Below are 45,556 nucleotides of genomic sequence, written 5' to 3'. Positions count from 1 at the left end.
GGTATCTTCAAAAAAGTTGCTCAAAATCGAAAATACGAGGCCAAATCAACTTGAACTGGAATTTAGTTTTTCATTTGACCTTCAATATCTTTGTAAAAACAATATATCAATTAGTTTATCCACTATTTTGCTATAGCATTTTCTATTCTTACCAATGCCTCATTTAATACACTTCGTGGGCAGGCTACATTTATCCTCTGGAAGCCTCTTCCACAATCACCAAATATCTTACCGCTGTCTAACCATAATTTAGCTTTATTAATTATTATATTGTCTAATTCATCTGCATCTATGCCTGTTCCTCTGAAATCAAGCCATACAAGGTAAGTTCCCTCTATATCAATCATTTTTACACCATGCATTTTCTCTTCTACGAATCTTCTTGTAAATTCTACATTTTCCTTGATATATTTAAGCATTGCCTGATACCATTCTTCGCCATCCTTATATGCTGCCTCACAGGCTACAAGTCCCATTACTCCAAGCTGACTAATTCCTGCTGCATCTAACTCTTTTCTATATCTGCTTCTTAGTGTACTATTTGGAATAAATATATTAGATATCATCATACTTGCTAAATTAAATGTCTTACTAGGTGATGTACAGATAATACTTATATCTTCAAATTCTTTTTTGATATTTGCAAATACTGTATGTTCTCCTTTTAAGATAAAATCATTATGTATCTCGTCACTTACCACGATTACATTATGTTTTACACATATATCACCTAATCTTGTTAATTCTTTCTCGCTCCAGACACGTCCAACAGGATTATGTGGATTGCAAAGCAGGAATAGCTTAATATTTTCATTTACAATTTTATTTTCAAAATCTTCAAAATCAATATGATATCTGTTGTCTTCTCCAAGATATAATGTGTTGCTTACAATATTTCTTCCATTATCAGAAATTACCTCTGAAAAAGGATAGTATACAGGCTGCTGAATCAGAACATTATCTCCCGGATCAGTAAATGCCTTGACAGCCATAGCTAACGCAAATACAACACCCGGTGTCTTAATCAACCATTTCTCTTCTATATTCCATTTATGATGTCTTACCTGCCAATCCTTAACTATTTCAAAATATGGTATCTGAACCTCACTATATCCAAAGATTCCCTCTTTAGCACGTTCCACTAACGCATCTTCTATATATGAAGATGTCTCAAAATCCATATCCGCAACCCAAAGCGGCAATACATCTTCAGGCATACCTCGTCTTTTTGCAAAATCATATTTTAAACATCTTGTATTCTTTCTATTAATTATTCTATCAAAATTAAGGTTTCTTTCTGCCATATTATCCTCATTTCTGAGCGATTTATCGCGAAGAGGCGAAGAGAAATTCGCACAGGCGATTTCTCTTCTGCCATAATGGCTATTTGCTTTCGCTCCGAAACAAATAGCTATGTGAAAAATAATCGCATCAGCATTATTTTTCACACTATCCTCCATTCCGCAGATACTTATGTATTTATTTTTATATAATGATATCAGCAATTTATTTCCTATTACTTTACTATGATTATATATTACCAAATAACTTATTATTTGTACAGTATTATTAAGATTGAATTTCTTAATAATAGCCAAAAGATTCCTATAAAATAAAAGAATACAGAATATCGATTGAGACATTATCCGCCTGCGGCGGAGCGTTTTTTGCTTACCAGGACAATTTCAACGAAATTTCCTGGTAAAGAATAAAGAATGTCGATTGCGACATTCTTCGCCTGCGGCGGGTTGCTATAGCAACATTTTCTGCTCCGCCGCAGTGCGATCCTCGCGGAGCGTTTTTTGCTTACCAGAACAATTTCAACGAATCAACGAAATTTCCTGGTAAGCAAAAAAGACAGGCAGATTATTCTGTCTATCTTTTTGCAAAAAAATAAGCGCGAGACGGGACTCGAACCCGCGACCCCGACCTTGGCAAGGTCGTGCTCCACCAACTGAGCCACTCGCGCAATGTGTATGTGCTGTTAAGCACATTTGGTATTTTACTATACCTAAATATATTTGTCAACATTTTTTTTATTTTTCTATAATTTTTCATGAAATTATCTATAATAAAATGTAAATACAATTAATAAAGTGAAAAGTATATTTTCACTTTATTAAAGATATATTTTCTCTATACAATTCGCCCATCTGTATTCTTATTAATTAGTGAAATTATATATTCATTATTCCCATATTCACGTCTGTTTAATTCATTTAACTCCTTAAATTTTATATCTATCCACAGTTCTTCCGAACCCAGAACGATATTTCCAAGCATTATTCCTATATTTATATACTTGTATCTCTCAATATTTCCAATCATATGTTTCTTAACAAAAATATGAATGCGATTATTGTATACAACAAACCTCCATGGCTGCGCATTATAACTTGATGGAGCAATCCTAGCAATTTCTATTAATCTTTTTACTTCATCATTAGGCTCTTCTTTTTTTATACAGATTTTATCCAGCTTAAATCTGTTGATTTCTTCAACCTCACGATACATAGAAGTATTTGGATATCCCATTGCTAATGAAATTACTAAAACTTTCCCTTCTGAATTAACAGGTTTAAAAAATACAGATTTTGCCTGATAACAACTCGCTATTCCTATCGCACTTAAATATACCGATAGTTGCTGTAATACAAAGCCGGCATTAATCATTCCCTGCTTTGTATCTGATGCATAAACTCCGATATAATATGGTGCATAGAATGATTTCTTACAATAATCAGAAATTACGAAACTTATTTTCTCATTTTTATCGAATAATTCCGTATCTCTTAATCTGCCTTCTATTCTTTCTAATAAATCCTTCTCAATCTCTTTATCCATAAAATTTCTGACAGATTTTCTTCTGTATAGTGCATCAATAATTTTCAAATCAGTACCTCCCGATAACCATTACCGCTGGTCACTTCTATTTCATCAACTTTTCAAATTCATCTAATAGCTGTTCAAACATCTTCATTGCTAACACAACAGGCTCCTTCTTACTCATATCAATTCCTGAATATTTAAGAACTTCTATAGGATAGTCACTACAACCTGCTTTTAAAAATTTCTTATAATCCTCGACCGCTTTCTCACCCTCATCTAATATCTTCTTAGATAAGGCAACTGCTGCCGAAAAACCTGTGGCATACTGATATACATAAAATGATGAATAGAAATGCGGTATTCTTGCCCATTCCATTTCTATCTCCTTGTCTAATATTATATCATCTCCAAAGTACTTTTTATTAAGTTCATAATATTTTTCACACATTATATCACAATTAATAGCTTCACCTCTGTCGACCATTCCATGGACAATATTTTCAAATTCAGCAAACATAGTCTGTCTGAACAATGTAGTTCTAAACTGCTCTAAGAAATGATTAATCAGATAGGCTTTCTCTTTCTTATCTTCCGCCTTATTAATTAAGTGGTTAATAAGTAGTGATTCGTTACATGTAGATGCCACTTCTGCTACAAATATTTTGTAAGCCGCATTTGAATAGCTCTGGTTAGTATTTGAATAATATGAATGCAATGCATGCCCCATCTCATGTGCTATTGTAAATACATTGTTTAAATTCGGCTGAAAATTGAGAAGTACATATGGGTGAGTTCCATAGACGCTCCATGAATATGCTCCACTTCTCTTGCCCTCATTTTCATATACATCAATCCAGCCATTATTAAAACCTTCTTTAAGCAGACTAATATATTCCTCTCCCATAGGCTTAAGTCCTTCTAATACCATTTCTTTTGCATTCTGATAGGAAATATTTTTATTATATGCATCAACAAGCGGCGTATATACATCATATAAATGCAATTCATCTACATTCATAATCTTCTTTCTAAGACTTATATATCTGTGAAGAAGTCCAAGATTATCACTAACTGTTTCTACCAGATTATCATAAACGCTTTCCGGAATATTGCCATCTCCAAGAAACATTGCCCTGCTTGATGGATATTTTCTTACTGTTGCATAGAATTTATCCTTCTTAAGACTGTTTATATAGATTGCTGCAAGGGTATTTCTGTAATCATCATAAGATTTATATAAACCCTTAAATGCTGCTTCTCTTACATTTCTGTCACTGCTCTCCATAAAAAGATTAAGTTTGGCGTGAGTTAATTGTACATCTGTGCCATTTTCATCCTTGATAACTGGAAATTTGATATCTACATTATTAAATACGCTGAATATGTCATTTGCTCCTGACGAAAAGCTCTGAGTCAGTGCTAATATTTCTTCTGCATCTCTACTTAAAATATGACTTTTCTGTCTGAATAAATCATCAAAATAGTGTTTATAACTATCCATTTTATTCTCTGTCAGATATGCATTTATCAAATCCTCTGACTGTGCTAATAACTCAGGTTCTACAAATGATGATGCTGCATAGAATTTAGTCAGCAAAGCAACCGATTCATCCGAAAATGATTGATATCTGCCATTACCAAGATTCTCATGATATTTCTGGTTAGCATAGAAATATATCTTTTCCACTAAAAATTCTATCTCATTTATTAACTCAATTGTATGCTTGAAATTATCCTTATTCTCACAAATTTTCCCCTGCATCTTAGTAAGCCCCGGTAATAACTTTTCTACCTTTTCTATGTCCTCTCTCCATAAGTTTTCGTCACTATATACATCTTCCATTCTCCATTTAAACTCATTACTGATTTCTTCTCTTTTCATCACTTTATTATCCATTTTCTTCTCCGTTTCCAAAATTTATTTCATATTTTTATAATATTGATATATTTATATTCATATTTATATCAATATTATATCCAAATTATATCTAAAACGTTTGTTCATTTAATTTTTCAATCTCTATATATAATAATATTAGATTTACCAATATTTTACAATGTAGTTTTGCATTTTTTTTACATATAAAATGTTTAATTTTATATTATTTTATAGTATTATATATAGCGTAATATTAATACAATTATTGTAGAATGGAGTTTAGTATGAAAAATTCATTTAAAGAAAAGCATTTTTCCGTTTTTCTTATCCTAACATTGGTCTTTTCGCTTTTTTCAATTAATCCTTATAGAATCGAAAAAATTTATGGAGATACAGATTCTAATGTCCACGTTGTGTATCAGGCACATAGCCAGAATATCGGATGGCAGGATTCAGTCTCTGACGGAACACTTGCAGGAACAACAGGTAAAAACCTGCAATTAGAGGCTCTTAATATTAGCCTGCAAGGTATTTCCGGTGATATCCAGTACAGAAGTTATGTTGATGGTTCAGGCTGGCAATCATATGTTTCTAACGGTGCAACTACTGGTACAACCGGAAAACATAAGCGTATTATGGCCATACAGATTTCTCTAAAAGGGGAAGTAAACGAAAAGTATGACTTATATTATCAGATACATAAATCAAATGTCGGATGGATGGGCTGGGTTCCTGCCGGTAATGAAGCAGGTACAAGCTGTATCAATAATAAGATTGAAGCAATACAGATTATGCTCGTTCCAAAAGGAAGTCCCGCACCGTCTAATTTACCCTCAACTGTAGCGCAGGCTCCAACTGTATACTATAGTGCTCATGTATCTGATATAGGCTGGCAGGACTATGCATATGATGAAGGTGTCTCAGGTACTACATCAAAGAATCTAAAACTAGAAGCTGCCAGAATGAAATTATCTACCAAATCATTTGGTATTCAATATTCTCTTCATGTTGAAAAAGAAGGCTGGCAGGATTATGTATCAGACGATGCAATCGCAGGTACTACCGGAAAAGCGCGTAAAACTTTTGGATTACGGATAAGGCTGACCGGTTATCAGTCAGCTAATTATAGCGTATATTACAGAACTTATAACGCTTCTGGCGGCTGGGGACCATGGGTATGTGATGGTGCCATATCAGGAAGTGATAAAGAATGCTATATGCTTGAAGCATATCAGGTAATTATTATCAAAAAGGGAGCAGCTGCTCCTGCATCTTATACACCGGTTCCATCTCTTGATCCAATAATTCTTAATTATAGTACTCATATTCAGACTTATGGCTGGCAGAATGCTGTATCTAATGGTGTTATTTCAGGTACTACCGGTCAGGCTAAACGTGTTGAAGCTCTCCAGATGTCTATATCCGGTGTGCCAACTTCAAAACTCGGAATAAGATACAGTACTCATGTACAAAGCATAGGATGGCAGGGTTGGAAATCGAATGGTAAATATGCCGGCACTACCGGTCAGGCTAAACGTATTGAAGCCATCAAAATCAAATTAACAGGCAGCGAAGCATCTAAATACGATATATATTATCGTGTACATTCGCAGACACTAGGTTGGCTAGGCTGGGCAAGCAATGGTAGCATAGCCGGTACTACCGGATTAAAATATCGTGTTGAAGCCATCCAGGTTATGATTGTTGCTAAAGGTGATCCTGCACCAGGTTCTACAAGAAAACCATATGTTACGGCTACATATAAAGGTATTGATGTTTCTCATCATCAGGGTAACTCTATTGATTGGAAGCAAGTAGCTGCTGCCGGTTATTATTTTGCAATGATTCGTGTACAAAATGGAACATCGGCTGATAGGCATTTCAGTACAAACATTGAAAAAGCTAATCTGGCAGGACTTAAAATAGGTGCTTACAGCTATTCACTTGCTACAAATGTAAAAGAAGCTGAAAAAGAGGCAAAAAGCATAATTTCTAAGCTAAGAGGCATGAATATCTCTTATCCAGTAGTATACGATATTGAAGACGAGTGCCAAAAAAATCTTTCTACAACAGAACGTACTAACATGGTTCTTGCATTCAAGAGAATTATAGAAGCTAACGGATATGACTTTTTATTATATGCTAATAAGGATTGGATGGAAAATTATCTTGATTATAATCGTTTAAATAAAGCTGGCGTAGAGCTATGGTTTGCCAGATATAGCAATTTTGATGAAGGATTTGAACATCCCGGCAATGGTAGTAAAATTAAATTTCCAGCAAGCATGGTAAAAATATGGCAATATTCTGAAACTGGTTCCGTTCCTGGTATTTCAGGCAATGTTGATTTAGATGTTTCTTATAAAGCATATTAAATACGGATAGATATTTATCAGAAGAGAAATTACTTATGCGAATTTCTCTTCTCTTATTTTCACAATTATACTGGAATCGAGGATAGTATGAAAAAATATAAAGTTATTAAATCTGATTTTTTATCACCTGAAGATATTGATATTATTAACAACATTAAACATATAGCTGAAATATCCGATAATACGACTTATGATGTATATTTAGGAGATGATTCAGTTACTTCTGTTTCTAAGCTTCCACCTGCTTATTTATGTTCTTGTGACAATCATTTCGCAGGATACCTGACAGTGTTCTTTTCATCCGAGAATGACATTAATCTCTATGCCTGTGTTCTGCCAGACTACCGAAATCAAGGGATATTCTCATCTATCTTAAACGAAGTAACTAATGATATTAAAAATGCAGGTATTAACCCTGAGTGCATATATTTTCCAATCAATAAATTTATCAATTTATCAGATACTTTGACTAATATTACTTCTGATACTATGCCAGATAGTATGTCAAATTCTCCATCAGATGCTGCCATACATTATCTTGCTAAACGTAATTATTCAATAGCACATATTGAATATAAAATGTGTTATTATTTTAATTCGTCTAATTCTGAGAGTAATAACAATTCTAATGCCTTTAATAATCTGTCTGATTGTCCACTTGAGTTACTTACCAGAGATTATGATGAACATACCTCGGAATTTACTTTCTGGATTAGCGATGATTATATCGGTGGCTGTATGATTTATAAATATAACGATAAGTCATTGTGTATATTTGATTATGAAATAGAATCCTCAAAACGTGGTAATGGTTATGGTAAATATGGTTTAAAATTAATTCTTAATTATCTTGCCAAAGATAATTATAACGTTGTCTCACTCCACGTTTCAAATGCAAACAAAAAAGCCTGCAGCTTATATAAAGGCTGTGGCTTTATAATTGAGGAAGAAGTTGATTACTATAGTCTATAGTAATCAACTTCTTATCTTGTATGATTTATTAATCAAATCCAATATTAATTCAACATATATACCGATGGATAATAGCTAAATACTGCTTTGCCAAGTATCTTATCTTCCTTAACAAAATTTGTTGTATGCCAGAAACGTGAGTCCTTAGAATTATTCCTGTTGTCTCCCATTACAAAATAACTGCCCTCCGGCACAAGAGTTTTTGCAAAATCACCTGATGAATCTGCACTTCCACCTTCGAAATAAACATAGTTCTCTTCTATAGGCTCATCATTGATGTAGACAATTCCATCTCTCACCTCAACATATTCTCCTGGAAGTCCGATTACTCTTTTAACATAATTCTCTTTTTCATTTTCTGGATATTTGAATATTATAATATCTCCACGTTTTGGCTCTGAGAATACATATGCCAATCTGAACCCTATCATTCTGCTCTTCTTATGAATAGTCTGTTCCATAGAACCTGTAGGTACGGTTGCATTAATTATAATAAAATTATTAATTACTAATGCTATGACAACCGCTAACAACACAAGTCTTATGAAACTGAAAATTTCTTTTTTAACATCTATCTTCTCAGGCTTCTTACGTTTCTTATCGTTAAACCTGTTCGAATTAACAATATCATCTGTCTCATCATCGCCCCAATAGATTATCTCAATATCATCATTATGGTCGTAAGTCACTAAGTCTCACCTCGCAGCTATCAACATAACCATCGTTGTCAGCATTTTATTCTTATAATGCCTTCTTAATTGCGGCCATAAGTTCATCATATGTCTCATATGCAGGTAACTGTGGATATTCAGCCTTAATTGCATCTGTACTCTTGAATAAGAAACCAGCCTTACTTGCTAAAATCATACCTAAGTCATTATGACTGTCACCACTTGCTATAGTATCATATCCGATAGACTGCAGTGCCTTAACTGTTGTAAGTTTAGACTGTTCACAACGCATCTTAAAGCCTGTGATTTCTCCGTTATCTGCAACTACTAATTCGTTACAGAAGATTGTAGGATAACCGAGTTTCTTCATTAATGGTCCTGCAAACTGTGAAAATGTATCACTAATAATTATTACCTGTGTTAAGCTTCTTAATTCATCTAAGAATTCTTTTGCTCCAGGAATTGGATCAATTTTCTCAATTGTCTCCTGAATCTCTTTTAAGCCTAAGCCATGCTGTCTTAAAATATCAAGTCTGAAATTCATTAATTTATCATAATCAGGCTCATCTCTTGTAGTTCTCTTTAATTCTGGTATTCCTGTTGCCTCACTGAATGCAATCCATATCTCAGGTACTAATACGCCCTCTAAATCTAAACATACAATATTCATATCTTAATCTCCATTTCTTTATCTTAGTTATATTAAACAGTTACCTGACTGCTATCTTTATATTATAGAATATGATGTTAATGTCTGCAAGCATTTATTTTGTAGATAATGTCACATTTTTCTTGTAGTATAACCTCATAACAAAAGTGAGACCTTTCCTAAAAGCCTCACTTTTATTTTTCTTCGATATATTATTCTATACTACTTTGTTAAATTCTAAGTATCAAACCTGCCCTACAGATTAGTGTAACCCATCAGACTATAGTCGACTGCCTTAGCTGCTTCACGTCCCTCGTGAATTGCCCATACGACTAATGACTGGCCTCTATGCATATCACCTGCTGTAAATACATTCTTAACTGAAGTAGCATATGAATCAGGATTACCTGTCTTAACATTAGTTCTTTCATTAACGTCAACACCAAATGCTTTTGTAACGTAGCTTTCACTTCCTAAGAATCCTGCTGCAATAAGAACGATATCCACATCGACTTCGTATTCACTTCCAGGTATTTCCATCATCTGGAATCTTCCTGTCTTAGCATCTTTCTTGCTCTCTAATTTCACAAGTTTGGCCTTACACAGATTACCTTTCTTATCTGCGATAAATTCCTTAACAGTTGTGCAATATACTCTTGGATCGTGACCAAATACTGCGATTGCTTCTTCCTGACCATAATCTGTCTTGCAGACTCTTGGCCATTCAGGCCATGGATTATTAGCTGCTCTTTCATCAGGTGCTTTTGGCATCATTTCTAACTGTAATACACTTTTTGCACCTAACCTTATTGATGTTCCGACACAGTCATTACCTGTATCACCACCACCTATAACCATTACATTTTTACCCTTTGTGGAAATAAATGCATTATCCTTGAATTCACTGTCAAGCAGACTCTTTGTTGTAGCTTTAAGGAAATCAACTGCAAAATATATTCCATTAGCTTCACGTCCCGGTGCTTTAATATCTCTTGGATTAGAGGCACCACAAGCAAGAATTACTCTGTCGTATTCTTTGAGTAATTTATCAGCTTTGATATCTTTACCGACATTTACTCCTGTGATAAATTCTACTCCTTCTTCTTTCATAATATTTATCTTACGCTCAATGTATTTCTTCTCTAATTTCATGTTAGGAATACCATACATTAAAAGTCCGCCCGGTCTGTCTGAACGTTCATATACTGTTACGCTATGACCTCTCTGGTTAAGCTGGTCTGCTGCTGCAAGTCCTGATGGTCCTGAACCGATAATTGCAACTTTCTTGCCTGTTCTTACTTTAGGAACATTAGCTTTAGCAAAGCCTTCTTCGTATGCATTTTCTATTATTGCAAGTTCATTCTGTCTTGTACATACCGGTTCGCCACCTAAGTTACAGGTGCAGGCTTTCTCACAGAGTGCAGGACATACACGTCCTGTAAACTCTGGAAAATTATTAGTCTTATGAAGTCTGTGATATGCCTGTTTCCAATTACCGTTGAATAACAAATCATTCCATTCAGGTACTAAATTATTAAGAGGACAGCCTGATGCCATACCTCCAATCATCATTCCTGCCTGACAGAAAGGCACGCCACAGTCCATACATCTTGCACCCTGTAATCTCTGTTTTTCCTTAGAAAGTGGTGTATGAAATTCGTTAAAGTTCTTTATTCTTTCTTTTGGTGAGACAGCTACACTGTCTTCACGTTCATAATCCATAAATCCTGTTGGTTTTCCCATGTCGTGACTCCTTTCTAGTTCTTTGTCATAGCATAAAATGCTTCAATCTGTGCCTGCTCGCTGCTAAGACCTTTTTCTTCCATCTGGACAATAGCCATAAGCATCTTATTGTAATCATGAGGAATTATCTTCTTAAACTTAGGTAAATATTCTCCAAAGTTATCAAGAATCATCTTACCTTTTTCTGAATTAGTATATTTAACATGGTCGGAAATCATTTGCTTTAAGTCCATAACATCATATTTAGATGTTACTTCGCTTGCTGATACTAATTCTTTATTAAGTTTTGTATAAAGATCTCTGTCCTCATCAAGAACATATGCGATACCGCCACTCATACCTGCTGCAAAGTTTTTACCTGTTTTGCCAAGGATAACAACTCTGCCACCTGTCATATATTCACAACCATGTTCTCCGACTCCCTCTACAACTGCTATTGCACCAGAGTTACGAACACAGAATCTTTCGCCTGCTACACCATTTATATATGCTTTACCACTTGTAGCACCATATAATGCAACGTTACCAATTATGATATTTTCATCCTGTTTGTACTTAATTCCCTTTGGTGGATATACGATAAGTTTACCACCTGATAATCCTTTACCAAAATAGTCATTACTGTCGCCTGTAAGTTCAAGTGTAAGTCCCTTCGGAATAAATGCACCAAAGCTCTGGCCGCCTGCACCCTTACATTTTACGATAAATGTATCATCATCTAATACATTGTCACCATATTTCTTAGTTATCTCAGAACCAAAGATTGTACCAAATGAACGGTCTGTATTAGTAACATCTACCTCTATGCTGCGTTTCTGTTTCTTATCAAGAGCAGGTAATAATTTCTTACATAAGACTTTCTCATCAAGTGTCTTTTCAAGCTCGAAATTAAATACATTTTTTTCATTATATTTAACAGGTTCATGCGTAAATTCATTAGCAAGTATTCTTGTTAAATCAACTTTGCCTGCATTAATTGATTTGGCTTCAGTTTTAGCTTTTAATAAATCTGAACGTCCAACTAACTCGTCAACTGTTCTGACACCGAGTTTAGCCATATATTCTCTTAATTCCTGAGCAATGAATTTCATAAAGTTAACTACATATTCAGGTTTACCTTTGAAACGTTTTCTAAGTTCAGGATTCTGTGTAGCCACACCTACAGGACATGTATCTAAGTTACAGACCCTCATCATTACACAGCCCATTGTTACAAGAGGTGCTGTTGCAAATCCGAATTCTTCTGCGCCAAGCATTGCAGCTATAGCTACATCACGGCCACTCATAAGTTTACCATCCGTTTCAACTATAACTTTATTACGAAGTCCGTTTGCAATTAATGTCTGGTGCGCTTCTGCAAGTCCAAGTTCCCAAGGAAGCCCTGCATTATAGATTGAGTTACGTGGTGCTGCACCTGTACCTCCGTCATAACCTGAGATAAGTATTACCTGTGCGCCTGCTTTTGCAACACCTGCTGCTACAGTACCAACACCTGCTTCTGATACAAGTTTTACGGAAATTCTCGCATCTTTATTAGCATTTTTGCAATCGTAGATAAGCTGTGCCAAATCTTCGATTGAATAAATGTCGTGATGAGGTGGTGGTGAAATAAGGCTCACACCTGGTGTTGAATGTCTGGTTTTGGCAATCCAAGGATATACTTTCTTACCTGGTAAATGTCCACCTTCGCCTGGCTTAGCTCCCTGTGCCATCTTAATCTGAATCTCTTTAGCACTTACAAGATATTTAGATGTAACACCAAATCTTCCTGATGCAACCTGCTTAATTGCTGAACATTTATTTATCTTATCATTTACCGTATCAAGTCTCTCAAGACTTTCTCCGCCTTCACCACTGTTAGATTTACCATGAATCATATTCATCGCAATTGCCATTGTCTCATGTGCTTCTTCTGATATAGAACCATAAGACATGGCACCTGTCTTAAATCTCTTCACAATGCTGTCTACACTTTCGACCTCGTCAATCGGAATACCTTTTTCAGGATAATTGAAATCGATAAGTCCTCTTATGTGAACAGGATTAAGTTCTTCATCTATCATATGTGTGTACTGTTTAAACAAATCATAATTGCCTGTCCATGTGGACTGCTGTAACAGATGAATTGTCTGAGGATTATATAAATGCTCCTCTTTATTACTTCTGAACTTATGACTTCCGCTGCTCTCTAATGTAAGGTCATTAGCAAGTCCTAATGGATCAAATGCTTTAGAATGACGGCTGTCTACCTGTTCTTCTATATCTTTAAGTGTTATACCGCCTATACGGCTTACTGTGTTAGTGAAGTATTTATTAATCACATCTTCGCTTATACCTACTACCTCGAATATCTGTGAACCCTGATATGACTGAATTGTAGATATACCCATTTTAGAAGCAATCTTAACGATACCATGGAGAACTGCTGAATTGTAATCATTTACTGCGGCATAGTAATCTTTATCAAGCATATCATTATCAATAAGATATTTTATTGAATCCTGTGCTAAATATGGGTTAATTGCTGAAGCACCATAACCTAATAATGTAGCAAAATGATGTACTTCTCTTGGTTCACCACTCTCTAATATAATTGCAAGGCTTGTTCTCTTCTTAGTTACGACAAGATGCTGATGAAGTGCTGATACTGCAAGCAATGAAGGTATTGCAACATGGTTCTCATCAACTCCTCTGTCTGAAAGAATGAGGATATTAGCTCCGTCTTTATGCGCTCTGTCTGCTTCTACGAATAAATGGTCGATTGCTTTTTCAAGTGAAGTATTCTTATAGTAAATGATTGGAATTACTTCTACTTTGAAGCCTGACACATTCATATTCTTAATCTTTAATAAGTCTGTACTTGTAAGAATTGGATTCTTAACTTTAAGTACCTGACAGTTCTCAGGCTGCTCTTCAAGGATATTACCATGCTCACCGATATATACTGTAGTTGATGTAACTACCTCTTCACGAATCGCATCTATTGGTGGATTGGTTACCTGTGCGAATAGCTGTTTAAAATAGTTAAATAATGGCTGTACCCTGTCAGATAATACTGCAAGTGGTTTATCACAACCCATTGCTGAAATTGGCTCTGAACCAGTCTTTGCCATTGGGAGAATTGATGTCATAAGCTCTTCATATGTGTAACCGAAAGCTTTCTGTAATCTCTTTCTTTCATCTGTAGAATACTCTTCTACTTTCTTATTAGGTATCTTTAAATCTTTAAGTTTGATAAGGTTATTATCAAGCCATTCACCATATGGCTGCCTTGATGCATATTTTTCTTTGATTTCATCATCATCTATAATTCTTCCCTTAACCGTATCTACGAGAAGCATTTTACCTGGATGTAAACGTTCCTTAGCTATAATCGTAGTTGGGTCTACATCTAATACGCCGACTTCTGATGAAAGCACTAATGTATCATCATCTGTGATGTAATAACGTGATGGTCTGAGACCGTTTCTGTCAAGTACAGCTCCCATAATATCACCGTCAGAGAAAAGTATTGATGCCGGTCCATCCCATGGTTCCATCATAGTTGCATAATACTGATAGAAATCTCTTCTTGCCTGACTTAATGTATGGTTATTATCCCAAGGTTCAGGAATGGTAATCATTACTGCAAGGGGAAGCTCCATACCACTCATCACTAAGAATTCAAGTGTATTATCAAGCTGTGCTGAATCTGAACCCTCCGGATTAACAACAGGGATAACCTTGTGCATCTCGCCTTTAAGATATTCAGAATTCATTGTTTCTTCACGTGCCAACATATTATCAGCATTTCCACGAATTGTATTAATCTCACCGTTATGAACCATTAATCTGTTGGGATGTGCTCTCTGCCAGCTTGGGTTTGTATTCGTACTAAATCTTGAATGTACCATTGCAATTGCTGATTCATAATCTTTATCCTGTAAGTCTTCAAAGAATAATCTTAACTGGCCTACTAAGAACATACCTTTATATACAATAGTTCTGCTTGATAATGAAACTACATAAGTATTATCATTACTCTGTTCAAATACACGTCTTGCAACGTATAACTTTCTATCGAAATCAAGTCCTTTTCTAACATCCTCAGGTTTCTTTACAAAGCCCTGCATAATGTATGGCATACATTCTATTGCTTTTGTACCTAGTACATCCGGCTTTGTAGGAACTTCTCTCCAGCCTAAGAACTCAAGTCCCTCTTTTTCCACGATAATTTCAAACATCTTCTTAGCCTGATTTCTCTTAAGTTCGTCCTGTGGGAAGAAGAACATACCAATGCCATATTCTCGTTCTGAGCCTAAAAAAATACCGAGGGACTTAACCGCTTTGCTAAAGAACTTGTGTGAAATCTGTAATAAGATTCCTACACCGTCTCCGGTTTTTCCCTCGGCATCTTTGCCTGCTCTATGTTCTAAATTTTCAACTATCTTTAATGCGTTCTCAACTGTTGCATGTGTCTTCTTACCTTTAATGTTGACCACTGCACCAATACCGCAATTATCGTGCTCAAACTGTGGATTGTATAATCCATTGTCTTCTGCACTCTTGAATAATTCATTTTGATTCATGTGCAATTCCTTCCTTATTCAGTTTTTATTCCTAGATGAGTGACTCTAGATGTTAATTTATGTTTGCTACTATACTACAATGTTTTTCATTTGTAAATAAGAATTTTAAGATAAATTGTCAGACAGTTTTTGTTATTTATACAATTTTCAAAATTGTGTATACATTTTCCCTCTTCATAATACAAACCTTTACATCTGTTTTCTATCGAATACCACTTTAATCTCTGTACCAATTCCTGCTTCACTCTCTACATATATCTTAGCACCTTTATGTTGTGCAACTATATGTTTAACAATGGCCAGTCCAAGTCCTGTACCGCCTGTTGATTTCGAACGGCTCTTGTCTACACGATAGAATCTTTCAAATATTCTCTCCTGATATTCTTTAGGTATTCCAATTCCCGTATCTTTAACAGATACAACTGACTTGTTATCATCCATATATGTTGAAACTGTAACTGTACCATTTTCATTATTATATCTTATCGCATTATCACACAGGTTATAGATTAATTCTTCCATCATCTGCTTGTTAGCACATACGAGTGCATCTTCGCCCTCCCATTTTATGCTTACCTTTCTCTTCTGTGCATTGAGTTTAAGCATCTCTACGCAATCCTGTGCCGTTATTCTTAAATTCATATTTTCATACTGGACATCTCTGTCTGACGTATCTAACTCTGATAATCTTATTATGTCATTAATAAGTGATAACAGTCTGTTAGAACTTTTATGAATCTCCCCTGCGAATCTTACGACATCATCACTGTCAGCCATTCCATTTTCAATTAATTCGGAATATCCTGAAATTGATGTCAGTGGTGTCTTCAATTCATGTGATACATTTGCAGTAAAGTCCTGTCTCATATGTGCATTCTTAACAATGTCCTCATGCTGCTTCTGGATTGTGTTAAGAAATGGTTTTAATTCCTTATAAGTCGAAATATCTGAACATCTGTCCATATTATCTGCCATCATCTCTATAGGCCGCATTAAACTCTTTGTCAGAAAATGTGATAAAATAATGCAGAATACTAATAGAACTGCTGCTATAACCGCAATTATCGGAAATGATGACCTGTATATATTGTAAATGCTGCTTGCCTCTTTAGCAACTCTTAAAACCGAACCATTATCTATTTGCACAGCATAATAAAAGGTGCTTTTATCCATCGTCTTAGACTCTCTTACAGCCTTTCCTTCACCTTTCTTAAATGCCTGTTCAACCTCAGGCCTTGTGCTATGATTATCCATTCCTCCGATGTCAGCATTCGTGTCGAATTCGACTGTTCCATCAGATCTTATGAGTGTTATTCTAAGCTCATCTCTTAATGTTAACTCCTTATCATTTTCCATATTCTTATATGAAGCAGAATCAATTATAACGTGTGCATATGTCTTTAAACTATCCATTACTTCTTTCTTGAATAACTCGTAGAATACCATTGAAGTAGTGGCAACCGTAAAACCTATCGCAAGAATTGCAATCAACAAAAACTGTATATTAATCTTCTTTTTCATTCTAACATATAACCTACATTTCTAATGGTCTTGATTCTGCTTCCTGAATCTTTTAATTTCTGTCTGAGTGTCTTGATATGAACATCTAAAGTTCTTGATTCACCTTCATAATCAAGGCTCCATATTCTGTCCATAATAATATCTCTCTTTAACACGATTCCCTGATTCTGGATTAATAATTTCAAAAGCTCGTATTCTTTGTAAGTCAGTTCACATGGCTCATCACCTACATACACCATATGTTTTTCACCGTCCACAAATATATCTCCGACCGACAGGAACTTATCATCTTCCATTCCCTTACTACGTCTTAATATTGCTTTTACTCTTGAAATAAGCTCCATTACACCAAATGGCTTAGTAAGGTAATCATCAGCTCCCATATCAAGCCCTTTAACTTTATCAATCTCAGTAGTCTTAGCTGTAACCATAATCACAGGTATCTTCTTAGTCTCCGGAACACTTCTTACCTTCTTTAGGATTTCTAGACCATCCTCATCAGGCAACATTATATCTAACAGAATTAAATCAGGATTTTTCTCTGCTAGTTTCTTATAGAATGATTTTGCACAATCGAATTCCATAACCGTATGTCCGCTGTTTTTCAATGCAAATGCTTCTATTTCACTAATATTTTTATCGTCTTCAACAATATATATTAATGCCATTTCACCATTTCCTTTCTTTGTACATTCAGGCAATTGCCTATTTTTTATCTGATTATAAACTATATATTTTAATTCTATATTCAGCTAATGTAAAATCTGTGTAAAATTTGCAGTCTTTAAGTTTATTTCTCAACTTTTATGTTTATTTATTGAGTTAATTTTTACCGACTATTCTGATACTTTATTTTATCTGCTATTCTGATACTTTATTTTATCTGCTATTCTAATTCTTTATTTACTGCAATGCTTTTATTTTTCTTTTCGCTCTGATTTTTTACCATATTTAACATATATATAACTCATCATTGCAACCATACATATTAAGCCTGCCACTAATCCGATGATACCGTTCTTAAATAAGCCTGATACTAAAAATCCCACGAAACTGCATGCAGCTACAAGTAATGCATATGGCATCTGCGTTGAAACATGGTCTATATGCTTACAGTCAGCACCTGCTGATGAAAGTATCGTCGTATCTGAAATAGGTGATATATGGTCACCACATACTGCTCCTGACAGAATCGATGCCACACATATTACAAGCATATTGCCATTTCCAAATACTGCTATGGCAATTGGAATGAGTATACCAAATGTACCCCATGATGTTCCTGTTGCAAAAGCAAGTCCTACAGAAATCAAGTAGAATAACATAGGTAACAATCCACCTACTGCTGATTCCGTATTTACCACGCTGCTTACAAAACCACCGATATTAAGGTAGTCATCACTACATACTCCTGATAATGTCCACGCCATACACAGAATTAATATTGCCGGTGTCATTGCTTTAAAACCATTCGTAAAACTGCTGCAAAAATCACTAAAGCTTATTACTTTACGTGGCACATAGAGTAAAAATGTGAAGATAATCGTAAAGAACGAACCAAGCACAAGTGCTCTTGATGAACTGCAATTAGCAAATGCATCTACAACACTTTCGCCCTTAAATAAACCACCTGTATATAACATAGCTACAATACACGAAACTATAAGAAATACAATTGGAAGAACTAAATCTTTAACCTTACCATTTCCGACAACTTCTATCTCTTCTGAACTACCATTTTTCTCTTCTTTGTCCACTTCCTCGTACTTCTTCATTTTAGCGAAATCTATTCCTGTAATTATAATGAACAACACAAATATAACGGTAAATATTGCATACATATTGTAAGGAATTGTCCTTAAAAATAATGAAAAACCATCTATCTTACTATCATTAGGTAATGATGAACCAACTGCCGCCGCCCAGCTTGATATTGGTGCGATTATACATATAGGTGCTGCTGTCGCATCAATTATATATGCCAGCTTTGCTCTCGTAACTTTATATCTGTCAGTAACAGGTCTCATTACAGTTCCAACTGTAAGACAGTTAAAATAATCATCTACAAATATAAGTGCACCCAGACAGCTTGTTGCAAGCAATGCTCCACGTTTACTTTTAATAGTCTTAGTTGCCCAGTTTCCATAGGCTTTAGATGCCCCTGAGCTTGTAATTAGCGCAACGATTATACCAATCAACACGAGGAAGATAAGTATATCCACATTTGCTCCGATTTTTTCGTCCATAATATCAAATGTTATCTCTACACCCTTTATGACATTGAAATCTGTATAAAATAATGCTCCGGTAATAATACCAAGCATTAATGATATATAGACCTCCTTCGTCCATAATGCCAATATGATGGCAATAACCGGTGGCAGCAATGCCCAAAATGTTCCCTGCATTAAACCTATCCTTTCTGTAAAAAATGCCTGAACATTACTGCACAGACATTTTATATAATTACAATTTTTCTATTACTTCTTCAAACGGTCTTATGTGTTTGAAATCATCCATATATAATCCTTTCGGTAATCTGTCATCACTAAGTATCTCCTTAGCAAACTCAATATCCGAAAATGTTATCATTACTATCTTCGGATTATCATAAGGTATCATGCTTCTCTCTTCTTCATCATATTCATTGACAATATTATTGACCGCTTCGATCTTAACAAAATCATCATCACGTCTAAACTGCACTTCACGTTCAGATACTACATAAGTCTTAATATTTTCTGAATAAGTTAATGTCTTAAACAAGTCAATACCAAACTTCTCATTGCCTAATAACAACAATCTATTCATAATTCTTCCCTTCTGCCTGATATTTTTTAAACACCTTGATATTATAACATTTTACCGATTATTTGCAAGGCTATTCTAATTTTTAGCTGCGGCAATTTTTTCTGCTAACTCTTCTAAATAAACCCATCTGTCCATTTTCTCTTCTAGCAGAGCTTCTGCCTGCTCTTTTTCTTTTGTTAATTCACCTAATTTCACGAAATCAGTTGCATTACTTTCAATTTCCTTTTCTAAGTTACTGATTTTATCCTCTAACTCACTTACTTCACTTTCTATCGTATCATATTCACGTTGTTCCTTATATGAGAACCTTGGCTTACGATTAGTATTTCTGTCAGACGAAGCAGAACCATTCTTAGTGCTATCTTCGCCACCTTTTGTAACTTTTGACTTTTCATTACCTTTTAGTGAAACAACATTCTTATTCTTTCCACTGCTTTTTATTCCTGTTAAAGCATTTTCCCCCACTTCAACCTCATGCATTTCTTTTCTTAATACATAATCACTATAACCACCCTCGTACTGGTTAATAACTCCGTTACCCTCAAATGCAAATATTCTCTTAACTGTTCTGTCTAAGAAGTATCTGTCATGTGATACCTCTATTACAATTCCATTAAATTTATCTAAATAATCTTCTAATATTGTAAGTGTCGTAATGTCCAAATCATTAGTAGGCTCATCTAATATAAGAACATTTGGTGCTTCCATAAGAACTCTTAAGAGATTAAGTCTTCGTTTCTCACCACCTGATAACTTTCCGATAAGACTATATTGCTTCTCAGGAGTAAATAAGAATTTCTCTAACATCTGCGATGCTGTTACTGTTCCGTCAACAGTTTTGACATATTCAGCAGTTTCTTTAATGTAGTCTATTACTCTTATCGCAGGATTCATATAGGCAATTCCTGCCGACTCATCATTTTCTATCTCCTGTGAATAATATCCTATCTTAACTGTCTGTCCGACAACTAATTCTCCGCTATCCGGCTCAATTCTTCTAGCAATTATCTTCATTAATGTTGTCTTGCCACAACCATTATCTCCTATGAAGCCAATTCTGTCATTCTTAAGGAAAATGTAACTAAAATCTTTAAATAGGACTTTATCACCATAGGCCTTAGAAATATTATGAAGTTCTACTGTGGTTCTTCCTAATCTTGATGATACGGAGCTCATCTCAACATTCTCCACCTCAGTCGGCGACTTCATATTTTTTAATTCTTCATATCTTTCTATTCTGGCTTTCTGCTTCGTAGAACGCGCCCTTGCGCCTCTCATAATCCACTCTAATTCATTTCTAAGGATAGATTTTCTCTTCCTGTCACTTGCAAGAAGCATATCTTCCCTTTCAGATTTTAACTTAAGGAAACCTGAATAGTTAGCCTGATAACTGTAGATTTTACCTTTATCGATTTCAACAATCCTGTTCGTTACACTATCAAGAAAATATCTGTCATGCGTAACCATAATAATCGCACCTCGATAAGCCTTGAGATAATCCTCTAACCAGCCTGACATTTCATTATCTAAATGGTTAGTAGGCTCGTCTAAAATAAGAATATCTGCTTTTGATAACAATGTAGATACCAAAGCAACTTTCTTTCTCTGACCTCCTGATAAAGTCGATGTAACCGCATTAAAATCATTTACTCCAAGTTTCATAAGCATTGTCTTAGCATTACTCTCTATATCCCATTCTGACTCGACTTTAGATATATTCTGTCTTAATATACTCTCCATTATCGTCTCATTTTCTTTAAATTCAGGGTTCTGTGGCAGGTATCTTATCACAATATTATTAGCCTTAGTAATGCTTCCCTCATCTGCTTCTTCATATCCTGCAATAATCTTAAGTAATGTAGACTTTCCTGTTCCGTTTATTCCTATTACTCCGACTTTCTCATTCTCCTGCAGATAAAATGATACTCCATCAAGTAACGGTGTATCTGCAAATGTCTTTTTTATATTATCAACTGATAGAATATTCATTGTATTTCTCCATTTCTATGTATTTTCTCATAATTAATCCGTCGATCAAAACTATATAATACCAACTTCAACAGCCACAAATTCTTTTACTTTAGAACATATGTAATTTCAACAGTATTATAATTATATATCCCAGCTTTTTTAACACTATATCCCATAATATCATATTTTGTCTTAAATGTTAATTTTTCTTATGCATTTGTCGATATGTTATATATGATTTCATCTAGAGATTGGAGAGAATTTATGAAAATTGATAGAAATACTTCCACCATTGTATCTGATACAACTAATCAGAATAATGTAAATAAGAAAAAAGATACTACTGCTAATACATCTGATACTAAGGATACAGCCTCTGCAAGAGATAATGGCTCAATATTTGCAGGCGACTTAAACCTTGGTTCTGACATTGATAATAAGCGCAGGGAAGCACAGAATATTGCCCTTAATATTTTGGAAAATGCATTTAAAAGTGATAAGAAAATAGATGATGAAATTGAATCAAGAAATAATCATGTCAAAGAATTAAATGACCAGATTAACGAAGCAAATGATATGATTAACAATATTAATAAAGAGATGGACATTATCAAAAAAGGGTATAACATCGATGATGCCAGCGAAGAACAGGCTGACTATAAATTATTATTAAAAGAGAAAAATTCCCTTAGTAATTCTGAAATAACCCTGTCAGATGAAGAACAGGAACGCCTTGCTTATCTTCATGAACGTGGTCTTACTGATTACCAGAAAGAAATGCTTAATTTAGAAGCTAATAAAGGTATCTATAAAAAGGAGATTAAGGACTGTACAAAGGAAATCATCTCTGAAAATGCAATTGTACGTGGTATACATATTGAGCGTTTGAAATCTCATGATATGACCGATGCCCAGAAGAATTCCGACAAGGTTCTAGAAGCCTCTAATAAAGAAATTATCGGTATGCTGATAGAAGATTCCAAAGAAAGCATTGATAAGAAATTCGAAGATGAAGAAAAAAAAGCTGAAGATAAGAAAGAAGCTGAAAAAGAACTTGAACAGCGAATTGAAGCTGCCAAAACTGAACGCAATGAAAAAGCTGATTATAAAGATGACGATTTAGAAGAAATGTATAAATTAGATTCTACGTTGGATAATGTAGTTAACAGCCAACAAGATTCTACTATGGACGATGTTAAGAAGTCACTTACCCAGGTTATAAATGAATTAAATCTTACAGCTGATGATTTAAAAGGAGCTGTTATTGATAAAGATGTGTAATTACATATCCTTATGAAACATTTATTGAGCTATAGGACAGAACGTCTGATGTCTTGGATTAGTCATCAACACATTTTGTTCTATAGCTCATTTATTCTCTAATGTATAACTAAATATACCGCCGCTATACACAATACTATCTGAATTATTGCAAATCTGTATACCGTATGTGTATTCGACCAGTTCCATACTTTTCTTACGTGGTCGTGAATTGGTGTTCTGACATTTGTAAGAATCTTAATCTTTAAGAACCTGAGTAATGATACTTTGATTAATCCTAAGCCACCATCTACTATCAATACACCTGCAACTAATAAGTATAAAATAGGTGAACCCATCTTCAAAACTGCTATACTTATGAATAATCCCATTGCTCTTGACCCTGCATCACCCATTAACATTTTACTTGGTGTGGCATTAAACCATAAGTAACCTAAAATGCTTATAATGAACAATAAAATTGTATATGAAAATTTACTGTCCATACCTTTTATTAAATCTATAACATAGACAGATGATAATGTAATAATTGTAAGTGTTCCCGATAAGCCATCCACACCATCTGAACAGTTTGTTACATTTATTGAAGCCCATACAAGAATTACTATCAATATTCCAAATACAACCGGGTTAATTGTCACATATTTATCAGCGCATGCAATAAATATTCTGTTATCATTAAAATTCAAAAATGTAATTGCTAACATTATTGCAATTATTAAATCTAAAATTCCTTTCTTATATTCTCCCCATGGTGACTTCGCACAATCATCAAGGAAGCCCGTAAGCATCGCTGCCACAACTAATATAAGATAAATTAATATCTCAACATTCATTTTGGCAAAAATAAGCGTTGATGCAACATACACCAGAACGAACCAGAAGCCTGCTCCTCTTGGCTTACCTGCCGACAGCGAACCGTCATGTGCATAGGCACGCCCCATATCCTTTGGTAAAATTCTTGTGCATTTACTAAGCATCAGACACGTCATTGCAAATGCAAACAATATTCCGACAAATGCAACTGAACCGTAATCCAGACTGCTAAAAAAATAATTTATCATTGGTCTCTCCTTAAATATTTTTAATTAATTAGATATTGCATATGATAACACTTTTTCTTAAAGCAGGCTAGTATTTTATAAAATATTCTAAAGCTTTAAATATACTTCGCATTATCATAAACGTGATAATGAATTGATGATGAATTAATGAATATATTTATAATTAATCACGATGTATCCATTTAATAATTGCAGCACCAATTATAATAATATATCCGATAATACTATATATATCAGGTATCTGATTCAGGAATAAAAAGCCTAATATTGCTGCAAACAATACCTGTGAATAGTCAAATACTGAAATATCTTTAGCAGGTGCTTTAGCATAGGCCTGTGTAACCGTAAACTGTCCTGCTGCCGCACAGATTCCGGCAATCAAAAGATAAATCAACTGCATCAATGTCATTGGGTGGAAATCAAAAATCACAAATGGTAATGTTATAATACATGAAAATGTTGAGAAAAACATTACTATGACCGGACCTCTTTCACCCTGTTTACCTAATTTTCTTACAAATGTATATGCGGTTCCTGCTCCCAGACCTCCAATTGCAGCTACCACAGCAGGAATACATTTCATATCCAGAGTTGGTTTTACAACAAATAATGCACCGATAAAGGCTACAATAACCATACTCCACTCAAATCTGTTAGCATACTCATTAAGTATTAAAGCCGACATAATTATCGCAAAGAACGGTGCAAGTTTATTAAGTATATTGGCATCAGAAATATTCATATGGTCTATGGCATAATAATTACATATCAAACCGATAGTTCCGCATATTGCTCTCATTAGCAATGATGGAATACTTCCCTTCTTTATCTTAAATTTATCCTCCGTCCTTAAAAGCATTACTGCAGCCGCAAACATCGCAACAACATTTCTAAAAAAGCCTTTCTGCATAGTCGGTAAATCTCCGGCTTTCCTTATGAAAAAGCTCATACATGCGAAGAAAAATGCTGCCATAATTATGTACATAATTCCCTGATTCTTCTGTGACATTTTCATTTTTTCATCTTCTTTCCATTATTTTGCAATTAACATTTATCTAGTCTATTTTTTATGCCAGGTTCAAAAGGTCTAAACCCACATGAATTTAATGTATATTTATTTACAATTTATGTTTTATTATAGTTTTGGTTATTAAATTAGTAAAGTAATTATTTGTCTTTTATCAATAATGATTTTATGTTATTATGAAACTATATTTAAAAATTCACAAAACATTTTATTGAAAGGAGGTTTAGATAGTTATATTTAATTCAAATATTTAATCCAAATATCAAAACATATGAATTATAACGACTATCTGAATTGTATGAATAAAAAGGAAATATCCGAAATCAAGAAAACATTAAACCCTGAGAATTCCGTTATTACAAGAATATGCGGCTGCTATATTGATGGTGAAAAAGAAATCAAGTTCAAATCTAAGGAGGCTTTTCATTCCCTTTCTGAAGAGGAGGCTTTTAAATATTTTGACATTTTTAAGCACTCACTTTCAGGCTCAATCGGTAAAAATCTTCTTAATATGGAATTTCCACTTGATGAAGAGAAAGCAGGCGGAAAGCAGGAATTTCTTCTTAAACTCAAAGACAGTGGGCTTGAAGATGATGAACTCTTAGATGAATTCTATCAAAAAGTTGTAGAGAACTATATTTATGCTTCAAATTACTACATAATTCTTATCCATGGCATCTATGATATTCCCGGTAAATCATCTGACGGTTCAGAGATGTTCGATTCTTCTGATAATGTCTATGATTACATTCTCTGCAGTATCTGTCCTGTTAACCTTGCCAAATCAGGACTCAGTTATGATGCTGACACAAACAGTATCGTTGAACGTGTAAGAGACTGGATTGTTGCTGCTCCCGCAAATGCATTCTTATTTCCAGCATTTAATGATAGAAATACTGATATCCACAGCCTTTTATACTATTCAAAGAACCCTGAAGAATTACAGTATTCTTTTGTAGATAATATTTTCGGTACAAATGCACCAATGACAGCCGAAAGCCAGAAAGAAACATTCAATAATATTATTATGAATACTCTCGGCGAAGATTGTGACTTTAATACAATCAAAACCATTCACGAAACTCTGAACGAAATGATAGAGGAAACCAAAGACGAACCTGAACCACTAATTCTTACAACCAATGAAGTTAAACACGTCTTTGAAGAAAGTGATATTCCTAATGAAAAACTTGAGGTTTTAGAAAAACAGCTTGATGTGGTCGCTGAAGAACAGCAATCTCCTACTTTCTTAGCTTCAAATGTAACAAATGTAAGGAAATTCAATATTGAAACTCCTGATGTTGTAATCAAAGTCAATCCTGAGCGAACAGACTTAGTCGAAACCCGTGTTATTGATGGCCGTCAATGTCTTGTTATTGCCGTCAATGACCATATTGAAGTTAATGGAATTACAATACGCGCTAATGTTAATGAAGATTAGTGATTATATTTTATAGTGATTAAATTCAAAAAAATCGAGGAGAGTTTTGCGATTGAAACTCTCCTCTTGTGTTCATATGTGAGTTATAGGTAACAAATAATTGCAAAAATTTATATTCCAAAATGGCCTATTTCATACCAGCCTTTCTTAATTTTTCTGAACTGTATTCCGTCACCATACCAGGATTTAATTTCTTTTTTTGATTTTTTATAATCTCTGGTATAAATTACTCCATACATTTTCGTTTCATCCTGCCAAAATATAATATAGTAATCTGTTACCCACAAGAAATCATAGTGTCCCTTATATGAAGTTTCACATATTTTTTTAAGAGATTCTTTTTCCTCTTCACTCATATTAACTTCTTTACCAGTATCATTTTCTTTTAACTCATATGTTTTGTCATCAATAACTAAAACTAACATTTCAGAATTATTTTCTCTATCATAATACTTAAAAAGCATATCCTTTATTAATGTATAGTCTTTAGATACTGAATCAAAATCTTTTATATATAGTGTCTCTCTAAACAAAAAAGTCTTAATAAGAAGAAAGATAATGAGAAGAATTAACAGACTAATAACTATTTTCCTTTTTTTCATTTTACACGCTCCATATTTTCACCATATTTTTATTGCTTCGTATATTTCATTTCTACCATAAAAGATTTCATAATATTAATTTCTCCCATAACCACAAAAAATGGTTGTCATTAGGTCAAATAAACTGACCTAGTATTAACTATCCAAATATAAATACATTATAGAAAAAAATATTAAGAAAATCAAAAAAATCATTACAAAAAAACAATAACTCCATTAGTACTTTCTTTGAAACAAATTTTTCGTGATTATCCTTTTTGACATATATGGTATACTTTTTTCCTTACTTAAGCCAGCCAATATGTGAACTGCTTTCAGCATTATAGTGGTAGATACCGTCTATTTCATATTCCAATATTCCTTCGCACGCACGAGTAGCATTTAAAATTTCCTTACAGGTACCAACCGTTTTTATGGTATTTATTTTCTTAGACAAATACCATAAATAAGCAACTAAAGTACCAATCAAAGACATTACAATATCACTAATCATTTTTTCTCACTTTCTAAAAATAAAATATGTGTTTTTATATCATACTTATATTAAATATAAAAATTTTTATTATCAATGAAACAATTATTATAATGCATCATAAACTACTAAAATTACTTGAAGTATCAAAATAATACCTTCAAGACTTGTCAAAAACAACAACTCTATTAACACTTTTATTGAAACGAACTTTTGATGATTATCCTTTTTAACATAAATGGTATACTTTTTTCCTTCCTTGAGCCAGCCAATATGTGAACTGCTTTCAGCATTATAGTGGTAAATACCATCTATTTCATATTCAAATACTCCTTGGCATCCGTGAGTAACATCTATAACTTTATTACAAATACCAACTGTTTTTATAGTGTTTATTTTTTTAGATAAATACCAAAAATATAAACCCAAAGTTATAATCAACGATATTAAAATCTCAACTATCATTTATTTCTTCTCGCTTTCACACGTAGTATAAACATTAATCATATAGATAGTTTCCTTCAAATTTCTTTTCTACGAATATTCCCATATTATCGCATTTAGAAATTATTTCTTCAATATATGCTATAACAAATGCACCAATATTTGACATATTATAGCAATTATACTTACCACTTCTGGTATTTCCGATTTCATAATATTAATTTCTCCCATAACCACAAAAATGGTTGTCATTATGTCAAGTAAAATTCCCTAGTGTTAACTATCCATGTATAAATTCAGCATAACACAAAAAAGCAAAAACACTACCATCAACAATTATAAAAAACATCAAATCAACAAATAATTTTTTTGAAACAAATTTTTCGTGATTACTTTTTTTGACATATATGGTATACTTTTTTCCTTCCTTAAGCCAGCTAACATGTGAACTGCTTTCAGCATTATAGTGGTAGATACCGTCTATTTCATATTCAAATATTCCTTCGCACGCACGAGTAGCATTTAAAATTTCCTTGCAGATTCCAACTGTTTTTATGGTGTTCATTTTTTTAGACAAATACATAATGACAAAATATAATAAAAAGAATCCTGAAATTACAATTTCGCCAATCATTTTTTCTCACCTTCATTCTTAGCATAAGTATTAATCATATAGATAGTTTCCTTCAAATTTCTTTTCTACAAATATTCCCATATTATCACATTTAGAGATTATTTCTTCAATATTTTCCCTGCCATAGGCATTGATACTTGCCTGTGATTCGCCAGATATTATCCATTCGAAAAATTTTCTAAAAGGACCTCTGCTCTTCGCTGTCTCACAAAACTTATCCTCTCCTACAATCTTCAGTTGCCCTAAAAGCTGCAGCTGTCCTTTTAATTCTTCCGGACACATATAAAATTTATCAGTATCACTACTTAAATGTTCCTTTATGCTTTCTGAATAACATTTTGCTCCATTACCATAAGCTATAATGCCAAGTGCCTTTTCGTCAACTCTTCCTGTACCAGATACAAGATTTCCAAGTCCCCAGCCCAAATATGCAGCCCAACCCATTGGTCCAATATGAGTTAGTATCCATGTAGTTCCTGCAATACCTATTCCCTTAACAACATCTTGTACTACAGACATAGCCCCATAATACATTGTTTTAGAATCATCTTCTAACATTTTCTTCACATCAGATGCAGCTTCTCTCATTTCCTTTATATCACTATTTTCAATAATTGACTCTAGAAATTCATCAATCTCTGCACATTGCATAAATCCGGCATCTAAGCCTCCATATATTGAAACTGTATCTAACACACTAATGCCAGTATCTAATGCAATTATTCCATATGTTAATAATGAATTTACTTTATCTGTGCCCATTTTATTAATAAATTTCACTACAGATGCTGGTAATTTATTTACTAACTTTCCTGTTGCCTCAGCAAATTTTCCATTTAACTTCATTTCATTTAAAATATTTACAAATTCACTATTGGCACTATTAAGTAATTCCTTCTGTTCTGCAATTTGCGTTTGTATATTTACAAATGTTTGTACTAATTCATCATCATATCCTGCTAACTGACTATAATTTTGAATACTTGCAACTGTTTGTCTTAATGATGCAATTTTATTACAACAATCTACTACACTTTGTTTTGCCGCGAAATAATCAACAGAGTATTTTGTTTGATTTAATACATCTGAAAAAGAAAGGACATAATTTGTTCCCTGTTCAAGCATATCAAATAATGCAGAATCATATGTTGCTTTTATAGCACTTGTTAATTTATCCTGATAGGTTGCTCCCGTATATTGTTGAATATATAATATCAATGCTTTACGATAATCATTTACATATGAATATTTGAAGTTTGTAATCAAATTTCCCACCTGAAGTAAGAATTTCGTTTCGTAATTCTTCTCATAATCATCTGCAAATACAGATGCAAGATAATAATCTTTAAACAAAGCATCTACATCATTTTTATTAATATCAGGATAAAATGCATTTGTTCCGTTCCTTTTCTCTTCTTTATCGGTATATCCATCTTTATCCGTATCTTTATCTATAGGATTAGATATCATTATGACACACGGTCTGCCACCTGAAGTTGAGCCAATGGTAATTTCGTCACCATTTATTAGTCCATCGCCATCATAATCAGCATTTTCCTGAACCTTTTCATAATTGCCGGCAAACCCGATTACTGCCGCACCTGTCGAATATCTTAACGAACCATTACATATCATTTTTGTATGATAGTCAGTAATATTATCACCATTTGTATCATTCGTAAGTTCTTTTGTTTCTTCCTTTACTTCATTCATTTTTTTCTCAAGTTCTGAAACTACTGATGCATGATAATAGTTTCCTCCTGTTGTTTCAGCAACCTTTGTAAGTATCCCTGTATCTACCTGACCGATTCCAATTGTATATATACAAATATCATTTTCAACTGCCTTATCAACAATACTTCTATAATCTGCATCATATGTAGTATATAATGAATCATATCCATCTGTAAACACAATAACTATATCATATCCACTTTCATCATCATTTGACAACATTTCTACTGCACCATTTAGTCCTGTATATATAGATGTATCTCCATATGCATGCATATTATTAACTATTTCCTTTAGTGATGATATATCAGTAGTTAAATTACTTATTACATTTGAATAGGTTGTAAAAGTAATAAGTCCTGCCCTATCATTCTCTTCTAGAATATCCAAAAATGAATTGATAGCAAATTTAGTTGTTGTTAATTTACTACCTGACATACTTCCTGACAAATCTACTACAAATGCTATATTTAATTTAGCATTCTCACCATTGTCTACCTTAATCTTTTTATCCCAGATTTCTTCAAATTTTGTTTTATCCAATAAAAGATATGTTGAAAAATGTAGTAGTTGTGCTGTTACAAAATTACTTGTACCATCCCACTCTGTTGCTATTTCTTCTAACTCATTTGTATCTTCATTATAATAATATACTACCGGATTAAATCCCTCCGTTTGACACTCTTCACTATTAAAATAATATTTTATTTTAGCAGATTCAAATTCACCATCTATGTAAAAATCATATCCACTTCCCAAATATCCCGGAATAGTTGAATTAACATATACTTCATCATTTTCATGAAGCTTTACTTCAAAACTTTCTGCACTATTTCCAGCAGCAATTAACTCAACATCTACGCTCGTATTATTACCTGTTACAATTTCATTTACTATAAAGGTATCATTGTATACCAAAGGATCAAAGTTATGTATAATTTCCCACTCATCTTCTGCACCATCTCCATCTGTGTCTTTTTCATTTGGATTAGTGCCATAGATAACTACTTCTTCATAATCCGTTAATACATCACCATCTGTATCTACAGTCAGGTTACTTGTACCTACCCTATATTCATCTATATTCGATAAGCCATCTCCATCAGCATCCTCATCAGCATCTATTATTCCATCTCCATTTGTATCCATCATATTAGGATTGGTTGCTGTCTCATTAATCTCCTGATAATCTGTTAATCCATCTCCATCGGTATCTGCTTTGTATATATCGGTATTGTGAATGTATTCGTAATAATCCGGAAGTCCATCACCATCACTATCAACTTCAGTATCCATTTTATGTTCTGTCTCTATTAAAGAGCCTTCATTGTCCCAATTACTTATTCTGACACAATTCACTCCATTAACATAATCATCATAACTCAATATTATTGAACAATTCCATAATGTAGAATTATTTCCTCTCCAAAAACGTAATTCTGTTGAACCTTCATCTTCAAAGCCTACAACATATGCATATATATTTTCTGTAACTTCCATATCAACTTTCTTTGGATTATATTGTGATTTATCTGCTTTGGAAAGATTAATATCCTGTCCATTATTCTCCTTTTTAGATGCTCCTGTAAAGTTAATATACAATAATGCATCGCTACTCTTCCATGCAACAAACTGTGTCAAATCCAAATATACAATGTCTCCGGCATGAAAATATTTCTCTTCATTATCATCTTCCATTACTTCCCAATGACCATATTCTCCACCATCTGCAAAATATACATTATTACTATCTCTTCCTCCTGCACTCCATGAATTCCATTGTGTATTACCATCAGGACTTAATCGGTTAAATGTAACATTATATGTTGTATCCGGAACCTTAACACTCCAAGTTTCACTATCTTCTTTCGTCATTCTGTAGTGAATATGTCCTGATGTATTATCTACCAATTCCATAACTGCATTATCATTTCCCAACCAATGTTCAATCGTATTATCTTTCAGGTAAATCTTAATGTAGGTTGTTTGTGCCCAAATAACTTGTACAAATCTTTCTAATCCCATACTTGTTCCTAATACTACAAGCATCAATAAGAGTGAAACTACTCTTTTAATCTTTTTGTTTTTAAATAATTTTTCCATATGCTCTCCTCCTAAATTCATTTTTAGTTTGCATTTACCAATGTAATTAACTAACTCGTTAGTATTCTCTTATACGTATATCTACATTATATAAGCCTACTCTTATCATTTCATCACTTTTGTTGTAAAGTGTATTTTTTTGTTATAAAGTGTATTTTTCTCGTTCAATATAATTAACCATAACATTATTACTCTAAATATCCTGTGTATTATCAATACTTTCCTTATATTTTCTTATTCTGTATTCTTTTAATATCCTATTATATTCTTTTATATATCCTCTTTTAGTAACTAGAACTTTTCCTCCTGATAAAACAGTATGTTTATTTATACTTTTAATATATTTCAGGTTCACTAAATATTTCTTATTAATACGGATGAAATTCTCATATTTATCATCTTCCTGCCACTCTCTTATTGAACGTCTTGTCATATATAACTCTTCTATATTCTTATATTTTATATATGTATATACACTATCTACCTTAATATACTCTATATTCTCCGGATTAATCTCCTGTATATACGAAGAATTTATAAATTTTCCTTCAGGTATTTTCTGCACTATACTCTCTGTTTCATTTTCATACACAAAGAATATCTTATCATAATCAGCCTCATTAAAATTATTTATACTTTCATCTTTAATATTAAAAATGTATATTTTTATCGTATCTTCACTTATACATTCATATAGTTTTTTTATTAAATCATAAGTTTTTTTGTCGTTTACGCATATAGCTATCCTTAGCATTTATATCCACCCTGCTTCCTTATATTTTATTTAATTCCTGAACCTTATCATCTGTACCCTTTTTGCATCTTTTTTAACATTTTTCTTAACAAAATTAAGTTCATTTTCGACATTTAATGACCAAATTATACCATAACTTATAATAAAGGTAAATCTTTAGTTTTTTTTTATACTTTCATCATAACCTTTTTACCAATATCACTTTCTTTTAACTGTTAGAATCTAAAAAAGAGAAACTGACACTTTTCAAAGTGCAATTTCTCTTTTTATTATATTTTCCTATAATGATTAATTTTTGTAATTCTTAATCCATTTTCCATCTGAGCCAACATAATATCTATCATTGTCAACCCATTCAGAAACAGCCATTGTTCCGTCGGCCTTTACATAGTATTTTCCGGCTATCCATTTAGATGTCTGCATTACACCGTCTTTGTCCAGATAATACCATTTATTATTTGTTCTTATCCATTTTGATGTCAACATTACACCGTCTGCATCGAGATAATACCATTTGCCATCAATGTTTTTCCAGCCTGTCTTTAATTTAGGAATTACTGTTATGTCAGTAACTTCATCACAATGTTTACAATATCTTGATTTAATACCCTCTTCCTTTGAAGTAGCCGGTCTGTCAACTGTATATTCATCCGAGAATTCATGTTCACCAGCCTCAAATGTATATGTTATGGTTGCATATTCAGAAGCACAATATTCATCTGTTTCTTTTAATCTCTGGTATATAGTATATTCTTTTCCGTTTTCTAAACCTTTAAGTTCATTACTATCCTGCCACCTGAAGCAAGCAAAACTTTTTTCCATGTAAGCTTAACTCTCATTTTGTGAGCTGATATGGTACTGCCTGACTGTGCATCTATTGAAGTCCATGTTACATAGTCATCTGACGTACCTTCAACAATAATCTTTCCTCCATTTTTTAATATAATATTTCCTATATTTCCTATCGTCTTTAATGTTAATTCTACTGACTCCATAGCAACTAAGTTTCCACCTACAGTTAAAGCTTTTAATGTAAATGAACTATGTTTAAATGTTGCATCGTCTGTTACTGTAAGTTTTAAATTAGGTGCATCTATTTTTCCACCCGAATCTGCCGCAAGCGACTTCCAAGTTGCTTTATGTTCTGACTCATCAGATAACATAAGTGAACTACCATTATTTATTATTACATCTGCTAAATTTCCAATATATTTTACATTTAATATACCATTATCAGTTACTGTCAAATTGTTAGCTTTTTCTATAGCAGCTAATTTAACAGCTGATGATTGACGACACATAACGTCACCTGTAGACGTTACTTTAACGCTTATTGCATCTAACGAAGAACCACTTTCAGCACTAAAACTTCCATATCCTATTTCAACATTTCCATTTGAATTAATTGATAGATTCGGTGCAGTAACTACACTGCTGTAAACAGTCTGGAATTCATTGACATTTATGGAAATAAGCTTTTCATCATTCTCTCCCTGAGAAGGTATTACTCTTTCTTCATCTCCGACAGTAGCATATGAACCATTTTTCACAATAAACTTATCAAGATCACCCAATGTATCAAATACTGCATTAGAACCTGACTCTATATTTAATGAACCACCTTCCCAGCTCTTTGCCCAAAAATTCATACCTACGAGCTTAAGATTTTTAGGATAATTCAAAGCATTGCTTAAATCACCTGTAATTTTAGTTGAAGCTTTACCAATATCAATACTCGTTCGACTAGTAAACGTTAATGTACTTCTTTCACTTCCTGTAACTCTCTCAACATCTTCCACAACAATATTTTTCACATCTGTTATAATTTCAAAACTTACATTGACATTACTTGCAGATGCATCATGTATAGTACGTTCACTTGCATCATATCCAATATACAGATTATTATTTGAAATTAACTCATCTTGTGTTAATGCCATAAATGTATCTTTTGTATAATTACCAATTACATAGCCATTATCGCCAATCCATATGTCACCTTCCGGTACAGTTGTTGAAATGTCTATTGTTGCAGTTGTATCCTGAAGTGTATATATTCCTTCTGATTCACCAGCACCTGTTACATTATTAATAACAACACTTGCTGCTTTATTAATAATTTTAAATTTGGCTCCGCTTGCCACATCGAATGTAAGTTCATAATATTCTACATTCTCCACCTGCGGCGGGTTGCGATAGCAACATTTTCTGCTCCGCCGCAGTGCGATCTTCGCGGAGCGTTTTTTACTTACCAGGATAATTTCAACGAAATTTCCTGGTAAGTAAAAAAATTGCCGGAGAGCAATTTAACCATGTCTCTCCGGCATTTTTCCAAAATAAAGCATCAATGCTTTTTCTGCATCATTACTATTCCTTGCAAATTCTATCTCTTCAATGTTAAATAATATACATCCACAATGTCCTTTAAAAGTAGGAAAACATATTACTTTAAGATATCTGTCTATTTCAGGACTGTAATCGATAATCTCTAATTTCTTGCCATATAGCGTTGCCTGCTCATAACTCCTTAACCATTTCGAATCCATGTTACTGAAAAGACTTCCAAACGATTTGCCTATTAAATCATCAAGCGGAATCTTTTCAAGTCTTGCCAGCTCCCTGTTTCCATATCTGAATATCCAGTCTACTGCATGAAATTCATCATTAAATATCATCTCAATATCAGCAAATGCAAATGGCATATGTTCATAACTCTTATAATAATTACGATATTCTTCATAACTTTTCGGCACATTATCTTCTGAAAAACTGCCTATAATTTTCTTTTGTTTTCCCGAGATTTCTTCTTTTATTGCTTTCTTTTTACGAATAACATAATCAATTGCTTCACCATTTGACAAATATATTCTGTCGCTGACTTTGTAGACTGCAATAGCTGAAACCATCGTGCTTCTATGAACTATGACAAATCTATCCTCCAACTCCTGCTTTATGTTTTCTAATGTGGTTCTTATATGATATATATTATCATCTAAAGTATGAACATCTGCAATATTTCTATTCATTGTTATGTAAAGTATATCATTTATATTAACAACTACTTCTTTTTTACTATGCAATAGTATTAAACAGCCATCTTTTACCTCTTTTAAAGAATAATTTATATTTTTCATACTAATCCTCATTTCTGAGCGATTTATTGCGAAGAGTCGAAAAGAAATTTCTGCAGGTGATTTCTCTTCTGCCATAATGGCTATTTGCTTTCGCTCCGAAACAAATAGCTGTGTAAAAAAATAGCATCAGGATTTTTTTACACTTATATCTCCTCGTAATACATTTTCGAAATTAATTATTTTATTTTCAAATTACTGCTTCCACCTACAATTATTCCAATATTACCAGTTGATTCACCATTTGTCAAAGTTCCATTATAATCCACTGATGTTATTGTAATGACATTATTATTTACCTCAAAATTACCATTCCATTTATCCTTTAATTCCGCATTTTCGCTAAAAGTTATCTGTGTCTTCCAGCTTCCACAAGTCTTGCCTGAATTATTCGTAACTGTTATCTCATATTGATAATATGTCTTGCCATCTGCCTGCCACGAATTCACAACCTTTGCCGAATTTTCTACATTTACCATACCATAAGTTGTCTGATTACCACCTTGCGACTGATTGGTATTTGATTGATTATTACTTGAAATATTTCCTGCGTTTTCAGGTAAACTCAACTGTCCTGTCATTAATTTTAAGAACCATTTACCACATTCACTAAGGTCATTTACCGTAAATCCGCTGAATTTATTGCAAGCTGAACTTATGAGCGACGAGGTTTCATTTTTATTAGACAGATTCCAGATAACATAACTAATCTGATTATCATTTAGCATCTTAATCCATTTACCTGACTGCTCCTCATCAATAGCACCATTTCCTGAAGCATCACATATTCCAAATTCAGATACAAATACAGGTAATCCGGCATTTACAGCATCCTGCACATTCTGCCTCATATCATCTCTATGTGTTGCTGCATAGAAATGAAATGTATACATAATGTTTTCATATCCTGTTATCAAATCAGCAAGTGCCTGGTCTACATATTGCGACCAATTAGGTGTTCCTACTAATATCACTGCATCTTTGTCATATTGACGTATTACCGGAATAATTTCATTTGCATAATTCTTAATATCCTGCCAGCTCGTACCACCATTGGGCTCATTGCAGATTTCATATATCACATTGTTATTTGCAGCATATTTAGATGCCATTTCATTAAAGAACTGTTTTGCCTCGCCTATGTATGTGTTAGGATTACCGTCTGATAAAATATGCCAGTCAATTATCACATACATTCCATTATCTGTTGCATATCTTACACCCTTATCAATCAGATTCTTAAGATAATTCTTATCTCCTCCTGTACAATAACCATTATATTCGGCGGTATACATTGCAAGTCTGATTACATTTATCCCGAAATTATTATGTAATTCTTTAAAACATTCGGCATTAATATAATCCGGAAACCATGCTATTCCATGTGTACTTATGCCTCTTAATTGTACGACATTTCCTGCTGCATCAGTAAGCTTAGAGCCTGTTACTTTCAACCTTCCACTTGGATTAGTTACAACATTTCCCACTACCTGATTATTATTGTTATCAGACTGTTCTGTCTTTGTTTCATTATTATTTTCCCTGTTATCTCCTTCTTTATCCTCTTCATTATTATTTTTCAAACTATCATCTTCCTGCGGAGCCTTAGAAGTTTCATCAGACTCTTTAGGCGTTGTAATCTCCGTATTTTTGACTGCATTTTCACCACCTGATGCATTACCAGCTGATGCCGTTACACTTCTTTGTCGGTTTAATAATAGAATGGTTATAATAGCAACAAGAGCAACTACAACTATAGCTGCTAAAATTACTTTTTTCTTATTTTCCTTAATAGAACGCCAGATTTCACCCATTGTTTTTCTCAATTTATCCTGCATTTAATTCACGTCCTTAATATGTTCTTTTTATCAGTTACCTTATAAATATCGGCATAAAATCATCTGAATCTGAGCAGACAAAACCACCAATTTTTCCAACAACGTCTCTGAATATTTTCTCCATATCTTCTCTGTGTTCTGAATCTGTTTTTATACCATATATTACATTTACATTATGAGTATCAAGGAATTTCTTATCATCTACATCTCGGAACATAGAAAGTTTTTCTATGTCTATACTTGATTTCTCACCAAGTTCAATTTCTATAACATCGGCTGCCTCCCAGAATTCTATCTTATTCTTCGCCACCTCACTGATAGCCTCATATAAATCTCTGCTGCCGATTTCATTAGTGTTCATATAATAACAATCAATATATGATGATTTTTTTGTATTTTTTGCTTTTTTGTTTTTCATACTAATCCTCATTTCCGAGCGACTTTGTCGAGAGGAGGCGATGAGAAATTCGCTAAAGCGATTTCTCATCTGACATATATGCTAATTGTTTTCGCCCCGAAACAATTAGCTGTGTGAAAAATAATCGCATCAGCACTATTTTTCATACTATTCTCCTATATTTCTTCACTACTTATTCAACACAATATCCATAAATTCCTGCAACTTGTTTGTCACATATTTATCTTTATGAATTATTAACTGAAAATCTCTTTCTATTTTAACATCCTTAATTCTTATTGCACATAGTTCATCATATCCTGTTATCAGACTTGGTGATAAAATCGTTACACCAATTTCTGATAACACAGCATTTATAATTGCCTGCGTATTATTACAGTTCCATATTACATTTGCTTTTAGATTATCTTTACTTTCGATTGCCTCATCTATGATTGTTCTTGTTCCACTGTCTTTCTCCCTTAGAATCAGAGGATATCTTAAAACTTCCTCAAGATTAACACGTTTACGTCCTGCCAGCTTATGATTCTTCTTGCATATAAACATCATCTCATCTTTCATAAATGAAATAGAACGTATATCATCATTTGTTACCCGTCCCTCTACAAGCCCGACATCTAACTTGTTCGACAACACAAGTTGTACAATATTTCTGGTATTGGAAATGTCTACATTAGATGAATGTCCTGAAAATTGATTAATATATTCCGGCAACATACATGTACCAATTGTTACGGTAGCGCCAATTCTTACAGGTGAATTATCTTCATTTGAACCAATCTGCCGTTCCATATCCTCTGCAATACTTAACATTTTTCTTGCATACATATATAACTTTTCGCCTTCTTTAGTAATATAGATTCTCTTATTAAGACGTTCAAATAATACGACCTTATATTCCTTTTCTAACTCGGATATTGCACCACTGACCGTCGGTTGTGTAACAAATAATTCTTTTGAAGCGGTACTCATACTCCCTGTTTCTACAACTTTTACGTAAATCTCTAAATGCCTTAGGGTCACTGTCTCCCTCCTTTCTAGCATTTTAGTCACTATGATAAACTTTATATAGGTTTTTACTTATATATATTATAATTATTATATATTTTACTTATTAAGTCAATAGCTGTATTATTGTTTTCGGAAAATTAACAGAATAGCGAGGATTAGCATAAAAATGAATATTAATACTTCTAACGAAAATGCATCATCAAAACCAAAAATGCTGTGGCAATTATTTATCTCTATGTTTACTTTAAGTGCATTTACATTTGGTGGTGGATTTGTAATTGTATCTCTTATGAAGAAAAAATTTGTTGAGGAATTAAAATGGTTTGATGAAGATGAAATGCTTGATATAACAGCCATCTCCCAATCATCTCCCGGCCCAATTCCCATTAATGCCTCTGTAATTATCGGTTACAGAATGGCGGGTGTATTAGGTTCCATAATTGGAATAATCGGGACTTCACTTCCACCTATGATAATAATTTCCATTGTAGCTATTTTCTATAAACAATTCTGTGCCAACAAAACAATTGCAATTGCCCTACAGGTAATGCGTGCAGGTGTTGCCGCTGTAATCTTTGATGTGGTACTTAATCTTGCTAAAAATGTCTGCAAGACCAAAAAAGTTCTTTACATAGGTCTTATGATTATATCATTTATTGCAGTGTGGTTTTTCGATATTAGTGCAATGCTTATTATATTTACATGTCTTATAATCGGTATTATCAATGCATTAACCGATACCATTAAAGCAAAACATTTAAAATCTGATACTACGAAAAGAGGTGCTAAATAATGTTACTCTTAAAAATGTTTATAAGCTTTATACAAGTTGGTTTATTCTCAGTTGGTGGTGGATATGCTGCTATCCCATTAATCCAGAATCAGATTGTGGAGATTCATAAATTAATCACTATGTCTGAATTTACAGACCTTATTACTATAGCAGAAATGACACCAGGTTCAATATCTATCAATGCAGCTACATTTGTAGGTACAAAATTATCTGGACTTCCGGGTTCAATTATCTGCACAATTGGTTGTATACTCCCATCATTTATCATATGCTCAATACTTGCAAGATTTTATTATAAATATAGGAACTTAGGTGCAGTACAGACTATTCTTTCTGCTCTCCGTCCTGCTGTAGTTGCATTAATTGCTTCCGCAGGATTATCAATACTTCTGCTTGCTCTATTTAATGCAGATAAACATGGTATTTCACCAGGTAACTTCAGATATGTTGAAACATTGCTATTTGCCGGTGCATTGATTTTACTTAGAAAATTTAAGTTAAATGCCATAACCATTATATTTGGCACAGGTGTTATAGGAACTTTAATATATACATTTGTATTATAGATACATAGAAAATATCAAAACTACCTTTTATGATAAATTATTCAAAATTCTCACATACATATTATAATTAAATTATCTGTATTAAGTAAATTTGCATATATAAATATCGAAACTTTTGTAAGAATTGCTAATTTGTAAGTTATCTTTTTCGGCTCTTTTGATGATTTGAGTTCATTCAATGCCATACACTTAAACCGATGTGTTCGTCTATGCCACACACTTGATTTATGACGTATCGTGTGCAAGTTATATGCCGTCAGATGCAAAAGATCGGTGCAGTAAATCACCGTTCAAGCGAAGCACGTTTGATTAGCTGCACCGTAATAGACTTTGCAGATGACGGCATTTACTTGCACTAGATAAAGGAATTATGAAAGCGTGTGTCATAGACGGACATCTCGGCTTAAGTGTATGTCTGTTGAATGTACACAAAATTTAAGCCGAAAAAAGATATCTTACAAATTTACACAATTCTTACAAGGTGTTTCAATATTTATATATATCAAATTTACTTTAACAGATAAATATAAGCTACATATGTATGTGAGAATTTTGAATAAATTATAATAAAAATTGCACCAATTTATTCTATGTACTTATAATGTTACATAAAATAACTAGTGCAATTATTTTAATCTTTCAATTACTTTTTCATACGTCTTTTTATATAATCTTCGATAGCATCAACTGTCTCTTCTATTCCTAGCTTGCTACTGTTTATTGAAAAATCGTAATTTCTTGAGTCACCCCATTTACCTTCACAATAGTAATTGTGATATGCCTTACGTTTCTTATCCTTATGAATAATCAGCCTTCGTGCTTCTTCTTCTGACATATCATGTAATTGAGCTATACGTTTTATCTTTTCAGACATATCGCCAAGAATAAATATACTTATCAAACCAGCATAATCTTTTAACATTGTCTCTGAACATCTTCCTACAACGACAAAAGATTCACCTGCCGAAGCCTTATTCTTAAGATAATCAAACTGCATATTTGCAATGTTTTGTTCAGGTGAATTACTATATCCATTTACAGTTCTCGAAAAAAATTTATTCTTTGGAATTTCATCATATTTCTCAAGTTCTTTTGCATTAACATTCTTCTCAGAAGCAATTGCATCTAATAAGTTATGGTCATAAAATGGCAAATCAAATCTCTTAGCTAATTCTTCAGCAATAACATGACCACCACTTCCGAATTCCCGACCAACTGAAATAATAATCTGTTTTTCCATACTAATCTCCATTCCGCAGGCTCAAACTGCCGGAGGAACCGCAAGCTAAATACCAGATTTAGCTCTGCGATAGATGCTATTTGTGGCGCCCGCGGCACAAATAGCTGTGTAAAAAACCAGATATCAATCCGTATTTTCACACTACTCCTTATCCGTACTATTTAAAAGTAACGAACTAATATAAATACTGTTGAAATAACTAGTACCATCATAGTTGCAGGAACTGCTGATTTGCAATATTTACCCCAGCCTACAGGATGTCCCGCCTTAGCTGCCACTGATGTTCCAACAACATTTGCTGATGCTCCGATTGGTGTAGCGCTACCACCAATATCTGTTCCCATTGACAATGCCCATGCCAATACTGCCAGATTTGCACCAGATACAATCGAAAGATTCTTAATTACAGGAATCATAGTTGCCGCAAATGGAATGTTATCTATGAATGCACTTGCAAATGCAGATATCCAGATGATTATTACAACCATCATCTTAACATTTCCACCACTGATTTTCTCAATAAAATTAGCTATGACTTCTAACACACCCGTCTGTTCAAGTCCGCCAACAACCATAAACAAACCAATAAAGAACAGAAGTGTTTTATAATCAATTCCTTTTATCAGTGATTTAATAGACTTTCCTGCGACTAATAAAGTAACTATCGCAATAAACATACCAATAAATGCAACCGTAAGTCCTGTCTGAGCATGTGTTACTAATAATATTATAGCACAAGCAAATATAATACAACTAAAAATAAATCTTTTTTTGTCAGTAATCGCATCTTTCGGATTTGGATATGTACTTTCATCTATCTGGCCAATAGCTACTTCACTTGCTTTAAGCTCTTTTCTAAAACAGAAATAGAAGAATATTACTATAGCAATAAGGGAAATTCCTGCTATCACACCTGTATTTGATATAAAATCTGCAAATGAATAACCTAATGATGTACCAATAATAATGTTAGGTGGATCTCCACACATTGTAGCCGAGCCACCTAAGTTGGCGCAAAATACTTCTGCCAATATCATAGGCACCGGATTGAATTTCAATAAACCTGCTAACTCAACAGTTACAGCAGCAAGGAAAAGTATTACCGTTATACTGTCAATAAACATTGCAAGAACTGATGACATAATCATAAATGTCAAAAATATAGGAATAACCCTGTAATGTACTGCTTTTGCAATTGTCATACACAACCAGCGGAAGAAACCTGCTTTCGCCATTCCCTCTACCATAACCATCATTCCAAGTATAAATATTATGGTTGCCCAATTAATACCACTTGAACTTTCTGTTGCCTCACCTGACTGATACCAGAAATCTAATGTAAATATTCCCTTAACATTCAATGTCTCAATAATCGCATGCATGCTATGCATACATCCCCCTAACACTATACCTATGGTTGCAACACCGCACACCAGAGTAACTATGTGTCTTTCGATTTTGTCCATAATTATAAGGACAAACATCAGTAAAAAAATTGAAACTGCAACTATTTTTGCTATCATTTTTATATACCGATTTATCACGGAATACGTGATATTGCCCAACTAAAAAGTGAAAATATCTGGGTCTTATCCTTTCTTTAGTATCTTTTTCACCTTTTATAAATTCACAAAAATAATTCGCCTAACTTCTGCCAGGCGACATCTTTGTCATTTATATGTTTCTTCTTATTTATTATATATACCTGATTTCCCAAACAGATATGAATTTTAACACTTATGTTGTGATTTTTCAAGTAGATTTTCAATTTCATTTTTTAGACATTTTTTTGTCCTATTTCACTAATTTACTTTTATTATACTTATTTTATAATCTGTGTTAGAATGAAGCTATATTTATTAAAATAAGTGGGATGTTCCAAAAATTGGCATACTTTAATAAACCTATACAGGTTCTACAAATTTATATTTTGATATTTCTAAATTCAGGCACTTTTTAAAGGAAATAAATGTGTTCCTGTCTTCCCATTCTGAATCTTATTATGATGTTTATTTATGTTTCTTGCAATTGCTAAAAGAGTACTTTCAGCGATTACATTCGCAGTCAGTTTTTCCTGATTTTTAGTAACAGTCTTTTTCCATACGAAAGTATATTTATTGGTATTTGCCTCAATCTTGGTACCATCAATAAAGATAGTTTTACCGGATATTTCACCTAAATCAAAAAGGAAATTGGGAAGATATTAAAAAACACTTTTCCATATCTTTTTTTAAGCAAAAAAACTGAAGGGTAGGAGAATCTATATGAAGAAAAAACATAAAATAATTATCTTAAGTCTTATAATAGTATGCGTAATCTGCTTATCAATAATATTATATAAAGTCTTTAATAAACCGGAAAGCAGACAGATAAATATTAATTACGATGAAGTAGAATATATAGAGATTAAATATCATAATAAAACAAGCGAAATTGTAAATAAGGAAACTATCACAGAGATAATAGATAATCTTAACAAATTACGAATAGAGAAGCATAAGGAAAATATCATAGAACGATTGTTTTATACAAGTTCTAATGTATACAAAGTTAAAATATATAATGATAAAGAAAATAGAACTCTCGAATATGAAATGGTTATCAAGTCAGATGATAAAATGACATTAGATAATATATCATATAAAATAAAGAACAAGACTGATATATATGAATATTTAAAGGACAAAGAGTTGTATTGCAAGAAAGCATTGCCAGAAGAAACAGAAAAGAATGTTTACAAATTTCAGGTAAATGCTTTAGAAAATATTGATAAAACTGAATTCATAAATACATATAATGAAATGACATATGCTAAACCTATTAAGGAAAGTGAAATGCAGGAAAGTGAAAAATATATTGAAATGGAAACCTATGATGATGATAAGATAGTAGTATACTATGTAGATAGCCGGGTTTATATTAAATATGCTTATAAAAATTATGTTGTTTACTTTATGTATCAGGATAATTCATTGAATTAAAACTTAAATATAATTATAAAAATCATTAAATCG

The 45,556-nt window shown here is 33.2% G+C and carries 35 protein-coding genes and 1 tRNA gene; 7 read left to right on the top strand and 29 right to left on the bottom strand.

What is annotated here, in order from left to right; genetic code table 11:
- Positions 1–122: 122 nt before the first annotated feature.
- The 4 genes from OCV48_RS01810 to pepF all read right to left on the bottom strand — a co-directional run bounded on the left by OCV48_RS01810 (position 123) and on the right by pepF (position 4,726).
- Complete coding sequence (locus tag OCV48_RS01810; protein WP_147591001.1) at positions 123–1,304, bottom strand: MalY/PatB family protein; 1,182 nt, start codon at positions 1,302–1,304, stop codon at positions 123–125.
- A 592-nt stretch (positions 1,305–1,896) separates the two neighbouring features.
- Positions 1,897–1,969 (bottom strand) — tRNA-Gly (locus OCV48_RS01805).
- A gap of 167 nt (positions 1,970–2,136) precedes the next feature.
- Entirely contained in the window at positions 2,137–2,892 is a 756-nt protein-coding gene (locus OCV48_RS01800; RefSeq protein ID WP_021982637.1) for a nitroreductase family protein, read from the bottom strand.
- A gap of 37 nt (positions 2,893–2,929) precedes the next feature.
- The gene (gene pepF, locus OCV48_RS01795; protein ID WP_147590983.1) at positions 2,930–4,726 is read right to left on the bottom strand and encodes an oligoendopeptidase F; all 1,797 of its coding nucleotides are present in this window, start codon (positions 4,724–4,726) and stop codon (positions 2,930–2,932) included.
- Positions 4,727–4,992: 266 nt separating this feature from the next.
- On the opposite strand from pepF, the gene OCV48_RS01790 reads away from it, so the two are divergent.
- Together OCV48_RS01790 and OCV48_RS01785 are read left to right on the top strand one after the other, a co-directional pair.
- On the top strand, positions 4,993–7,083 hold the full coding sequence (locus OCV48_RS01790) for a GH25 family lysozyme (RefSeq protein WP_262558610.1): 2,091 nt from the start codon (positions 4,993–4,995) through the stop codon (positions 7,081–7,083).
- A gap of 87 nt (positions 7,084–7,170) precedes the next feature.
- Entirely contained in the window at positions 7,171–8,055 is an 885-nt protein-coding gene (locus tag OCV48_RS01785; protein ID WP_147590981.1) for a GNAT family N-acetyltransferase, read from the top strand.
- 44 nt (positions 8,056–8,099) lie between these two features.
- Here OCV48_RS01785 and lepB read toward each other — a convergent pair whose 3' ends face one another.
- The 9 genes from lepB to OCV48_RS01740 form a co-directional block, all read right to left on the bottom strand.
- Complete coding sequence (gene lepB / locus OCV48_RS01780) at positions 8,100–8,744, bottom strand: signal peptidase I (RefSeq protein ID WP_021982641.1); 645 nt, start codon at positions 8,742–8,744, stop codon at positions 8,100–8,102.
- Between the two features lie 52 nt (positions 8,745–8,796).
- Positions 8,797–9,396: a bifunctional phosphoserine phosphatase/homoserine phosphotransferase ThrH gene (gene thrH, locus OCV48_RS01775; protein WP_021982642.1), complete on the bottom strand. Its 600-nt coding sequence runs from the start codon at positions 9,394–9,396 to the stop codon at positions 8,797–8,799.
- Positions 9,397–9,630: 234 nt separating this feature from the next.
- Positions 9,631–11,118 carry a glutamate synthase subunit beta gene (locus OCV48_RS01770; RefSeq protein ID WP_021982643.1) on the bottom strand — a complete coding sequence of 496 codons (1,488 nt, stop codon included), beginning with the start codon at positions 11,116–11,118 and terminating at the stop codon, positions 9,631–9,633.
- A gap of 14 nt (positions 11,119–11,132) precedes the next feature.
- Positions 11,133–15,686 carry a glutamate synthase large subunit gene (gltB, locus tag OCV48_RS01765; RefSeq protein WP_147590980.1) on the bottom strand — a complete coding sequence of 1,518 codons (4,554 nt, stop codon included), beginning with the start codon at positions 15,684–15,686 and terminating at the stop codon, positions 11,133–11,135.
- A gap of 189 nt (positions 15,687–15,875) precedes the next feature.
- Entirely contained in the window at positions 15,876–17,207 is a 1,332-nt protein-coding gene (locus tag OCV48_RS01760; protein ID WP_147590979.1) for a sensor histidine kinase, read from the bottom strand.
- The gene (locus OCV48_RS01755) at positions 17,204–17,875 is read right to left on the bottom strand and encodes a response regulator transcription factor (protein WP_147590978.1); all 672 of its coding nucleotides are present in this window, start codon (positions 17,873–17,875) and stop codon (positions 17,204–17,206) included. Before OCV48_RS01755 ends, OCV48_RS01760 begins: the two co-directional genes overlap by 4 nt.
- Before the next feature lie 249 nt (positions 17,876–18,124).
- Positions 18,125–19,615 carry a Na+/H+ antiporter NhaC family protein gene (locus tag OCV48_RS01750; protein ID WP_147590977.1) on the bottom strand — a complete coding sequence of 497 codons (1,491 nt, stop codon included), beginning with the start codon at positions 19,613–19,615 and terminating at the stop codon, positions 18,125–18,127.
- A gap of 58 nt (positions 19,616–19,673) precedes the next feature.
- Complete coding sequence (locus tag OCV48_RS01745; protein ID WP_021982648.1) at positions 19,674–20,018, bottom strand: hypothetical protein; 345 nt, start codon at positions 20,016–20,018, stop codon at positions 19,674–19,676.
- Positions 20,019–20,093: 75 nt separating this feature from the next.
- On the bottom strand, positions 20,094–22,007 hold the full coding sequence (locus OCV48_RS01740) for an ABC-F family ATP-binding cassette domain-containing protein (protein WP_147590976.1): 1,914 nt from the start codon (positions 22,005–22,007) through the stop codon (positions 20,094–20,096).
- A 246-nt stretch (positions 22,008–22,253) separates the two neighbouring features.
- Here OCV48_RS01740 and OCV48_RS01735 point away from each other — a divergent pair, with 246 nt between their 5' ends.
- Positions 22,254–23,270 carry a hypothetical protein gene (locus tag OCV48_RS01735; protein ID WP_021982650.1) on the top strand — a complete coding sequence of 339 codons (1,017 nt, stop codon included), beginning with the start codon at positions 22,254–22,256 and terminating at the stop codon, positions 23,268–23,270.
- A 98-nt stretch (positions 23,271–23,368) separates the two neighbouring features.
- Here the strand turns inward: OCV48_RS01735 and OCV48_RS01730 are convergent, their stop codons facing one another.
- Complete coding sequence (locus OCV48_RS01730) at positions 23,369–24,334, bottom strand: MraY family glycosyltransferase (protein WP_021982651.1); 966 nt, start codon at positions 24,332–24,334, stop codon at positions 23,369–23,371.
- 163 nt (positions 24,335–24,497) lie between these two features.
- Positions 24,498–25,349 carry a DMT family transporter gene (locus tag OCV48_RS01725; RefSeq protein WP_394803209.1) on the bottom strand — a complete coding sequence of 284 codons (852 nt, stop codon included), beginning with the start codon at positions 25,347–25,349 and terminating at the stop codon, positions 24,498–24,500.
- A gap of 310 nt (positions 25,350–25,659) precedes the next feature.
- Here OCV48_RS01725 and OCV48_RS01720 point away from each other — a divergent pair, with 310 nt between their 5' ends.
- Positions 25,660–26,802, top strand: a complete 1,143-nt coding sequence (locus OCV48_RS01720) for a DUF4317 domain-containing protein (RefSeq protein ID WP_147590975.1) — start codon at positions 25,660–25,662, stop codon at positions 26,800–26,802.
- A 110-nt stretch (positions 26,803–26,912) separates the two neighbouring features.
- Here the strand turns inward: OCV48_RS01720 and OCV48_RS01715 are convergent, their stop codons facing one another.
- The 12 genes from OCV48_RS01715 to OCV48_RS01660 form a co-directional block, all read right to left on the bottom strand.
- Positions 26,913–27,404, bottom strand: coding sequence for a hypothetical protein (locus tag OCV48_RS01715; RefSeq protein WP_147590974.1), 492 nt, complete (start codon positions 27,402–27,404; stop codon positions 26,913–26,915).
- 283 nt (positions 27,405–27,687) lie between these two features.
- On the bottom strand, positions 27,688–27,897 hold the full coding sequence (locus OCV48_RS01710; protein WP_147590973.1) for a hypothetical protein: 210 nt from the start codon (positions 27,895–27,897) through the stop codon (positions 27,688–27,690).
- Between the two features lie 87 nt (positions 27,898–27,984).
- Positions 27,985–28,341 carry a hypothetical protein gene (locus OCV48_RS01705; protein ID WP_147590972.1) on the bottom strand — a complete coding sequence of 119 codons (357 nt, stop codon included), beginning with the start codon at positions 28,339–28,341 and terminating at the stop codon, positions 27,985–27,987.
- Between the two features lie 259 nt (positions 28,342–28,600).
- Positions 28,601–28,954 (bottom strand): hypothetical protein, encoded by a 354-nt coding sequence (locus OCV48_RS01700; protein ID WP_147590971.1) that lies wholly within the window; start codon positions 28,952–28,954, stop codon positions 28,601–28,603.
- Positions 28,955–28,984: 30 nt separating this feature from the next.
- Positions 28,985–32,791: a vWA domain-containing protein gene (locus OCV48_RS01695; protein ID WP_262558607.1), complete on the bottom strand. Its 3,807-nt coding sequence runs from the start codon at positions 32,789–32,791 to the stop codon at positions 28,985–28,987.
- Between the two features lie 193 nt (positions 32,792–32,984).
- The gene (locus OCV48_RS01690; protein WP_147590969.1) at positions 32,985–33,545 is read right to left on the bottom strand and encodes a LytTR family transcriptional regulator DNA-binding domain-containing protein; all 561 of its coding nucleotides are present in this window, start codon (positions 33,543–33,545) and stop codon (positions 32,985–32,987) included.
- A gap of 288 nt (positions 33,546–33,833) precedes the next feature.
- Positions 33,834–34,367: an N-acetylmuramoyl-L-alanine amidase family protein gene (locus OCV48_RS01685; protein ID WP_147590968.1), complete on the bottom strand. Its 534-nt coding sequence runs from the start codon at positions 34,365–34,367 to the stop codon at positions 33,834–33,836.
- On the bottom strand, positions 34,310–35,725 hold the full coding sequence (locus OCV48_RS01680) for a hypothetical protein (RefSeq protein ID WP_147590967.1): 1,416 nt from the start codon (positions 35,723–35,725) through the stop codon (positions 34,310–34,312). The genes OCV48_RS01685 and OCV48_RS01680 overlap by 58 nt, the downstream gene beginning before the upstream one ends.
- Positions 35,726–35,851: 126 nt before the next feature.
- Entirely contained in the window at positions 35,852–36,679 is an 828-nt protein-coding gene (locus tag OCV48_RS01675) for a LytTR family DNA-binding domain-containing protein (RefSeq protein ID WP_147590966.1), read from the bottom strand.
- A gap of 176 nt (positions 36,680–36,855) precedes the next feature.
- Positions 36,856–38,514 (bottom strand): cellulase family glycosylhydrolase, encoded by a 1,659-nt coding sequence (locus OCV48_RS01670; RefSeq protein WP_147590965.1) that lies wholly within the window; start codon positions 38,512–38,514, stop codon positions 36,856–36,858.
- Positions 38,515–38,548: 34 nt separating this feature from the next.
- The gene (locus OCV48_RS01665; RefSeq protein WP_147590964.1) at positions 38,549–38,932 is read right to left on the bottom strand and encodes a hypothetical protein; all 384 of its coding nucleotides are present in this window, start codon (positions 38,930–38,932) and stop codon (positions 38,549–38,551) included.
- 168 nt (positions 38,933–39,100) lie between these two features.
- Positions 39,101–39,955 carry a LysR family transcriptional regulator gene (locus tag OCV48_RS01660; RefSeq protein WP_262558602.1) on the bottom strand — a complete coding sequence of 285 codons (855 nt, stop codon included), beginning with the start codon at positions 39,953–39,955 and terminating at the stop codon, positions 39,101–39,103.
- A 154-nt stretch (positions 39,956–40,109) separates the two neighbouring features.
- Between OCV48_RS01660 and OCV48_RS01655 the strand changes: the two genes are divergently transcribed.
- Both OCV48_RS01655 and OCV48_RS01650 read left to right on the top strand, forming a co-directional pair.
- Complete coding sequence (locus OCV48_RS01655; protein ID WP_147590962.1) at positions 40,110–40,736, top strand: chromate transporter; 627 nt, start codon at positions 40,110–40,112, stop codon at positions 40,734–40,736.
- Positions 40,736–41,302, top strand: a complete 567-nt coding sequence (locus OCV48_RS01650; protein ID WP_147590961.1) for a chromate transporter — start codon at positions 40,736–40,738, stop codon at positions 41,300–41,302. The genes OCV48_RS01655 and OCV48_RS01650 overlap by 1 nt, the downstream gene beginning before the upstream one ends.
- Positions 41,303–41,945: 643 nt before the next feature.
- Here OCV48_RS01650 and OCV48_RS01645 read toward each other — a convergent pair.
- Both OCV48_RS01645 and OCV48_RS01640 read right to left on the bottom strand, forming a co-directional pair.
- Positions 41,946–42,542, bottom strand: a complete 597-nt coding sequence (locus OCV48_RS01645) for a cytidylate kinase-like family protein (protein ID WP_147590960.1) — start codon at positions 42,540–42,542, stop codon at positions 41,946–41,948.
- Positions 42,543–42,703: 161 nt separating this feature from the next.
- Positions 42,704–44,065 carry an ArsB/NhaD family transporter gene (locus OCV48_RS01640; RefSeq protein ID WP_147590959.1) on the bottom strand — a complete coding sequence of 454 codons (1,362 nt, stop codon included), beginning with the start codon at positions 44,063–44,065 and terminating at the stop codon, positions 42,704–42,706.
- Positions 44,066–44,806: 741 nt separating this feature from the next.
- Between OCV48_RS01640 and OCV48_RS01635 the strand changes: the two genes are divergently transcribed.
- The gene (locus OCV48_RS01635) at positions 44,807–45,523 is read left to right on the top strand and encodes a hypothetical protein (protein ID WP_147590958.1); all 717 of its coding nucleotides are present in this window, start codon (positions 44,807–44,809) and stop codon (positions 45,521–45,523) included.
- The last annotated feature ends 33 nt before the right edge of the window (positions 45,524–45,556 follow it).

It is taken from the genome of Bovifimicola ammoniilytica (assembly GCF_025567085.1).
GTDB classification, from domain to species: Bacteria; Bacillota; Clostridia; order Lachnospirales; family Lachnospiraceae; genus Bovifimicola; species Bovifimicola ammoniilytica.
The sequence above is the reverse complement of the archived record's forward strand: the minus strand, read 5'-3'. Positions and strand labels throughout refer to the sequence as shown.

Coding starts and splice junctions, on each gene's coding strand:
- OCV48_RS01635 (WP_147590958.1), top strand. CDS start 44,807: ATGAAGAAAAAACATAAAATAATTATCTTAAGTCTTATAATAGTATGC.
- OCV48_RS01810 (WP_147591001.1), bottom strand. CDS start 1,304: ATGGCAGAAAGAAACCTTAATTTTGATAGAATAATTAATAGAAAGAAT.
- OCV48_RS01755 (WP_147590978.1), bottom strand. CDS start 17,875: ATGGCATTAATATATATTGTTGAAGACGATAAAAATATTAGTGAAATA.
- OCV48_RS01730 (WP_021982651.1), bottom strand. CDS start 24,334: ATGATAAATTATTTTTTTAGCAGTCTGGATTACGGTTCAGTTGCATTT.
- OCV48_RS01640 (WP_147590959.1), bottom strand. CDS start 44,065: ATGATAGCAAAAATAGTTGCAGTTTCAATTTTTTTACTGATGTTTGTC.
- OCV48_RS01700 (WP_147590971.1), bottom strand. CDS start 28,954: ATGATTGGCGAAATTGTAATTTCAGGATTCTTTTTATTATATTTTGTC.
- OCV48_RS01715 (WP_147590974.1), bottom strand. CDS start 27,404: ATGAAAAAAAGGAAAATAGTTATTAGTCTGTTAATTCTTCTCATTATC.
- thrH (WP_021982642.1), bottom strand. CDS start 9,396: ATGAATATTGTATGTTTAGATTTAGAGGGCGTATTAGTACCTGAGATA.
- OCV48_RS01690 (WP_147590969.1), bottom strand. CDS start 33,545: ATGCTAAGGATAGCTATATGCGTAAACGACAAAAAAACTTATGATTTA.
- OCV48_RS01790 (WP_262558610.1), top strand. CDS start 4,993: ATGAAAAATTCATTTAAAGAAAAGCATTTTTCCGTTTTTCTTATCCTA.
- OCV48_RS01720 (WP_147590975.1), top strand. CDS start 25,660: ATGAATAAAAAGGAAATATCCGAAATCAAGAAAACATTAAACCCTGAG.
- gltB (WP_147590980.1), bottom strand. CDS start 15,686: ATGAATCAAAATGAATTATTCAAGAGTGCAGAAGACAATGGATTATAC.
- OCV48_RS01695 (WP_262558607.1), bottom strand. CDS start 32,791: ATGGAAAAATTATTTAAAAACAAAAAGATTAAAAGAGTAGTTTCACTC.
- OCV48_RS01770 (WP_021982643.1), bottom strand. CDS start 11,118: ATGGGAAAACCAACAGGATTTATGGATTATGAACGTGAAGACAGTGTA.
- OCV48_RS01745 (WP_021982648.1), bottom strand. CDS start 20,018: ATGAATAGATTGTTGTTATTAGGCAATGAGAAGTTTGGTATTGACTTG.
- OCV48_RS01685 (WP_147590968.1), bottom strand. CDS start 34,367: ATGGAAAAAAGTTTTGCTTGCTTCAGGTGGCAGGATAGTAATGAACTT.
- OCV48_RS01705 (WP_147590972.1), bottom strand. CDS start 28,341: ATGATAGTTGAGATTTTAATATCGTTGATTATAACTTTGGGTTTATAT.
- OCV48_RS01740 (WP_147590976.1), bottom strand. CDS start 22,007: ATGAATATTCTATCAGTTGATAATATAAAAAAGACATTTGCAGATACA.
- OCV48_RS01760 (WP_147590979.1), bottom strand. CDS start 17,207: ATGAAAAAGAAGATTAATATACAGTTTTTGTTGATTGCAATTCTTGCG.
- OCV48_RS01665 (WP_147590964.1), bottom strand. CDS start 38,932: ATGAAAAACAAAAAAGCAAAAAATACAAAAAAATCATCATATATTGAT.
- OCV48_RS01750 (WP_147590977.1), bottom strand. CDS start 19,615: ATGCAGGGAACATTTTGGGCATTGCTGCCACCGGTTATTGCCATCATA.
- pepF (WP_147590983.1), bottom strand. CDS start 4,726: ATGGATAATAAAGTGATGAAAAGAGAAGAAATCAGTAATGAGTTTAAA.
- OCV48_RS01675 (WP_147590966.1), bottom strand. CDS start 36,679: ATGAAAAATATAAATTATTCTTTAAAAGAGGTAAAAGATGGCTGTTTA.
- OCV48_RS01735 (WP_021982650.1), top strand. CDS start 22,254: ATGAAAATTGATAGAAATACTTCCACCATTGTATCTGATACAACTAAT.
- OCV48_RS01645 (WP_147590960.1), bottom strand. CDS start 42,542: ATGGAAAAACAGATTATTATTTCAGTTGGTCGGGAATTCGGAAGTGGT.
- OCV48_RS01650 (WP_147590961.1), top strand. CDS start 40,736: ATGTTACTCTTAAAAATGTTTATAAGCTTTATACAAGTTGGTTTATTC.
- OCV48_RS01725 (WP_394803209.1), bottom strand. CDS start 25,349: ATGAAAATGTCACAGAAGAATCAGGGAATTATGTACATAATTATGGCA.
- OCV48_RS01670 (WP_147590965.1), bottom strand. CDS start 38,514: ATGCAGGATAAATTGAGAAAAACAATGGGTGAAATCTGGCGTTCTATT.
- OCV48_RS01785 (WP_147590981.1), top strand. CDS start 7,171: ATGAAAAAATATAAAGTTATTAAATCTGATTTTTTATCACCTGAAGAT.
- OCV48_RS01710 (WP_147590973.1), bottom strand. CDS start 27,897: ATGATTAGTGATATTGTAATGTCTTTGATTGGTACTTTAGTTGCTTAT.
- OCV48_RS01655 (WP_147590962.1), top strand. CDS start 40,110: ATGAATATTAATACTTCTAACGAAAATGCATCATCAAAACCAAAAATG.